At 67.4% G+C, this 57671-nt stretch carries 43 protein-coding genes (1 of these 43 running past the window's edge); 11 read left to right on the top strand and 32 right to left on the bottom strand.

Annotated elements, in window-relative coordinates:
- Positions 1–964 carry the 5' portion of an ABC transporter ATP-binding protein gene (locus ACOMD9_RS19045; protein WP_421417566.1) on the bottom strand. The gene continues 842 nt to the left of window position 1, outside the view, so the window shows 964 of its 1806 coding nt (coding positions 1–964); it begins with the start codon at positions 962–964; the stop codon falls past the left edge of the window.
- Between the two features lie 201 nt (positions 965–1165).
- Between ACOMD9_RS19045 and ACOMD9_RS19040 the strand changes: the two genes are divergently transcribed.
- The 4 genes from ACOMD9_RS19040 (at position 1166) to ACOMD9_RS19025 (ending at position 6279) form a co-directional block, all read left to right on the top strand.
- Positions 1166–2041, top strand: a complete 876-nt coding sequence (locus ACOMD9_RS19040) for an AEC family transporter (RefSeq protein ID WP_421417565.1) — start codon at positions 1166–1168, stop codon at positions 2039–2041.
- A gap of 96 nt (positions 2042–2137) precedes the next feature.
- On the top strand, positions 2138–3295 hold the full coding sequence (locus ACOMD9_RS19035; protein WP_421417564.1) for a PQQ-dependent sugar dehydrogenase: 1158 nt from the start codon (positions 2138–2140) through the stop codon (positions 3293–3295).
- 117 nt (positions 3296–3412) lie between these two features.
- A complete protein-coding gene (locus ACOMD9_RS19030; RefSeq protein WP_421417563.1) occupies positions 3413–4888 on the top strand; it encodes a sensor histidine kinase in 1476 nt (491 codons plus the stop codon).
- Complete coding sequence (locus tag ACOMD9_RS19025) at positions 4885–6279, top strand: sigma-54-dependent transcriptional regulator (RefSeq protein WP_421417562.1); 1395 nt, start codon at positions 4885–4887, stop codon at positions 6277–6279. Before ACOMD9_RS19030 ends, ACOMD9_RS19025 begins: the two co-directional genes overlap by 4 nt.
- A gap of 297 nt (positions 6280–6576) precedes the next feature.
- Here the strand turns inward: ACOMD9_RS19025 and ACOMD9_RS19020 are convergent, their stop codons facing one another.
- The 6 genes from ACOMD9_RS19020 to ACOMD9_RS18995 all read right to left on the bottom strand — a co-directional run bounded on the left by ACOMD9_RS19020 (position 6577) and on the right by ACOMD9_RS18995 (position 12277).
- Entirely contained in the window at positions 6577–7002 is a 426-nt protein-coding gene (locus tag ACOMD9_RS19020) for a hypothetical protein (protein WP_421417561.1), read from the bottom strand.
- Between the two features lie 95 nt (positions 7003–7097).
- Positions 7098–7433: a hypothetical protein gene (locus ACOMD9_RS19015; RefSeq protein WP_421417560.1), complete on the bottom strand. Its 336-nt coding sequence runs from the start codon at positions 7431–7433 to the stop codon at positions 7098–7100.
- Positions 7434–7712: 279 nt separating this feature from the next.
- Positions 7713–8564, bottom strand: coding sequence for an ABC transporter permease (locus ACOMD9_RS19010; protein ID WP_421417559.1), 852 nt, complete (start codon positions 8562–8564; stop codon positions 7713–7715).
- A gap of 4 nt (positions 8565–8568) precedes the next feature.
- Positions 8569–9822: an ABC transporter permease gene (locus ACOMD9_RS19005; protein WP_421417558.1), complete on the bottom strand. Its 1254-nt coding sequence runs from the start codon at positions 9820–9822 to the stop codon at positions 8569–8571.
- An 81-nt stretch (positions 9823–9903) separates the two neighbouring features.
- Positions 9904–11022 carry an extracellular solute-binding protein gene (locus ACOMD9_RS19000; RefSeq protein ID WP_421417557.1) on the bottom strand — a complete coding sequence of 373 codons (1119 nt, stop codon included), beginning with the start codon at positions 11020–11022 and terminating at the stop codon, positions 9904–9906.
- A gap of 118 nt (positions 11023–11140) precedes the next feature.
- Positions 11141–12277: an ABC transporter ATP-binding protein gene (locus ACOMD9_RS18995; RefSeq protein WP_421417556.1), complete on the bottom strand. Its 1137-nt coding sequence runs from the start codon at positions 12275–12277 to the stop codon at positions 11141–11143.
- 394 nt (positions 12278–12671) lie between these two features.
- Between ACOMD9_RS18995 and ACOMD9_RS18990 the strand changes: the two genes are divergently transcribed.
- From ACOMD9_RS18990 to ACOMD9_RS18980, 3 genes are all read left to right on the top strand, one after another.
- On the top strand, positions 12672–13097 hold the full coding sequence (locus tag ACOMD9_RS18990; protein ID WP_421417555.1) for a universal stress protein: 426 nt from the start codon (positions 12672–12674) through the stop codon (positions 13095–13097).
- A 51-nt stretch (positions 13098–13148) separates the two neighbouring features.
- Positions 13149–14810 (top strand): BCCT family transporter, encoded by a 1662-nt coding sequence (locus ACOMD9_RS18985; protein WP_421417554.1) that lies wholly within the window; start codon positions 13149–13151, stop codon positions 14808–14810.
- A 184-nt stretch (positions 14811–14994) separates the two neighbouring features.
- A complete protein-coding gene (locus ACOMD9_RS18980) occupies positions 14995–17556 on the top strand; it encodes an EAL domain-containing protein (protein ID WP_421417553.1) in 2562 nt (853 codons plus the stop codon).
- Positions 17557–17595: 39 nt separating this feature from the next.
- On the opposite strand, the gene ACOMD9_RS18975 is transcribed toward ACOMD9_RS18980, so the two are convergent.
- The 5 genes from ACOMD9_RS18975 to dctP all read right to left on the bottom strand — a co-directional run bounded on the left by ACOMD9_RS18975 (position 17596) and on the right by dctP (position 24468).
- Positions 17596–18318, bottom strand: a complete 723-nt coding sequence (locus tag ACOMD9_RS18975; protein WP_421417552.1) for a 3'-5' exonuclease — start codon at positions 18316–18318, stop codon at positions 17596–17598.
- Between the two features lie 2 nt (positions 18319–18320).
- Positions 18321–20231 (bottom strand): DUF294 nucleotidyltransferase-like domain-containing protein, encoded by a 1911-nt coding sequence (locus ACOMD9_RS18970; protein ID WP_421417551.1) that lies wholly within the window; start codon positions 20229–20231, stop codon positions 18321–18323.
- Between the two features lie 166 nt (positions 20232–20397).
- Complete coding sequence (locus tag ACOMD9_RS18965) at positions 20398–20781, bottom strand: DUF4168 domain-containing protein (RefSeq protein WP_421417550.1); 384 nt, start codon at positions 20779–20781, stop codon at positions 20398–20400.
- Positions 20782–20955: 174 nt separating this feature from the next.
- Positions 20956–23154, bottom strand: a complete 2199-nt coding sequence (locus ACOMD9_RS18960; RefSeq protein ID WP_421417549.1) for a TRAP transporter large permease subunit — start codon at positions 23152–23154, stop codon at positions 20956–20958.
- A 144-nt stretch (positions 23155–23298) separates the two neighbouring features.
- Positions 23299–24468 carry a TRAP transporter substrate-binding protein DctP gene (gene dctP / locus ACOMD9_RS18955; protein WP_421417548.1) on the bottom strand — a complete coding sequence of 390 codons (1170 nt, stop codon included), beginning with the start codon at positions 24466–24468 and terminating at the stop codon, positions 23299–23301.
- Between the two features lie 417 nt (positions 24469–24885).
- Between dctP and ACOMD9_RS18950 the strand changes: the two genes are divergently transcribed.
- On the top strand, positions 24886–25806 hold the full coding sequence (locus tag ACOMD9_RS18950) for a DMT family transporter (protein WP_421417547.1): 921 nt from the start codon (positions 24886–24888) through the stop codon (positions 25804–25806).
- Here ACOMD9_RS18950 and purU read toward each other — a convergent pair.
- The 6 genes from purU to glyA all read right to left on the bottom strand — a co-directional run bounded on the left by purU (position 25803) and on the right by glyA (position 33494).
- Complete coding sequence (purU, locus tag ACOMD9_RS18945; protein ID WP_421417546.1) at positions 25803–26669, bottom strand: formyltetrahydrofolate deformylase; 867 nt, start codon at positions 26667–26669, stop codon at positions 25803–25805. The genes ACOMD9_RS18950 and purU overlap by 4 nt on opposite strands.
- A gap of 142 nt (positions 26670–26811) precedes the next feature.
- The gene (locus ACOMD9_RS18940) at positions 26812–27447 is read right to left on the bottom strand and encodes a sarcosine oxidase subunit gamma (RefSeq protein WP_421417545.1); all 636 of its coding nucleotides are present in this window, start codon (positions 27445–27447) and stop codon (positions 26812–26814) included.
- Positions 27440–30478 carry a sarcosine oxidase subunit alpha family protein gene (locus tag ACOMD9_RS18935; RefSeq protein WP_421417544.1) on the bottom strand — a complete coding sequence of 1013 codons (3039 nt, stop codon included), beginning with the start codon at positions 30476–30478 and terminating at the stop codon, positions 27440–27442. Before ACOMD9_RS18935 ends, ACOMD9_RS18940 begins: the two co-directional genes overlap by 8 nt.
- Entirely contained in the window at positions 30475–30843 is a 369-nt protein-coding gene (locus ACOMD9_RS18930; RefSeq protein WP_421417543.1) for a sarcosine oxidase subunit delta, read from the bottom strand. Before ACOMD9_RS18930 ends, ACOMD9_RS18935 begins: the two co-directional genes overlap by 4 nt.
- A 12-nt stretch (positions 30844–30855) precedes the next feature.
- Entirely contained in the window at positions 30856–32106 is a 1251-nt protein-coding gene (locus ACOMD9_RS18925; protein ID WP_421417542.1) for a sarcosine oxidase subunit beta family protein, read from the bottom strand.
- A 59-nt stretch (positions 32107–32165) separates the two neighbouring features.
- Entirely contained in the window at positions 32166–33494 is a 1329-nt protein-coding gene (glyA, locus tag ACOMD9_RS18920; protein ID WP_421417541.1) for a serine hydroxymethyltransferase, read from the bottom strand.
- A 288-nt stretch (positions 33495–33782) separates the two neighbouring features.
- Between glyA and ACOMD9_RS18915 the strand changes: the two genes are divergently transcribed.
- On the top strand, positions 33783–34943 hold the full coding sequence (locus tag ACOMD9_RS18915) for a YncE family protein (protein ID WP_421417540.1): 1161 nt from the start codon (positions 33783–33785) through the stop codon (positions 34941–34943).
- A 63-nt stretch (positions 34944–35006) separates the two neighbouring features.
- Here the strand turns inward: ACOMD9_RS18915 and ACOMD9_RS18910 are convergent, their stop codons facing one another.
- Positions 35007–36113 (bottom strand): FAD-binding oxidoreductase, encoded by a 1107-nt coding sequence (locus ACOMD9_RS18910; protein ID WP_421417539.1) that lies wholly within the window; start codon positions 36111–36113, stop codon positions 35007–35009.
- A 345-nt stretch (positions 36114–36458) separates the two neighbouring features.
- Between ACOMD9_RS18910 and ACOMD9_RS18905 the strand changes: the two genes are divergently transcribed.
- Positions 36459–37745: an aromatic ring-hydroxylating oxygenase subunit alpha gene (locus ACOMD9_RS18905; protein ID WP_421417538.1), complete on the top strand. Its 1287-nt coding sequence runs from the start codon at positions 36459–36461 to the stop codon at positions 37743–37745.
- A gap of 128 nt (positions 37746–37873) precedes the next feature.
- Here ACOMD9_RS18905 and ACOMD9_RS18900 read toward each other — a convergent pair whose 3' ends face one another.
- The 4 genes from ACOMD9_RS18900 to fdhA all read right to left on the bottom strand — a co-directional run bounded on the left by ACOMD9_RS18900 (position 37874) and on the right by fdhA (position 44262).
- The gene (locus ACOMD9_RS18900) at positions 37874–38113 is read right to left on the bottom strand and encodes a hypothetical protein (protein ID WP_421417537.1); all 240 of its coding nucleotides are present in this window, start codon (positions 38111–38113) and stop codon (positions 37874–37876) included.
- A 56-nt stretch (positions 38114–38169) separates the two neighbouring features.
- Positions 38170–40998 carry a formate dehydrogenase subunit alpha gene (fdhF, locus tag ACOMD9_RS18895; protein WP_421417536.1) on the bottom strand — a complete coding sequence of 943 codons (2829 nt, stop codon included), beginning with the start codon at positions 40996–40998 and terminating at the stop codon, positions 38170–38172.
- Positions 40999–41009: 11 nt separating this feature from the next.
- The gene (locus ACOMD9_RS18890) at positions 41010–42728 is read right to left on the bottom strand and encodes an NADH-ubiquinone oxidoreductase-F iron-sulfur binding region domain-containing protein (RefSeq protein ID WP_421417535.1); all 1719 of its coding nucleotides are present in this window, start codon (positions 42726–42728) and stop codon (positions 41010–41012) included.
- Positions 42729–43068: 340 nt separating this feature from the next.
- Positions 43069–44262: a formaldehyde dehydrogenase, glutathione-independent gene (gene fdhA / locus ACOMD9_RS18885; RefSeq protein ID WP_421417534.1), complete on the bottom strand. Its 1194-nt coding sequence runs from the start codon at positions 44260–44262 to the stop codon at positions 43069–43071.
- A gap of 257 nt (positions 44263–44519) precedes the next feature.
- Here fdhA and ACOMD9_RS18880 point away from each other — a divergent pair, with 257 nt between their 5' ends.
- On the top strand, positions 44520–46094 hold the full coding sequence (locus ACOMD9_RS18880) for a BCCT family transporter (RefSeq protein ID WP_421417533.1): 1575 nt from the start codon (positions 44520–44522) through the stop codon (positions 46092–46094).
- A 233-nt stretch (positions 46095–46327) separates the two neighbouring features.
- Here the strand turns inward: ACOMD9_RS18880 and etfB are convergent, their stop codons facing one another.
- The 9 genes from etfB to fghA all read right to left on the bottom strand — a co-directional run bounded on the left by etfB (position 46328) and on the right by fghA (position 57498).
- Positions 46328–47152: an electron transfer flavoprotein subunit beta gene (gene etfB / locus ACOMD9_RS18875; protein ID WP_421417532.1), complete on the bottom strand. Its 825-nt coding sequence runs from the start codon at positions 47150–47152 to the stop codon at positions 46328–46330.
- Positions 47142–48449 (bottom strand): electron transfer flavoprotein subunit alpha, encoded by a 1308-nt coding sequence (etfA, locus tag ACOMD9_RS18870; protein WP_421417531.1) that lies wholly within the window; start codon positions 48447–48449, stop codon positions 47142–47144. Before etfA ends, etfB begins: the two co-directional genes overlap by 11 nt.
- Entirely contained in the window at positions 48449–50479 is a 2031-nt protein-coding gene (locus tag ACOMD9_RS18865) for a (Fe-S)-binding protein (protein ID WP_421417530.1), read from the bottom strand. Before ACOMD9_RS18865 ends, etfA begins: the two co-directional genes overlap by 1 nt.
- A gap of 94 nt (positions 50480–50573) precedes the next feature.
- A complete protein-coding gene (gene dgcA, locus ACOMD9_RS18860) occupies positions 50574–52649 on the bottom strand; it encodes a dimethylglycine demethylation protein DgcA (protein ID WP_421417529.1) in 2076 nt (691 codons plus the stop codon).
- A 25-nt stretch (positions 52650–52674) separates the two neighbouring features.
- Positions 52675–53220, bottom strand: coding sequence for a DUF5943 domain-containing protein (locus ACOMD9_RS18855; RefSeq protein ID WP_421417528.1), 546 nt, complete (start codon positions 53218–53220; stop codon positions 52675–52677).
- A 185-nt stretch (positions 53221–53405) separates the two neighbouring features.
- Positions 53406–54383, bottom strand: a complete 978-nt coding sequence (locus ACOMD9_RS18850; RefSeq protein WP_421417527.1) for a dipeptidase — start codon at positions 54381–54383, stop codon at positions 53406–53408.
- A 122-nt stretch (positions 54384–54505) separates the two neighbouring features.
- On the bottom strand, positions 54506–55210 hold the full coding sequence (gene mtgA, locus ACOMD9_RS18845) for a monofunctional biosynthetic peptidoglycan transglycosylase (RefSeq protein WP_421417526.1): 705 nt from the start codon (positions 55208–55210) through the stop codon (positions 54506–54508).
- Between the two features lie 66 nt (positions 55211–55276).
- Positions 55277–56419: a choline metabolism transcriptional regulator GbdR gene (gene gbdR, locus ACOMD9_RS18840; RefSeq protein WP_421417525.1), complete on the bottom strand. Its 1143-nt coding sequence runs from the start codon at positions 56417–56419 to the stop codon at positions 55277–55279.
- Between the two features lie 224 nt (positions 56420–56643).
- Complete coding sequence (gene fghA, locus ACOMD9_RS18835; RefSeq protein ID WP_421417524.1) at positions 56644–57498, bottom strand: S-formylglutathione hydrolase; 855 nt, start codon at positions 57496–57498, stop codon at positions 56644–56646.
- Positions 57499–57671: the final 173 nt, after the last annotated feature.

The following is a 57671-nucleotide window of genomic DNA, read 5'->3' as shown; positions in this document are numbered from 1 at the left end:
CGCGCTCGAAGAGGTCGATCACCTCGGCCAGGCCGGTGAGCGGCCAGAGCAGGCGCTGGGTGAGAAACACCAGCACGCCGTAGGCGCCCACGTTGAGGTCGCCGCGCAGGGCGAGCATGCCGCCCACGGTGAAGGTGGCCAGGAAGCCAGCCAGGATCGCCATGCGGATCACCGGGATGAAGGCCGAGCTCACCCGGATGGCGCGGCGGTTGGCCTCCACGTAGGCCTCGCTCACCTGGTGCAGCCGCGCCGCCTCCCGGGCCTCGCTGGTGAAGCTCTTGATGGTGGCGATGCCGGCCAGGTTGTTGGAGAGCCGGCTGGCCAGGTCGCCCACCTTCTCGCGCACGTCGGCGTAGAGCGGGCCGGCCTTGCGCTGGAAGAAGAAGGCGCCCCAGATGATCAGCGGGATGGGGGTGAAGGCGAGCAGCGCGATCAGCGGCGAGATGACGAAGAAGACCGCGCCCACCGCCACCACGGTGACCCCCACCTGGATCAGGGAGTTGGCGCCACCGTCGAGGAAGCGCTCCAGCTGGTTGACGTCGTCGTTCATGGTGGCGACCAGCTGCCCCGAGCTCCTCGACTCGAAGTAGGCCATGTCGAGGCGCTGGGCGTGCTCGTAGGTGTCCAGGCGCATGTCGGCCTGGAGGCGCTGGGCGAGGTTGCGCCACAGGATCTTGTAGAGGTACTCGAAGATCGACTCGCCGGCCCAGATAAAGAAGGTCAGGATCGCCAGAACGAATATCTGCTCCTGCGGCGTGGTGAAGCCCAGCCGCGCCACGAAGCTGCGCTCCTGGTTCACCACCACGTCGATGGCCACGCCGATCAGGATCTCCGGGGCGATATCGAATATCTTGTTGATGATGGAGCAGCTGGTGGCGGCGACGATACGCCGCCGGTAGCCGCGGGCGTAGCGCAGCAGGCGCACCAGCGCCTGGAAGCTGTTGGGTGAAGCGGTCGTGGTCATGGGGCATCCTTGTGCTTGACCCGCGAAGCATAGCCGAGACCGCTTCCCCGCGGCCATGGCCGCCCGGCTCGAGGTCCGGCGCCAGGCGGTGCCCAGCCCCCGGCACCGGACGGCCCGGGCCGGGAATGGCCCCAGCGGCGCTTGCATCGCCACGCCGATTCACGACAATGGCGGGCTCTCCTCCCTCGCCAAGGACGCCACATGCTCGCCGAACTCTTCGCCGTGATGGCCCCGGTGCTGGCCGGCGCCGGACTGGGTTACAGCTGGATTCGCCTCGGCCACCCCTACCCGGTGGAGTTCGTCACCCGTCTGGTCTTCAACATCGGCACCCCGGCACTGGTGCTGGCATCGCTCTCCGGTGCCGACATCGATGCCGGCAGCTTCGGCCGCACCATGCTGGCCACGGCGCTGGTGCTGGTCGCCATGGCGGGCGTGGCCTTCGGGCTGTCGTGGCTGCTGCGCCGCGACTGGCGGGTGCTGCTGGCGCCCACCATGTACCCCAATACCGGCAACATGGGGCTGCCGGTGGTGCTCTACGCCTTCGGCAGTTCGGGCTTCGTGTTCGGCATCACGGTGATGGTCACCGTCGCGCTCTTCCAGTTCACCCTGGGCACCATGCTCGTCAGTCGCGGCAACCCGCTGAAGACGCTGGTGAAGACCCCCACCGTCTACGCCATCCTCATCTCGCTGGGGCTGCTGATCACCGACACCGAACTGCCGCTGTGGCTCGACAACAGCGTCGACCTGATCTCCGGCTTCACCGTGCCGCTGATGCTGATCACCCTGGGGGTCTCGCTGGCGAGCATCCAGGTCAGGAGCCTCAAGTCCGGCATCGGCTTCAGCCTGATGCGCATCCCCGTGGCCGCCGTGGTGGCCTGGGGAGTCGGACAGCTGGTCGGCCTCCCCCCGCTGGCGACCAGCATCCTGGTGCTGCAGATGAGCATGCCGGTGGCGGTGTTCAACTACCTCTTCGCCCAGAAGGCGGGGCGCGAGCCGGAGTACACGGCGAGCCTGGTGTTCTGCTCGACCCTGCTCTCGCTCATCTACCTGCCGATCCTGCTGGCGATCCTGATGTAGCCGGCAGGCGACAGGGAACACCCGGCCTCCCGCGGAGTCCCTAGGCTGATGTCCGGACATCAGCGGGAACTCGATATCGACAAGGGGGAGAACGGAATGTCTGCCAACCTCAGGAGACTGCCCACCGCCCTGCTGCTGGGCGGCCTGGTGGCCGGCGGCCAGGCGCTGGCCACCGAGACCCTGACCGAAATAACCGTCGAACGCATCGCCACCGAGCACCACGACCTGCGCCTGGAGCGCATCGCCTCCGGCCTGGAACACCCCTGGGCCGTGGCCCAGCTCCCCGATGGCCGCCACCTGGTCAGCGAGCGCCCGGGGCGCATGGCGCTGATCGACGAGGACGGCGGGATTGTCCACCTGGACGGCGTGCCCGAGGTCAGCGCCAATGGTCAGGGCGGCCTGCTCGATGTGGTACTCCACCCCCGGTACGGAGACGGCGACCACGACTGGATCTACTTCACCTGGAGCCAGGCCGGCAGCGGTGGCACGGCCACCACCCTCTCCCGCGCCCGCCTGGACGGCGAGTCGCTGGTCGACGTGGAGGAGCTGTTCGTCCAGGACCGCTATTCCGACCCCGGCCGGCACTACGGCTCGCGGCTCGCCTGGCTGCCCGACGGCACCCTGCTGATGAGCATCGGTGACCGCGGCAGGCAACCGCCCCGCGCCCAGGACAGGGGGGATCACGCCGGCAGCGTGCTGCGCCTGACCGAGACCGGCGGCGTGCCGGAGGACAACCCCTTCGTCGACGATGACGGTGCCCTGGGCGAGCTTTACAGCAGCGGCAATCGCAATATCCAGGGCATGACCGTGGCCGCCGACGGCCGCATCTGGGCCACCGAGCACGGCCCGCTGGGCGGGGACGAGCTCAACCTGATCGAGGCCGGCGAGAACTATGGCTGGCCCGAGGTCAGCCTGGGCCGTGACTATTCCACCCGCGACCCCATCGGCGCGGACTCCCTGCCCGGCATGCGTGACGCCGTTCATGTCTTCGACGGGCGCTTCGCCCCATCCGGCCTGGCCGAGGTGACCAGTGACGCCTACCCCGCGTGGCAGGGCGACCTGCTCGCCGGGGGCCTGCGCAGCGAGCTGCTCAGGCGCCTGACCCTCGACGGCGACCGGGTGGCCGGCAACGAGGTGATCCTCGACGGCCAGATCGGGCGGATCCGCGATGTCCGCCAGGGCCGCGACGGCGCCCTCTACCTGCTCGACGACGACCCGCGGGGCAGCCTCTATCGTCTGGTGCCCGCCGACTGATGGACCACCCGGCTCGATGGCCTGACCGGTGGCAGGGAATGCACCGGGCAGGCCCGAGCCACGCTGCCACCGGGCCCCGCGGGTAGCGCCGGGGCCATCCACCCGACCGGAAATGCCATGCGCCTGCGCAACATCATCATCCTGACGGTCATCGTGCCCTTGTTCTTCATCCTGGTGGTCTTCAGCCTGGTCGCGATCAAGTCACTGGAAGACAACGTGCGCTCCAAGCTGCAGACCGAGGTCCAGATCATCACCCACGCCATCGGCACCTCGCTGGGCTACGCCATGGAGCGCGACACCCCGGAGTCACTGCAGGAGTCCCTGCACTCCGCCTTCTCCTTCCATCGCATCTACGGCGCCTATGTCTTCGATCCCCAGGGCGAGGAGATCTACGGCCTGGGGCTGGGCAAGGCGCTGTTCGAGGAGGAGGACATCCGCGCCGTCGTCGACTCCGGCGAGCTCGCCGGCCACTATCGCCAGCACGACGGCTGGACCTACTACTCGGCGCTGATGCCGTTGACCACGCCCAACGGCGAGATCCGCGGCGTGCTGCAGGTCAACCGCCTCAATACCGGCATCGAGAACTACACTGGCTTCATCAGCCTGCTGGCGGTGCTCGTCTTCGTCATCGGTGCCGCCGGCATCGTGTTCAGCATCTGGTGGGGCTTTCGCCGCCATATCGAACGGCCTCTCACTCGCCTGCTGGCCGTCATGGCCAGGGTCGAGGAGGGCGACCGCAGCCAGCGGGCGGTGATCGGCGGCCCCCAGGAGTACCGCCGCCTGGCGGGGGCCCTCAACGGCATGCTCGACGCCATGGTCGAGAAGGATGCCGATATCGAGGCCCGCCGGCTCAAGGAGATCGAGCTGGAGAAGCGGCTGCGCAAGTCGCGCAAGCTCGCCGAGCTGGGGGTGCTGGCCGCCGGGGTGGCCCACGAGATCGGCGCCCCGCTCACCGTGATCAACGGCCAGGCCCAGCGGCTGGCCCGGCGAGATGCACTGGGCGACGACGAGCGTGCCCGGCTCGGCCGCATCCGTGGCGAAGTGGATCGCATCGTCGAGATCGTGCGCCAGCTGATGGAACTGGGGCGGCGGCACAACGTCGAGAAGGAGCGGCTGCCCCTGGACACCCTCGTCGAATCGGCGAGGGAGCTGGTGGAGGAGGACCTGGAGCGGCAGGCTATCCGCCTGGAGCTGGACCTGCCCTCCCCGCCACCACAGCTGCTGGCCAACGGCCAGCAGCTGATCCAGGTGCTGACCAACCTGCTGCGCAACGCCGCCCAGGCCGGCGAGGTGCATCGGGTGCGGCTGCGCGCCCGGGGCGAGGACGGGGAGCTTCGCCTGTGGCTCGAGGACGATGGCCCCGGCATCCTCGACGCCGACAAGTCGAAGGTGTTCGACCCCTTCTTCACCACCAAGCCGGTGGGCCAGGGCAGCGGGCTAGGCCTCTCCATGGTCCATCGCATCATCAACGACCACGGCGGCACCATCGGCGTGTTCGACAGCGAACTGGGCGGTGCCGGTTTCGAACTCGGCCTGCCGCTGGACGATGACAGCCTGCATGGCGACACCATCGAGCGAGGTAGCGTAACGTGACGAGGAAGGAACCCTCCCCCACTCCCGCCCCCATCCTGATCGTCGAGGACGACTCGGCGATCCTCGAGCTGCTCGAGGAGGAGCTGCAGGATGCCGGCCATGCGACCCTGGGCGCGAACAGCGCCGAGGAGGCCATCGCCACCCTGAGCCACAGCGAGGTGGCCCTGGTGATCAGCGACGTGCGACTGCCCGGCATGAGCGGCATGCAGTTGCTCGAGCAGCTGCGCGGCGAGGGCAGCACGGTCGGCTTCATCGTCATCACCGCCTTCGGCACCATCGATCAGGCGGTGGAGGCCCTGAAGATCGGTGCCGACGATTTCCTGACCAAGCCGCTCGACCTGGAAGGGGTGCGCGAGGCGGTCTACCGCGTGCTCGAGCATCATCGACTGGCCGAGCGCTTTCGCCAGGACGAGCCACCCGGCCACTTCCACGGCATCGTCGGCGAGAGCGAGGCGATGCAGGCACTGTTCCATGACGCGGCCCGGCTGGCCAGGAGCGATGCCCCCATCCTGCTGCTCGGCGAGAGCGGCACCGGCAAGGAGCTGCTGGCCAGGGCCGTGCATGCCGAGAGTCCCCGCAGCGACGGCCCCTTCATCGGGGTGAACTGTGCCAGCATCCCCTCGGAACTGATGGAGAGCGAGTTCTTCGGCCACGTGAAGGGCGCCTTCACCGGCGCCAGCGATGCCCGCCAGGGACTGTTCCAGGCCGCCCATGGCGGCAGCCTGTTCCTCGACGAGATCGGCGAGATGTCCCCCGGGCTGCAGGCCAAGCTGCTGCGTGCCCTGCAGGAGAAGCGGGTGCGTCCGGTGGGTGCCGAGCGGGAGGAGCCGGTGGACGTGCGCATCATCGCCGCCACCCACCGTGACCTCGAGCAGGAGATCACCGATGGCCACTTCCGCAGTGACCTCTTCTACCGCCTGGAGACCTTCTCGCTGCGCATCCCGCCGCTGCGCGAGCGCAACGGCGACATCGAGCGCCTGGTCACGGCCCTGATCGACAAGCACGCCGAGGCCCAGGGCAAGCGCATCCGCAAGGTCGAACCCGCCGCCCTCCAGGGCCTCCTCTCCTACCCCTACCCCGGCAATGTCCGCGAGCTGGAGAATGCCATCATGCGTGCCGTGACGCTGGCCGAAGGCGGCCAGCTCAGCCACGCCGACCTGCCTGAACGCATCCGCGACCATGAGGCCGAGCAACGCCGCAGCCTGGGTGACACCCAGGCCGCCAACGCCCTGGCGCCGAACGCCATGCAGCAGGGATGGCCGAGCCTGGAAGACGTCGAGAAGCGCTATATCCGCAAGGTGCTCGAGGCCACCGGCGGCAACAAGCGCCGCACCGCCGATATCCTCGGCATCGCCAGGCGCACCCTCTATCGCCGCCTGGAAGAGGAGTAGCCCGCCGGCCGGGGCCGGACCCGGGCGGCAAGCCTTCTCGATAGGGCCCTTCCCCGCTCACGTCCAGCATGCAAGCGGGCTTGGCCCGCGATGGTCACGCCAGCTTGCGAAGATTCGAAAAAAGGCCCTTGCGGGGAGCAAGGGCCAGGGGCGTCAGTCCGGTCAGCGGTTGCTGAGGGGATTGCGGCGGGACCGCCGACCACGCCATGCGACGCCAAGAGACACGTCAAGAAAGACTCGAATCTCCTTCCCTGGAGAGCCCCGCAGGAGACCCGCGGAGCCTACTCCTGTATCCGGTTACCAGCTGCTGTCCTCGTCATCCCCGGCGGGGTTTTCCCACTCTTCTTCCTCCTCGTTCTCCTCCTCGATCATGGGATCATTGACCGGATCGCTCTGCTCGGCACCGCTGGGGTTCGGCATGGGCTCGCCACCGTCCCCGAAGCCGGGCTCGCCTGACGGTGCGCCCGGATCCCCCGGTGCGGCAGGGTCGGCGGGAGCCGCCGGGTCGGCTGGCGCGGCAGGATCGGCCGCCGGGTCGGCTGGCGCGGCAGGATCGGCCGCCGGATCGGCCGGAGCGGTGGGGTCGGCTGCCGGATCGGCCGGTGTGGCGGGGTCAGCCGCCGGATTCTGCTCGTGAAAATCGGCGAAGGCCAGCGGGCTGGCCATCAGGCCGAAGGAAACACCGAGAATACCCAGCTTCCTGATAAATTCCTTGGACATCATGATATTACTCCTCCACTCACATCCATTCGCTGGAGAAAGGGGCATGGCTGCCGGCTGCCTCGACGGCCGGCAGGTGCCGGTAGGGTGAGACTCGATCAGGAGCCTTGCTCCTCTTCCTCGTCGTCACCGAACGTCGGTTCATCGCTGCCCATGGGGTCTTCCTCCACGGGCTCCTCTTCCATCGGTTCCTGAGCCGTGTCCTGGCCGCCCGTGGGCGCTTCGCTTGCGCCACCCTCCATGGGCTCATCCTGGCCCATGCCGGAATCCTGGGCCGGCTCCTCCATCGGAGCGTCCTGCTCCATCGGCGGCATCTCGTCGTCGTTGCCGCAGCCGGCCAGGGCCAGGGTGCCCATCGACAGCGCCACGATGGAGGCGGCGGCTGCCAGGCGGCGTCCGGTGCCGGGGATGCGAATCTGCTTGTCGTGGGTCATGTGGTAGCTCCCCCTTGGTCGTTCCATGTTCACCCTGGAGGGAGCACAGGCCATGCCAGCCCCGCCGGTCACAAGGAAAATTGCCGGATATCAATGAATTGAACGGGAAAAGGCAATCCTCCCGGCGGCCGCGGAAGGGCCGTCGGGCTGGTGCAAACTGGCACATGGGTCAGGACTGCCTCATGGCACCGGGCAGCGAGTCGCGGAAATGGAGGCCCGGAAAGCGACAGGGAGGCATCCGCTGGATGCCTCCCTGTCGCCATCGAGTACGTCGGGCGTTCAGCCGGGCGAGAGCCCCCGCAAGCGTTCGCCACGCCGCCGCAGCAGCTCGAGGGTGGTCAGCAGCAGCATCGACAGCAGCACCAGCAGGGTCGCCACGGCCAGGATGGTCGGGCTGATCTGCTCGCGGATGCCCGACCACATCTGGATCGGCATGGTGCGCTGTTCGGGTCCGGCGATGAACAGCACCACCACCACCTCGTCGAAGGAGGTGATGAAGGCGAACAGCGCCCCGGAGATCACCCCCGGCGTCACCAGCGGCAGCACCACCTTGAAGAAGGTGCGGGTGGGATTGGCGCCCAGGCTGTGGGCGGCGCGGATCAGGGTGGTGTCGAAGCTCGACAGGGTCGCGGTGACGGTGATCACCACGAAGGGAATGCCCAGCGCCGTATGGGCCAGGATCACGCCCGGGTAGGTCTGCGCCAGGTTCACCTTGGAGAAGAAGAAGAACATCGCCGCCGCGGAGATGATCAGCGGCACGATCATCGGCGAGATCAGCAGCGCCATGATCGCCCCGCGGGCCGGCATGTGGCGGCTCGACAGCCCCAGGGCCGCGATGGTGCCCAGTATCGTCGCCAGGGTCGTGGAAGCGATGCCGATGATGAAGCTGTTCTTGATGGCGCCCAGCCAGGCGCTGGAAGTGAAGAAGTCCTGGTACCAGCGCAGCGAGTACCCCGCCGGGTCGAGGGTCAGCATCTCCTCGCTGAAGGTGAAGTAGGGCTGGGCATTGAACGACAGCGGGATGATGATCAGCAGCGGCCCCACCAGGAACAGGAAGACCAGCGCGCAGAGGCCCAGGAAGACGTAGTGCCAGATGCGTTCGCCACGGGTGGCGTAGGAAGGAATGGCCATCGGATTACCCCAGCTTGACCTTGTCGACGCCGATCAGGCGATTGAAGATCAGGTAGAACACCACCACCACGAACAGCAGGATCGAGGCGATCGCCGCGGCGAGGCCCCAGTTCAGTGAGGTCTGCATGTGGTAGGCGATGTAGTTGGTGATGAAGCGACCGGACTGGCCGCCCACCAGCGCCGGCGTGATGTAGTAGCCGATCGACAGGATGAACACCAGGATGCCGCCGGCGGCGATGCCCGGAATGGTCAGCGGGAAGTAGACTCGCCGGAAGCTGAGGAAGGACTTTCCTCCCAGCGAGCGAGCCGCGCGCATGTAGCTCGGGGGGATGGTCTTCATCACCGAGTAGAGCGGCAGGATCATGAACGGCAACAGGATATGCGTCATGGCGATGATGGTGCCGGTCTTGTTGTGGATCATCTGCCAGCGGGCCTCGTCGGCGATCACCCCGATGGCCACCATCATGTCGTTGAGCACCCCCTGGGACTGCAGGATGGCGATCCAGGTGGTGGTACGCACCAGCAGCGAGGTCCAGAACGGCAGCAGCACCAGGATCATCAGCAGGTTGGAGTGGCGCAACGGCAGGTTGGCGAGCAGGAAGGCCACCGGATAGCCGAGCAGCAGCGTCAGGCCGGTGATCACGGCACTCATCCAGAAGGTGCGCCAGAACAGCGAGACGTGAATCTCGAAGTGAGCCGGCACCTTGGCGATCTCGCCGTCCGGCGTCAGCTGGCGGTCCACCGCCGCCAGGTAGTAGGAAAGCGTATAGGGCGAGGATTCACGCTGGATCAGCTTCCAGGTGTCGAGCTCTCCCCAGGTGTCGTTGATCTCGATCAGCGCTTCGCGATAGGGCGGCTCCACGTTTCGCACCCGACGGGCCGTGCGATTGATCGCCGAGCGCATGCCCGACTTCTCGTAGTTCAGCCGGCTCGACAGCAGGCCCAGGTTGCGCGCCTCCTGGCCCTCGCGCAGGTCCTCCACCAGGGCGGCGAAGACGGGCTCATCGGGTATCGAGCCACCGTCCCACCCCTCCAGGGCCTCGACCGTGCGCGTCAGGTGGCTGCCGACTTCGGGATTGTCGACGCTGCGCCACAGCATGTCGAAGATCGGCATGACGAAGGCGATCACCAGGAACAGCAACAGCGGCGACACCAGCAGGAAGGCCTTGGCCTTCGAGCGACGCACCGCACGGCGCAGGCTGACCTTGAGCGGCACGCCATCGGCGGTGGTCAGTGGAGCAGAGGGCGATTCAGACACGCGGGGCTCTCCATCGAGAGTGGAATGCGATCGGATTGCAGCGGTGGGGCCGCCACCCGCGAGGCGGGTGGCGGCAGGGCCTCACTGGGCCAGCCAGGCGTCGAAGCGCTGGGTCAGCTCGTCGTTGTAGTCGGCCCAGAACTCGTCATCCTTGGGGATGGCGGTGGCGAAGTTGGGTCCGTAGGTGGGCATGTGGGGCTCCATCTCGATCCCCGTCTCGGCATGGGTCGAGACGAAGTCCGACGAGGACTTGCGTGCCGGGCCGTAGGAGATGTACTTGGCCTGGTCGGCGAGGCGCTGGGTGTCGGTGGCGAAATGGAGGTAGTCCTTCACCTTGTCGAGCTTGCCGGTGGGCACCACCCAGCCGTCCAGTTCGAAGACCTGGGCATCCCAGATGATCTCGAAGGGCTGGTCCTCGGTGACCATGGCATTGAAGATGCGGCCATTGTAGGCGGAGCCGAAGGCCACTTCCTGGTCGGCGAGCAGCTGCGGCGGCTGGGCGCCCTCCTCCCACCAGATCACCTCGTCCTTGATGGTGTCGAGCTTGGCGAAGGCGCGCTGGATGCCCTCCTCGGTCTCGAGCACGTCGTAGACATCCTCCGCGGCCACGCCGTCGGCCACCAGGGCCCACTCGAGGTTGTTGATCGGCTTGCGCATCAGGGTCCGCTTGCCGGGGAAGTTCTCCAGGTCGAAGACATCGGCGATGGTGCTCGGCTGGTTGTCCTCGGGGAACATCTCGGTGTTGAAGGCGACGATGTTGGAGTAGACGATCGAGGCCACGAAGCACTCGCCCAGGGCACCGTCGACGAAGTCCTCGCTGGGTGGCGTGCCGTCAGGGGCGTCGGCGAGCAGCTCGTCGTGGTCCAGCGGCTCGATGAGGCCCTCGGCGCAGGCGATCATGGCATCCGCCGGCAGCATGTCGACCAGGTCCCAGGTGACGTTGCCGGCCTGGCTCTGGGCGCGCAGCCCGGCCAGGGCGTTGCCGCTGCGGTCGATATTGACGATCTCGTGGCCGTTCATCTCCATCCAGGGTTCGTGGTAGGCCTTCTGCTGGCTCATGCTGTAGGCCCCGCCCCAGGAGACGATGTTGAGCGTCTCCTCGGCCTGGGCCGTTGCCGCGAGGCCGAGGGAGGTCATTCCCGCCGCGGCGATGGCGATGCCGAGACGTCCCTTGCGACTGCTGATTTCCCGTTTTCTCATTGGGCTCTCCGATTGTTGTTGTGACATCGATCTCCGGCACTCCCGCCGGCCCGGGCTCGCCACCCGGTCTTCGTCCCTGCTCATCCTGCTCTGGAAGCGCAGGCCGGGGCTTGAACACTCAGGCATCCAGGGCGCGACAGTCGCCCCAGGACCAGCCGACCTCGATGGTCTGCCCCGGCTTGAGCGCCGGGTGGCCCTTGGCATTCGGGGTCTTGATGATGAACTCGTCGTTGCCGCAGACGCGCAGGCGGGTGCGCAGGTGATCACCGAGATAGATCACCTCCATCACCTCGCCGCGGAAGCGGTTCTCGCCGCCTCCGGCCTCGGTCTCACCGAGTATCTCGACACGCTCCGGGCGCAGCGACAGCGTGGTGCGCGTGCCCGCCCCTCCCGAGGCCACCGCCCTGGCCAGCACCATGTCGCCGTTGTCGAGGCGGACCCGGCAGCGCTCGCCGAGCACTTCCGCCACCTCGCCATGGAGCCGATTGTTCTCGCCGATGAAGTAGGCGACGAAAGCATTCTCGGGAGACTCGTAGAGGGTCTCCGGCGTGGCCAGCTGCTGCACGACCCCGTCGTTGAATACCGCGATGCGGTCCGACATGGTCAGTGCCTCGGTCTGGTCGTGGGTGACGTAGATCATGGTCACGCCCAGGCTGGCATGGATGCGCTTGATCTCGTACTGCATCTCCTCGCGCAGGTTCTTGTCCAGCGCCCCGAGAGGCTCGTCCATCAGCACGAGTTCGGGCTCGAACACCAGGGCGCGGGCGAGCGCCACGCGCTGCTGCTGCCCCCCCGAGAGTTGCGCCGGGCGGCGGTCACCGAAGTCCTCCAGGCGAACCATCTCCAGGGCTCGGGCCACCTTGCGCTTGATCTCCGCCTTCGAGAGGTGGCGCACTTCCAGCGGAAAGGCGAGGTTCTCGGCCACCGTCATGTGGGGGAAGAGGGCATAGTTCTGGAAGACCATGCCGATACCCCGCTTGTGGGGCGGCAGGCCACTGATCGGTTCGTCCTTGAGGAGAATCTCGCCGTGGGTGGGGGTCTCGAATCCTGCCATCATCATCAGGCAGGTGGTCTTGCCCGAGCCCGAGGGCCCCAGCAGGGTGACGAACTCCCCCTGGCGTATATCCAGATTGAACCCCTTGACCACCAGTTCGACGCCGTCATAGCTCTTCTGGACATTGACGAAACGGGCAAAACACGACGACGCTTCAGTCGCCGTTGCCGATTCTTCCTGCGCTTCAAGGGCCTCGTTCATGCAAACTCCCAGCTGACGGCCCCTGGCGGCGATGCGGATGACGACCGGCACATGGTCGCAACGAGGGGCCTGCATGGTTTATTCTTGTAACCTAATGTGATCTCGACCATAAGTGTTGCAGGGGGAGTCCTGCAATCCCCGGCGAGGACAAACAGCGTTGAACGCGGCTCAACATGACGCCTGGAAAGTCGGCTATGCCCGCGTAGGGATGCCCCCGTGACATTCGGCACTGCCGACGTCATGGCGTACCATCGTCCGGGCATACACCACGGTCGACCACGAGCGTTTGACGAAAAGCATGGCGTTACCCGCAGCGCGCACCACACTTGAGAGCATGGAGACCACATCGACAACCACCCCGCACAAGCGCTCCCAGGGAGCAAGGAGAGTCAGCATGTACCACAAGATCATGGTGCCGATCGACCTGGCACACATCCAGTTGATCGAGCCCACCCTGCAGACGGTGGCGGACCTGGCCCGTCACTACAACGCCGAGGTGTGCTACGTCGGGGTGACCGCCAATACCCCGGGCAGCGTGGCCCGCACCCCCCAGGAGTTCACCCAGAAGCTCGAGGCCTTCGCCCAGGAGCGGGCCAAGGTCCATGGCCAGCCGGTCAGCACCCACACCATCGTCAGTCCCGATCCCATCGCCGACCTCGACGACGACCTGATCCAGGCGATCGAGGACGTGGGTGCCGACCTGGTGGTCATGCCGACCCACCCACCCAAGCATATCGACGTGATCATGCCGTCCCACGGCGGCAAGGTGGCCACCCACACCGACGTCTCGGTGTTCCTGGTGCGCCCGGCCAAGGGGTAGACCGACCACCCCGGATTCACATTTCGACGCTACGCAAGGGAGAGAGCCACCATGGCCAATGACGAGAACGCCAACGAGAAGCCAGCGGCTTCCGAAGGCATTCCCGCCCCGGAGGGGGCCGCCAACCTGATCGACACGGACTATGTGATCGGCCAGGACAACATCACCGCCTCACCGCTGGGAGTGAACGTGGACCTGCACGGCAAGGTCTTCATGTTCTCCTCGATCGTGATCCTGCTGTTCGTGATCCTGACGCTGGCCTTGCAGGATCAGATGGAACCGATCTTCAACAGCATGTTCAGCTTCCTCACCACCAACCTGGGCTGGGTGTTCCTGCTCGGCGCCAACGTCTTCGTGATCCTGGCACTGGTGCTGATCTTCACCCCCCTGGGAAGGGTGCGCATCGGTGGCGCCGACGCCACGCCGGACTTCGGCTACGCCGGCTGGTTCTCGATGCTGTTCGCCGCCGGCATGGGCATCGGCCTGATGTTCTACGGGGTCTCGGAGCCGCTGGGCCACTACGGCACCGCCATGGGCGGTATCAGCATGGGTGAGGGCGGCGTGCGCACCGACTGGGCCCCGCTGGGTGCGGCCGAGGGTGACCAGTCCGGCGCCATCTCGCTGAGCATGGCTGCCACCATCTTCCACTGGGGCCTGCACCCCTGGGGCGCCTACGCCATCGTCGGCCTGTCACTGGCGATCTTCGCCTTCAACAAGGGCCTGCCACTGACCATGCGCTCGATCTTCTACCCCATCCTGGGTGAGCGTGTCTGGGGCTGGCCGGGGCATGTGATCGACATCCTGGCGGTGTTCGCCACCCTGTTCGGCCTGACCACCTCGCTGGGCATCGGCGCCACCCAGGCGGCCGGGGGCCTCAACTACCTGTTCGGCATTCCCTCCGGCGACGCCACCCTGGTGCTGCTGATCCTCGGCATCACCCTCGTCGCCCTGGGCTCGATCATGCTCGGCGTCGACAAGGGCGTACAGCGCCTGTCGCAGATCAACATGGCACTCGCCCTGCTGCTGCTACTGTTCGTGATCTTCGTCGGGCCGACGCTGATGATCGCCACCGGCGTGCTCGAGAACCTGCTCGGCTACGTGAAGCACCTGCCGGCGCTCTCCATGCCCTTCGGGCGCGAGGATGCCAACTTCAGCCAGGGCTGGACGGCCTTCTACTGGGCCTGGTGGATCGCCTGGTCGCCCTTCGTCGGCATGTTCATCGCCCGGGTCAGCCGCGGCCGCACCGTGCGCGAGTTCCTGATCGCCGTGCTGCTGGTGCCGTCGATGGCCTCGGTGGTGTGGATGACCGCCTTCGGCACCACTGCCATCGACCAGGTGATCAGCCAGGGCATCACCGACGTGCAGGATGCCGCCCTGGAGCTGCAGCTCTTCACCATGCTCGAGTACCTGCCGCTGACCGCCATCACCTCCTTCGTCGGTATCGTGCTGGTGATCGTGTTCTTCATCACCTCCTCCGACTCCGGCTCACTGGTGATCGACTCCATCACCGCCGGCGGCAAGGTGGACGCACCCAAGCCCCAGCGTATCTTCTGGGCGCTGATCGAGGGGGCACTGGCCATCGCCCTGCTGCTGGGAGGCGGCCTCGCCGCCCTGCAGACGGCGGCCCTGACCACCGGCCTGCCCTTCACCCTGGTGCTGCTGGTGGGCTGCTACGCCATCGTCAAGGGGTTGATGAGCGAACCCAGGACCTGACGCCCGGCGGCAGGCATTGCGACGACAACGAGGGCGGCCGATGGCCGCCCTCTCTCGTTCCCGCAGGCCCCGACGTCGAGCGATATCGGGGGGGTGCCCCGGTTTCGACCGGCCGCGCGCCGTCGAGCGCCTCGCCGGCCTTATCTGCTATAAGGGAAAGGTGTCGTTGCGAACTGGTGAATGGATGCCCGCCCCCCTCGTCAGGGCCGTCTGCCGGCTTGTCCACCCGCTGGTGTGGTCGTTCTTGCTGTTGCTCTCCGCGGCCGTGGAGGCCGAGACGCTGAGGGTGGGGGTCTACCACAACCCCCCCAAGATCCTGCTGGACGAGCATGATCGCCCCTCCGGCATCTTCGGCGAGCTGCTCCAGGCCATCGCCACGGAGGAGGGCTGGGAGCTGACAGCGGTGCCCTGCCGCTGGCAGGCCTGCCTGGAGGGGCTGGAGGAGGGCCGCATCGACCTGTTGCCCGATGTGGCCTGGAGCGAGGAGCGGGCCGAGACGCTGGCCTTTCATGACGAGCCCGTGCTGCACAGCTGGTCGCAGGTCTTTCAAGGCCCCGACACGGCGCTGGAGTCGATGCTGGATCTCGACGGACGGCGTGTCGCCGTCCTGGAGGGCTCCATCCAGCAGCGTTTCCTGGAGCAACTGGCCGAGAGCTTCGGGATAGCGATTACCCTCCAGGGCGTGAGCAGCTTCGACCAGGGGTTCGATGCCGCTCGCGACGGCCGGGTCGATGCGGTCGTCGCCAACCGTCACTACGGTGCCTGGCAGGCCCCGGCATACGGGTTGCGCAGCACCCCGATCATGTTCCAGCCGGCACGTCTCCACTTCGCCGCGCCCGAGCGGCTTCGGGCAACGGTCCTGTCGCGTATCGACACGCACCTGAGGGAGTGGAAGGCGAACCGGGACTCGCCCTACTACGCCACCCTGGGCCGCTGGAACGTGCCGTCCCACGACCGCCTGGTGATACCCGCCTGGCTCTGGTGGGGGCTGGTGGCTCTCGCGGGGCTGCTGGCGCTGGCGCTGGGTGGCAACCTGCTGCTGCGACGGCGCGTTGCCGAACGCACCTCGGCGCTGGCGGCCAGCGAGCACCGCCTGGCGGCCATCCTGGACAGTGTCGAGGCCTACATCTTCATCAAGACCCCCGAGCTGCGTTATGCCTACGTGAACCGCAAGGTGTGCGAACTGTTCGGGCGCTCCAGGGAGGAGATTCTCGGTCATGGCGATGAGGAGTTCTTCGATGCCGCCACGGCACGGCAGCTGCACCTCACCGACCGACGCGTGCTCGACCACGACGAGACGGTGACCCGGGAGGAGTTCAATGTGCTGGCGGGGGGCGGCAAACCGCACATCTGCCTCACGGTCAAGCTGCCGCTGGACACGCCGGATGGCAGGGGTCGGTCGGTGTGCGGCATCGCCACCGACATCACCGAATTCCGGGAGATCGTCGAGCGCAACCGCCTCCTGGCCTACTACAGCCCCCTGACCGGCCTCCCCAACCGGGAGCTGCTGATGGAACAGCTGGACCGGGCGATCAAGGGGATACAGCGCAGCAACCGCCAGGCCGCCCTGCTGCTCATCGACCTGGACCAGTTCAAGCTGGTCAATGACCTTCAGAGTCACGCCGCCGGTGACCGGCTGCTGCAACGCGTGGCACACCAGCTGGCCGAGACCGTGACGGAGTCCGATCTCCTCGCCCACCTGGGAGGAGACGAATTCGCCCTGCTGGTCAAGGACCTGCCCCACCCCACCGAGGAAGCCGCCCTGCGGGTGGAACGCCTGGCGGAGGAGCTGCTGGGTGCCATGCAGGCAGCCGGGGAATCACTGGACGAGACCGCCGTCACCGGCAGCATCGGCATCACCCTGTGCACCGACAGCGGGCTCGAGCCGGGCAACGCCCTGCAGCAGGCCGACATGGCGCTGGCACAGGCCAAGCGCGCCGGGGGCAATACCCTGCGCTTCTTCAACGAGGACATGCAGCTGGCCGTCATGGCAAGGGTACGCCTGGAGCACGATCTCCAGCACGCCCTGAAACGCCGGGAACTGAGGCTCTTCTACCAGCGCCAGATGGATGGCGAGGATCGGACGATCGGCGTCGAGGCCCTGCTGCGCTGGCAGCACCCCGAGCGCGGGCTGGTCTCGCCCGCCGAGTTCATTCCCCTGGCCGAACAGAGCCGACTGATCCTGCCGATCGGCCGCTGGGTACTGGAAACGGCCTGCCGACAGCTCTCGCAGTGGGCAACGCAGCCATCCCGCGCCCACCTCACGATCGCCGTCAACGTGAGCTCCGTGCAGTTCCATGAACCCGACTTCGTCGATCAGTTGTGCGAGGTGCTCGAGGACACCGGCGCGCCCCCCGAGCGGCTGGTGCTGGAGGTCACCGAGAGCCTGTTGATGGAAGAACCGGAACAGGTGCGGCATACCCTCGAGTCGCTGCGCCGCCTGGGAATCCGGATGGCGCTGGACGACTTCGGCACCGGTTACTCGTCGCTGAACTACCTGAAGCGACTGCCCCTGGACGAAGTGAAGATCGATCGCAGTTTCGTGACGGGTATCCCCGGGGATTCTGCCGATGCGGCCATCATCGAGACGACCCTCACCCTGGCCGCGCACCTGGGCCTGGCAGTGATCGCCGAGGGGGTGGAAACCGATGCCCAGTACCAGTGGTTGAAGTCGAGCGGCTGCCAGGGCTACCAGGGCTACCGCTTCGGCCGCCCCGTCCCCGTCGACCAGCTCGGCCTGGACTGAGCCACGCCGCCACCTCGTCCGGCCATGGCAGGCACGGCCTCAGCTCCACAGCTGACCCACCGGGGTCTCGGGCTTGTAGTGGGCGGCGATCTGCGCCTGCAGCAGCTCGGCAGTGGCCAGGGCATCGGTCAGGGCGTGGTGTCCATGGTAGGCAGGCAGACCGTAGCGAGCGCGGCTGTTCTGCAGGCGGATCGATACCGGGGGACGGCCCATCCAGCGACGGAAGCGTGCCCACAGCGACTGGCGATGGATCCGCGCCTCCAGCGACATGGTGTCGATCACGGGGAAGCGGATGCCCTCGCCGAGCCGCTCCCGCACCGCTGCATCCAGGAAGGGGCGCTCGATGTGCCGGTAGTGGACCACCACCAGGCGCCCGGCCAGGACCTCGAGCAGATCGGGAAGCACCACCTCCAGGTCCGGCGCCTCGGCCACCTCGGAGTGGGTGATATGGTGGTAGGTCACCGACTCGTGGTTCAGCGGGCGCGGGGGGCGCACGACCCAGTAACGCCGCTCGGCGAGGCGGATCCGCGACAGGCTGAAGGGCACCAGGCCGATGCTGACGATGGCGTGGCGCCGGGCATCGAGCCCGGTGGTCTCCATGTCCATGGCGACCAGCGGGACCTCGGCGATGGGCGTCTCGGCGGACGCGCCGCCGGCGGCAAAGTAGCTGGCCAGCAAGGGATGCCGGGCGCCCGCGGCGCGGCTCGCCAGGTAGTCGGCCCAGGAGGGGACCGTGTCGGAAGCGCGTCGAAGGGCTCGCATGACTATCTCGACCGGGCCCGCGCCGGCAGCGGATAGCGGAACTTGAGGAATTTCTGGGCGTTGCTCAGCACCTGGAAGGCATCCTTCAGGTTGTGCCGTTCGTCGTCGGCGACGTTCTCGGGCTCGATGTTGTTGTCGGGCTCCCGCTCATGCTCCAGGTCGATCACCTGGTGACGAATGCGCGCCATGGAGAGCAGCTCGAAGGCATAACGCAGCTTCTCGCCGACCCCGGGTGCCAGCAACTGGGTGCGGTCGATGTCGTCGAGCCGGGAAAAGCTATTCTGGGCCCGGGAGCCACAGGCCAGGGCGTGCACCCGGATCAGGTCGACCATCGGCGCGGTGCCGCGCCGCTTGAGATTGATGGAGTTGTTGTGCTTGCCGTCCTTCTCCATCACGAAGGTGCGGAAGAAGCCCAGCGGTGGCTTGCGATTCAGGGCGTTGCGCGCCATCGCCGCGAGGAACAGCGGGCTCCCGGGCGCCCGCTCGGCCACCAGGTCCTGGAGCTGCTCGACCAGGGCATTCTCACCGTGGACGCTGTCCAGGTCGAAGAAGATCGAGCTGTGCAGCAGGCGCTCCGGGGTGGGGTCATCGATCCAGTCACGGAAATACCCCTTCCACACCCTCAGCGGCTGCCGCCATTGCGAATTGGTGGCCATGATGCCGCCGCTGCAGTAGCTGTAGCCGCAGGCGTCCAGGCCGTCGCTGACCCGCTGGGCCAGTGCCAGGAAGTAGGCGTCATGCCGCTCGGGGTCGTAGTCATCGTCGAGCACCAGGGCGTTGTCCTGGTCGGTGACGATGGACTGCTCGTTGCGTGCCATGGAGCCCAGGGCCATGAAGCAGTAGGGCACCGGTGGTGGCCCCAGTTCCTCCTCGGCCAGCTCCAGCAGCCGGCGGCTGAAGCTGCGCCCGATGGTGGAGAGTGCACTGCCGACCATGCGCGAGTCGGCACCATCGTGCACCATGCGCACGAAGGCCGCCTGCACGTCCGGCGCCAGCTTCGCCAGCCCCTCGATACTGGGCTGGTTGTAGATGTTGCTGACCAGGTAGAGGCTGCTGTGGGTCTCGTGACGGATGATATCGGAGAGGTGGACGATCCCCACCGGGTGGCGTCGGTGCATCACCGGCAGGTGGTGGATATTGTTGCGCAGCATGCACAGCATCGCCTCATGCACCGACTCGTCCGACTGGATGGCGATCAGGCGATCGCTGACCACCTCGCCCACCGGGGTGTCCGGCGGGAGGCCCTCGGCCACCACCCGCTTGCGGAAATCGCTGTCGGTGAGGATGCCGCGCACCTGCCAGGCGCGCTCCTCGCTGTCGCGGAAGGTATAGCGCGGCTTGTCTCCCGGCTCATCCAGCACCAGCACGGCGGAGGCCTGGAAGTCGCTCAGCTGCCGGGCCGCCTGCTGCACCGTGGTGGAGGCCTCGACCATCACCGGGTAGCGGCTGAGCAGCTTGCGCACCCGGGTGATCATCATGTCGTTGTTCTTCTTCTGCTGTTCGACCGCCGTCTCCATCCGCGGCCGCTCGAGCTCGACGAAGTCGGCGAAGTGCTCGTCGGACTCGCAGAGATGGTGGAAGACGGTCTCGGGGATGAAGTAGATCAGGGTGTCTTCCATGGCCTTGGCGGGAAAGCGCACCCGACGATTCCGCAACAGGCTGAAGTGCCCGAAGATATCGCCCTCCCCCAGCCGGTTGTAGAGGTCACCACTGCGGCGGAAGACCTCCACCGCTCCGCTGCGGATGTAGCAGAGTTCGTGAAGCTCCTGGTCGAGGGTCAGGATATCGCTGCCGGCCTTGAAGTAGGCCACCTCCACGTGACCGGCCAGTTCATCGAGCAGGTCATCGGAAATCGCGTCGAAGGGCGCGAAGCGCCCCATGTGCTGGCGGATCTCAAGCAGTTCCACATCCATGCGTCATGCCCCCCGCCCATTCATGTCTGGCCACCAGTCTGGAATGCCCGTACGGGGCTGTAAAGGGGCGGTGGCGCAGGCAGCACCGCCCCCTCGAGACACGAAGAGGGCCACCCCGTGGGGTGGCCCTCGCCTGCCGAGCGGGTCGGCCGGGATGCGCCCGAACCTATGACTGGGCCATCTCCTGCACGCGCTGCATCAGTTCGGGGTCCTGCTGGATGGCCTGTCCGATGGCATTGAAGGTATCCACGTCGAGACCGCTGTCCTCGACCACCTCGACCATCCTGTCATTGGCTTCCATCCGGACTTCCTGCTGCGCGGTTTCATCCTCGGCAGCATGCAGACGCTCGGTGTACTCCTGGGAAATCACGGCGATCTCCTGGGAGGCGTCGGCAAACTGCTGCAGCTGCTCGTCGGAGAAGTCCTGTGCCGGTACCGCGGCCTGAGGCTGCTCGGGCGCCTGGGCCGGATCCTCCTGGGCATGGGCCGTGGCGGTCATCATGCCCGCGGAGAGCAGAGCAGCCGAGAACAGTGCGGTCATCCTTTTCATGAATACCTCCAGGGTGTAGCGGTATGAATGTGCCCCCCTGTGACGCCCCCGGTCACCACGAGTTCATGCCCATCACGTAACGGAGTGTAAGACAAGGAAGTTTCCCCGGGCCCGACAGCAAGGCGCTCCCCGCAGGGAGCGCCTCTGGTACCTCACCGATTCCACCGGGTGGCGTCAGCCGTAGGCCAGGTTGGGCAGCCAGGTGACCAGTGCCGGGAACATGATGACCAGCAACAGGCCCAGCGCCTGGATGCCCAGGAACGGGAAGGAGGAGCGGAAGATCTGCGCCATGGTGATGTGCGGCGGGCACACCCCCTTGATGTAGAAGAGCGCATAGCCGAACGGCGGGCTGAGGAAGGACATCTGCATGTTGACCAGGTAGATGACCCCGAACCACAGCGCCACATCGGAGGGATCCACGCCCGGCAGGCCGAACACGCCATCGAATGCCAGCCCCTTGATCAGCGGCACGAAGATCGGCACCGCCAGCAGCAGGATGCCCACCCAGTCGAGGAACATGCCCAGGGCCACCAGCAGCACCATCATCAGCGCCAGCACCGCATAGGGGCCGAGGCCCGCACCGGAGATCAGCTCCTGCACGAAGGTCTGGCCGCCCTGCAGGATGTAGAAACCGACGAAGATGCTGGCACCGAAGATGATCCACATCACCATCGCCGAGGCGACCAGGGTGGTCATGCAGGCGGCATGCAGGTTGGGCCAGGTCAGGCGCTTGTGCATGGCGGCCACCACCAGGGCACCGAAGGTGCCGATGCCGGCCGCCTCCACCGGGGTGGCGATGCCGGTGAAGATGATCCCCAGCACCAGGATGACCAGGATGATCGGCGCCAGCATGTTGCGCAGCAGACGCAGCTTCTCCTTCATGTCGACGCGGTCCTCGACCGGCATCGGCGGCGCCATCTTGATGTTCAGGGTGCCGCGCATCCAGCAGTAGAAGCCGTACATGAAGGCCAGCAGCAGGCCGGGAATCAGCGAGCCGAGATAGAGCTCGCCCACCGACTGCTGGGCGATGACGCCGTAGATGATGGCGAGGATCGACGGCGGGATCAGGATCCCCAGGGTCCCGCCGGCCATGATCGAGCCGATGGCGATCTCCGGGTCGTAGTTGCGCTTGAGCATCGCCGGCAGGGCGATCAGGCCCATGGTCACCACGGCGGCGCCGATCACGCCCACCATGGCGGCCAGCAGCGTGGAGGCGATGACGGTGGCGATGGCCAGGCCCGCCTTGAGGCCGCCCATCCACTTGTAGACGACGTCGAACAGCTCCTCGATGATGCCGGCCTTCTCCAGCACCGAGGCCATGAAGATGAACAGCGGGATGGCCGACAGCTGGTAGTTGGTCATCATCGGGAAGATGCGCGAGGGCATCAGGTTGAGCATGTCCTGGGTGCCGACCAGGTAGAGGAAGCAGACCCCCAGGCCACCGGTGACGAAGGCCAGCGGCAGGCCCGCCACCAGCACCACCATCAGGGTGCCGAACATGACCAGGGTCAGGCCGCCGATGCCCACGTTGGACAGCGCCCCCTCGAGGCTGCCCGCGAGGCTCTCGTAGTCGGTCACCGCGATGTTGACCATCTCGAACAGGGTCCACGCCGCCAGGATGCCCCCCGCCACGACCAGCAGGGTCGAGAAGGTGCGGCTGCCGTCATGCTCGCGGCGATGGTGACGGAAGGCCTGATAGTCGCGGATCAGCTGGGCAATGCCCTGCAGCAGCAGCAGCAGCGCGCCGAAGAAGAGCATGAACTTCACCGGGTAGAACTGGATCGCCCACTCGGTGAAGGAGGTCTCGTTGGCATAGCTGGAGCCGAAGAAGAAGCTGTCGCTCACCGCCTGGGAGAAGAACCTCCAGCCGGTCACCATCAAGGCGAGGGTGAAGATGAAGAAGAACACCGAGGTCAGCAGGTCCAGCGCCGCCTTGTTCACCGGCCTGGCCCGGGTGTAGAGGATGTCCACGCGCACGTGCCCACCCTCGCGCAGGGCGAAGGCCCCGGCGATCAGGTATTGCATGCCGAACATCAGGGTCATCGACTCATGCGCCCAGTTGGTCGGCGAGTTGAAGGCATAGCGCATCAGCACTTCATAGGCGAAGACGAAGGGAGCGATCAGCGCCCAGTAGGCCACGTAGCGGCCGAAGAAGGCCGAGATGCGGTCGACGGCGGCGGTGAAGAGGTTACCGGGAGCCTGGAAGGCGATCGCCGCCTCCTCACCGGCAGGCACCTCGGCGGTATCGCCCCCGCTGATGGTGCCGCCGCGGCGGAAGCTGCGGTCGACGAGCCACATCACCAGCAGGGGCAGCAAGAACAGCACCGACCAGTAGAGCCAGTGCGGCAGGATGAAGTTGATATCGAGATTCATGAACACTCCTCCGAGACACCATCGCTTCCCGGCGATGGCGACGGATCATCGAGTCGAGGGATGCAGGATGGATAGGGGTCGCTCTACCCAAACCGGGTGCTGCGCCACGCAGGCGACAACACCCGGATTGGTCGAGCAGGCGGATCAGATGTTGAGTTCGTAGTCCTTGATGTCATCCTCGGTGATCAGTGCCACCGCGGGGTCCATCATGGTGTTCAGGTGCGCCTTGAACAGCCGCGCGGCATCCGGGTCCTTGTTGGCCCACTTGAACCACAGCGGGATGGCGACCTCGCGGAAACGGGTGGCGTCCTCCTCGGAGAGGTGGATGATCTCCACGCCCTTCTCGCGGTACTTGGGCCAGGCCTCGGCGTTGGCCTTCTGGATCGCCGCATAGTGTTCCCGCGAATAGGCGGCCACCAGGTCGTGCATCAAATCCTGGGTCTGCGAGGACATGCGCTCGAAGACCCGCCGGTTGACGGAGATGTCCATGAGGTCGACGGCCTGGTGCAGGCAGGGCGTGGAAGGCGGCCCCATGATGATGTAGTCGGCGACCTGCCAGAAGCCCAGCTCGTAGTTGACCGCGGCGCCGGTGAAGTCGGCGGCATCGATGGTGCCCTTCTCCAGGGCCGGATAGACCTCGGAACCCGGCAGCAGGGTGGTCCGAGCGCCCATGGCGGCGAAGGTCTCGGCGATGATGCCCCCGGGCATGCGGAGCTTGATGCCCTCGAAGTCGTCGAAGCTGCGCAGCGGCTTCTTGGAGTGGATCAGGTTGAGGTCGTGGTGGACATAGCCCAGCAGTTCCTGGCCCTGCTTGCGATAGAGGTCCTTGGCGATGTCGAAGCCACCGTAGGCGCCGAACATCATGTCCCACTGGTGGGGCAGCGACAGGCCCATCGGGAAGGCGGTGAGGAACACGCCCGCCGGCATCTTGCCGGGCCAGTAGACGGTGAACCAGTTCTGGCCATCGAGCACGCCATTGCGCACGGCATCGGCGACCTCGAAGGCCCCGGACACGGCACCGGCGGGGAACGGCTCGATGCTCACCTCGCCACTGGTGGCCTCGGCGACGCCCTTGGCCCAGTTCTCGAAGGTCCGGTAGCCGATGGTGCCCGGCTGCCAGGAGGACTGCATGCGGATGCGGATGCCCTCCTGTGCCTGGACATTGCCGACCCAGGGCGCAGCCACGGCCGCTGCCGACCCGACGGCCGCAGCCTTCAGGAAGTTGCGCCGGCTCGGGGTCTTGAATTCGGCTAGGACTTTCTTGTCGTCAGTATCGACGGAGGTAATGCTTGACGGCTGCTTGTCGTCTTGCATGGCATGGACTCCTGGTTGGATAGCGCACCCGCGAACATGGCGGGTCTCGACGAGATCTTGTTGTTGTCATCCATGGGCCATCTCGCATACCGACCGGCGGTTGCCGTGGGCCGGCATGCAGGATCCGCATCCGCTGCGGAACCGGGAAGATCCCACCTATTTGGAAAAACCTTCCAGAATGGAAACTAACGAAAAGAGCCGCTCCGGCCAATAGTCATATTCATGTCCGGTCTATGTGATGATTGGTAAGACCAAGATACCTCCGCATACCAATCGGCATCGATCACGCCAGCGAACTGGTAGGACCAGTATTCCGCCGATCACCGGCATACGACCAAAGCACGAGCCCGGGCATTGGCAACCCGACGCGATGATCGGGATGATGAGCACTCCCTTGAACCAGAAATCGAGCACTACATGACATCGGAACGTCGCCGGCGGGCCTTGCTGGCCGCCATGCCCATCCTGTTCGTGGCGCTCTGGAGCACCGGCTTCATCGGTGCCAAGTTCGGCCTGCCCTATGCCGAGCCCTTCACCTTCCTGTTCATCCGCTTCGTGCTGACCCTGGCGTTGCTGCTGCCCCTGGTGCAGCTGCTGGGAGGCGGCTGGCCACGAGGCGCGAGACTCTGGGGGCATATCGCCGTCTCGGGGCTGCTGGTCCATGGCGCCTACCTGGGCGGGGTCTTCTACGGCATCTACCAGGGCATGCCGGCAGGGCTGGCCTCCCTGCTGGTGGGTCTGCAGCCGCTGCTCACCGCGGCGCTGGCCGGGCCGCTGCTGAACGAGCGGCTGACGGCGCGCCAGTGGCTGGGGCTGGTGATGGGGCTCGCCGGTATCACCCTGGTGCTCGGCGGCAAGCTGGATCCGGGTGATGGCCTCTTCCAGGGCTTCGGCGTCGGGGCCCTGGCCAGCGTGCTGGTGGCACTGGTCGGCATCTCGCTGGGCACCCTCTACCAGAAGCGCCACTGCGCCGGCATGCCCCTGCTCTCGGGTACCGTGGTGCAGTACCTGGGCGCAGGCGCGATACTCGGGCTTGGCGCGCTGCTGTTCGAGGAGCGCAGCATCGACTGGACCCCGACCTTCGTGCTGACACTGGGATGGCTGGTGCTGGTGCTGTCCATCGCCGCCATCCTGCTGCTGATGGCGCTGATCAGGCGCGGCGAGGCCTCGCGGGTGGCCAGCCTCTTCTACCTGGTGCCACCGGTGACGGCCCTGGAAGCCTGGATCCTCTTCGACGAGCGGCTGCCGATCCCGGCGCTGGTGGGCATGGCCATCGCCATCGCCGGGGTGGTGATGGTGGTCAAGGGGCGGCCACCCGCGCCGGCGGGGAAGGATTAACGGGAGAAGACCACCGTGCGGTTGGCATGCAGGAAGACCCGCCGCTCGAGGTGGTAACCCACTGCACGCGCCAGGGTCAGGCACTCGATGTCGCGGCCCTTGGCCACCAGGTCCTCGGGGTAGTCGGCGTGGCTGACCGGCTCGACGCCCTGGGTGATGATCGGGCCCTCGTCGAGGTCGTCGTTGATGTAGTGGGCCGTGGCACCGACCAGCTTCACCCCCTTGTCGTAGGCCTGGTGGTAAGGCCTGGCGCCCTTGAAGCCGGGCAGCAGCGAATGGTGGATATTGATCGCGCGGCCGCTCAGCCGGCGACACATCTCGCTGGAGAGCACCTGCATGTAGCGGGCCAGGATCACCAGTTCGGCACCGGTCTCCTCGATCACCTGCCAGACCCTGGCCTCCTGCTCGGCCTTGGTTTCCGGGGTGATCGGGAAGTGGTGGAACGGCAGGTCGTGCCAGGCCGCCAGGGGTTCGAGGTCGGGATGGTTGGAGACCACCGCGCGAATCTCGATCGGCAACTGCCCGGTGCGGTAACGATAGAGCAGGTCGTTGAGACAGTGGTCGGCCTTCGAGACCATGATCACCACCGGCATGCGTCGGCCCGGGGCGGTCAGCTCGAAGGCCATGTCGAACTCGGCGGCCCGGTCGGCGAAGGCGGTCTGGAAGGCCTCCGCGGAGAAGTCGTCGTCCAGGGGACGAAATTCGGTACGAATAAAGAACCGCTCGCTGAGCCGGTCATCGAAGGAGTGCTGCTCGGTGATGTAGCAGCGGTTCTCCTTGAGGAAGCGGGTGACCACGTCCACGGTGCCCAGACGGCTGGGGCACTGGGCGGCCAGGATCCAGGTGGAAGATGCTTGGCTCATAGTTGGCGTCTCACTCGAAAGAACGGGGGGCCGCAATGGGCCCCCGGATGGGGCCGGGGAGGGGGTCGCCTCCCCGGCGTGTCGCGCGGCACAGCCGCGCTCCCACTAGGGCTGATGCCGCCGCAGTGGAGCTCGCCTGGTTTCAGCGTACCACGCCGATGGCGTACTCCTCGCCGGCATCCAGCAGCCAGCGATAGCAGTAGTCGGCGAAGCTGCGCCGGATCACCAGCTCCCAGCGCGTCTCGTCGGGACGTCGCAGGATAACGCTGGTCTTGGCGAACACCGTGGTGACCCCCTTGCCCACCGGGAAGTGCGCCGGATGCACGTCGTAGATCACCGATTTCATCAGCAGCTCGGGCACGGCGCCTCCCTGCAGCTCGAGCAGGGTCTGGCCGCCGCTGACGTCGACGATGGCGAAGCTGGCATCCCCGAGGCGCTCACGCAGTCGGCGTTCGAGCGCGAACGCCTCGCCACCGGGCACGATCAGCAGCCACTCGTCCGGGGAGAGCCACTGGATCGAGCGCTCGCCGGCACCATCCAGCACCAGCCCCTGCGGACGACCGGGCAGGTTCATGCCGAGCTCGTCACGCACCGCCTCGTCGAGCACGATGGCCCCGCCACGCAGGATCAGGTGCCCGAGGAAAGGGCACTCGCGCATCACCACCCGGCTGGCGGCACTGGCCGCCGGTGCACCGCTGTGGTGGAAGGACCAGGCCAGCGGCGACTCGGCCGGAATGGCCGCATCGGCCCGACTGTCGTAGACGTTGACATTAGACATGCTGGCGCTCCCCCTTGGGATCGATGAAGATCGGGCTGACGATCTCGGCTTCATGGGTGGTGCCGTCGGCCATGGGCAGGTAGACGGTCTCGCCGAGCTTCTGCTGACCGCCCTTGACCACGGCCAGGGCGAAGCCGCTGTCCAGGGTCGGGCTGTAGTAGCTCGAGGTCACATGGCCCGCCATGGGCATCGGGATGGCGTGGTCGGGATCGAAGACGATCTGGGCGCCCTCCTCCAGCACCACCTTCGGGTCCCTGGGCTTGAGGCCGACCAGCTGCTTGCGGTTCTCCCGGGCCGTGTCGCTGCGGCTCAGGGCGCGCTTGCCGATCCACGAGAACGGCTTGTCGTAGCCGATCGCCCAGTGCATGCCCAGGTCCTCCGGGGTCACCGAGCCGTCGGTGTCCTGGCCGACGATGATGAAGCCCTTCTCGGCCCGCAGGACATGCATCGTCTCCGTGCCATAGGGCGTCAGGCCATACTTCTCGCCGTGGGCGAACAGCGCCTTCCAGACATGCATGGCGTAGTGGGCCTGGACGTTGATCTCGAAGGTCAGCTCACCGGTGAAGGAGATGCGGAAGACCCGTGCCGGGACCCCGGCGACCTGGCCTTCACGCCAGTCCATGAACCGGAACGACTCGCGATCCAGGTCGATGTCGGTGAGCTCCGCCAGCAGCTTGCGCGACTCCGGCCCGGTCACTGTCATGGTCGCCCAGTGGTCGGTCACCGAGGTGAAACTGACGTCCAGCTCCGGCCACTCGGTCTGATGCCACAGCTCCAGCCACTCGAGGATCGCCGCGGCGCCGCCGGTGGTGGTGGTCATCACGAAGTGGTTGTCGGCCAGGCAACTGGTCACGCCATCGTCGGTGACCATGCCGTCGTCCTTGCACATCAGGCCGTAGCGGCACTTGCCGACGGCGAGCTTCTCCCACTTGTTGGTGTAGATGCGGCCGAGGAACTCCCGGGCATCGGGGCCCTGGATGTCGATCTTGCCGAGTGTCGAGGCGTCGAGGATGCCGACGGCCTCGCGCACCGCCCGGCACTCCCTGGCCACCGCCTCGTGCATCGTCTCGAGCTTGCCAGCGACGCGTTGCGGGTAGTACCAGGGGCGCTTCCACTGGCCGACGTCCTCGAACTCGGCGCCGTGCTCCACGTGCCACTGGTGTAGCGCGGTGTAGCGCTCGGGGTCGAACAGCTCGCCGCAGTGGCGCCCGACGATGGCACCGAAGGTCACCGGCGTGTAGTTGGGGCGGAACACCGTGGTGCCGACCTCGGGGATCGTGCGACTCAGGCAGCGTGCCGCGATGGCCATGCCGTTGATGTTGCCCAGCTTGCCCTGGTCGGTGCCGAAGCCCATGGCGGTGTAGCGCTTGACGTGCTCGATGGACTCGAAACCCTCGCGGGTGGCGAGTTCGATGCCCGCCGCGGTGACGTCGTTCTGCAGGTCGACGAACTGCTTGGGCGCGCGCAGGGTCGGCTTCTCGTGGGGCACCTGGTAGAGGGCGCAGGCCCGGCCTTCGCGGATGGCATCGACCTGCGGCAACTCGACACTGGCGGCGGCATGGCCGCAGGCCGCGGCGGCCTGGCTGCCCGCCTCGACGCCGTCGGCCAGCACCTCGGGCAGCGTGTAGACGCCGCGGGCACCGCCGCTGGCGGAGACCCCCTTCACCAGGCTGGGAACGAAGCCGAGGATCTCCTCGTTCCAGGTCGGCCGGGCACCGGTGTGCGAGGCCAGGTGGATTACCGGGCTGTAGCCGCCGGAGCTGGCGATGGTGTCGCAGCCCAGTTCCTCCACCTTGCCGGCGACCCGGAAGGCGTCGAGGTCGACCCGGGCCACGCGCGCCGCGGTGACCCGCTTCTCGCCCCGCGCCTCGATCACCGCACTGCCGGTGACCACCCGGATGCCCCGGGCGCGGGCCTGCTCGACCAGGTCACCATCCGGTGCCTCGCGGGCATCGACGATGGCCACGACCTCGCGCCCCGCCTCCTGCCAGTCGAGGGCGGCACGGTAGGCGTGGTCATTGCTGGTGGAGAGCACCAGCTTGTTGCCCGGTACCACCCCGTAGCGGCGGACATAGGTGGAGACGGCGCCGGCCAGCAGGTTGCCCGGCACGTCGTTGCCCGCATAGACCAGCGGCCGCTCGTGGGTACCGGTGGCCAGGATCACCCGGCCGGCCCGCACGCGATGCAGCCGTGAACGCACCTGGCGAAGCCCACTCGCGAGCGGCGCGGTCTCGGCCAGGTGCTCGGTGCGGCGCTCGTGCAGGGTGACGAAGTTGTGGTCGTGGTAGCCGTTGGCAGTGGTGCGCGGCAGCAGGGTGACGTTGTCGTACCCGGCGAGCTCGGCGACCACCGTGTCCCGCCACTCGGCGGCCGGCTCGTCGTCGAGCAGTTCGCGGGAGTCGAGCAGCGAGCCGCCCAGCTCCTCCTGCTCGTCGCACAGGATCACCCGGGCGCCGCTGCGCGCGGCGGACAGCGCCGCCGCCAGCCCCGCCGGCCCGGCACCGATCACCAGCACGTCGCAATGCCGGTGCAGGTGATCGTAGATGTCCGGGTCGGCTTCCGCCGGGCTACGGCCCAGGCCGGCGCTCTTGCGGATGTACTTCTCGTAGGTCATCCACATCGAGGCCGGGGCCATGAAGGTCTTGTAGTAGAAGCCCGGCGGCATGAACTGGCCGCCCAGCTTGCCGACCAGCCCCATCAGGTCGCGCTGGACGTTGGGCCAGCCGTTGGTGCTGCGGGCGACCAGGCCGTCGAACAGCGCCTGCTGGGTGGCCCGCACGTTGGGCACCTGGCCGGCCTCGGTGGCTCCCAGCTGGACGACCGCATTGGGCTCCTCGGCCCCGGCGGCGACGATGCCGCGCGGCCGCGAGTACTTGAAGCTGCGGTTGACGAGATCCACGCCGTTGGCCAGCAGCGCCGAGGCCAGGGTATCGCCGGCATGGCCCTGGTAGCCCTGGCCGTTGAAGGTGAAGCTCAGGGTGCGGGTGCGGTCGATGCGCCCGCCCCGGACGAGACGATTCGGCTGGCTCATGCGCGGACTCCTTCCTGGCGGGTGGTCTCCGCACCGGCGGCACGGGCGGCGTCATGCCCGGTCTCGGCGGCACGGGAAACGCTCTCGGCGGTGACGGTGGGCTGCTCGCCCATGCGGTAGGTCTCGAGGATCTCGTAGCTCACCGTGTGACGGGTGACGTTGAAGAACTTGCGACAGCCGACGGCATGCACCCACAGCTCGTGGTGCACGCCCCGGGGGTTGTCGCGGAAGAAGAGGTAGTCGCCCCACTCCTCGTCGGAGCAGGCCTCGGGGTCCGCCGGGCGGGCGATATGCGCCTGGCCCTTGGGGTGGAACTCCTCTTCCTCGCGGAGCTCCTCGCAGTAGGGGCAGTAGATCTGGAACATGGGATGGCCTCCTTAGTGTGCGACCCCTGCCGCGCCGTGTTCGTCGATGAGGGCACCGCTGTGGAAGCGGTCGATGGAGAAGGGGGCGGCGATCGGGTGCATCTCGCCCCTGGCCAGGCTGGCGGCAAACACATGCCCCGAGCCCGGCGTGGCCTTGAAGCCACCGGTGCCCCACCCGCAGTTGAAGTAGAGCCCCTTCACCGGCGTCTTCGACAGGATCGGACAGGCGTCCGGGCAGGTGTCGACGATGCCACCCCACTGGCGGTTCATGCGCACCCGGGAGAAGATCGGGAACATCTCGACGATCGCCTGCAGGGTGTGCTCCACGGTGGGATAGCTGCCGCGCTGGCCGTAGCCGTTGTAGCCGTCGATCCCGGCACCGATCACCAGGTCGCCCTTGTCCGACTGGCTGATGTAGCCGTGGACGTGGTTCGACATCACCACGGTGTCGAGGATCGGCTTGAGCGGCTCGGAGACCAGCGCCTGCAGCGGATGCGACTCCAGCGGCAGCCGGAAGCCGGCCATCCTGGCCAGCACGCCGGAGTTGCCGGCGGCGACGCAACCGATGGTCTTCGCCTCGATGTCACCGCGGTTGGTGTGCACCCCGAAGACCCGGCCGTCGCGAATCTTGAAGCCGGTGACCTCGGTGTTCTGCAGCAGGTCGACGCCGAGCGCATCGGCGGCGCGGGCATAGCCCCAGGCCACGGCGTCGTGGCGGGCCACGCCGGCACGGGGCTGCCAGGAGGCGCCGAGCACCGGGTAGCGGGCACGCTTGGAGCAGTCGAGGATCGGCACGATCTCCTGAACCCCCTTGGCATCGAGCACCTCGCCATCGATGCCGTTGAGGCGGTTGGCGTTGACCCGGCGCTGGATGTCGCGCATGTCCTGGAGGGTATGGCCGAGGTTGAGCACGCCGCGCTGGGAGAACATCACGTTGTAGTTGATGTCCTTCGACAGCCCCTCCCAGAGCTTCATGGCGTGCTCGTAGAGCGCCGCGGCCTCGTCCCACAGGTAGTTGGAGCGCACGATGGTGGTATTGCGGGCGGTGTTGCCGCCGCCCAGCCAGCCCTTCTCGAGCACGGCGACGTTCTTGATGCCGTGCTCCTTGGCCAGGTAGTAGGCGGTGGCCAGGCCGTGGCCGCCGCCGCCGACGATGATCACGTCGTACTGCTTCTTCGGCGTGGGATTGCGCCACTGACGCTGCCAGTTCTCGTGGTGGCTCAGCGCGTGCTTGACCAGCCCGAAGCCTGAATAACGTTGCATGCTCTCTCTCCTCGATCGGCCCTCGACCGGCAGGCCCGGGGCCGACCTGTCGAACGGGTTCAGGCGATGGATGTCTCGCGGGCATCGGCCGCCAGCGAGTCGGCGTCACCGTAGACCGGATAGCGGGCGCAGAGCGCCTCGACCTTCTCGCGCACCTCGGCTTCCACGGCCTCGCTGTTGCCCTGGTCGGCCAGCACGTCGAGCAGGTCGCAGATCCAGCCGGCCAGGGCGGTGCAGTCCTCGACATCGAAGCCGCGGGTGGTCACCGCCGGGGTGCCGAGGCGCAGGCCCGAGGTCACGAAGGGGCTCTGGGGATCGTCCGGCACCGCGTTCTTGTTGACGGTGATATGGGCCCGACCGAGCGCCGCATCGGCGTCCTTGCCGGTCACGCCCTGCTTGATCAGCGAGACCAGGAAGAGGTGGTCGTCGGTACCGCCGGAGACCACGTCATAGCCGCGATCGAGGAACACGGAGGCCATGGCCCGGGCGTTGTCGATCACCCGCTGCTGATAGCGCACGAAGTCCTGGCTCATGGCCTCCCTGAAGGCCACGGCCTTGGCGGCGATCACGTGCATCAGCGGGCCACCCTGCTGGCCCGGGAAGACCGCACCGTTGAGCTTCTTGTAGAGCGCCTCGTCGCCATGGGCCGAGAGGATCAGGCCGCCACGCGGACCGCGCAGGGTCTTGTGGGTGGTGGTGGTGACCACATGGGCGTGGGCCAGCGGACTCGGGTACAACCCGGCCGCCACGAGCCCTGCCACATGGGCCATGTCCACCAGCAGCCAGGCGCCCACCTCGTCGGCGATGGCACGGAAGCGGCGCCAGTCGACCACCCGCGAGTAGGCGGAGAAGCCGGCGATGATCAGCCTGGGCTTGTGCTCCCTGGCCAGGCGCTCGACCTCAGCGTAGTCGATCTCGCCGGTTGCCGGATTCAACCCGTACTGCACCGCATGGTAGTGCTTGCCGGAGAAATTGGGCGCCGCCCCATGGGTCAGGTGGCCACCGTGGGCCAGGCTCATGCCCAGCACGGTATCGCCGGGGCTGACCAGGGCCATGAAGGCCGCGGCGTTGGCCTGGGCCCCTGAGTGGGGCTGGACATTGGCGTAGTCGGCGCCGAAGAGGTCGCAGGCGCGTTCGATGGCGAGTCGCTCGACCTTGTCGACGAACTCGCAGCCGCCGTAGTAGCGCTTGCCCGGGTAGCCCTCGGCGTACTTGTTGGTCAGCTGGGAGCCCTGGGCCATCATCACGTGCCGGCTGGCATAGTTCTCGGAGGCGATCAGTTCGATGTGGGCCTCCTGACGCATCGCCTCGTCGGCGATGGCCGTGGCCAGGGCGGGGTCGTAGGCATCCAGGGAGGCCTGGGGGCGGTATCCTTCACGGTCGGTCATCTCGGGGCTCCGGCTTGTTGTCGTTGGCGAGGCTCGATGGGTGCGTTCACCTGCCGCGATGGTATCCCCGGGCTCGAGAGACCATGCTGCTTGCAAGCGTCACGACCCGATGCGTTTGCGACATGGCTGTCGTCTTTCCGACAATCCCGCCGCCACGAAGGGGGCCGCCGGCGGATCGGCGCGCTCCCGTGGATCGCGCTCGGGGACAGACGCGCCGCTTCCCGGCAAGGCCAGTTCCACTGCCTATACTGTGAGGGGTAGCCTGCAAGACACGACAAGGGAGCGGCCATGAACACCATCGCTCGAACGGCACGCCATTTCCGCTGCCTGATGGCCGGCGTTGCCGGTCTGGGCCTGTTGCTGCAGGCCGGTTCCGTACTGGCCGACAGCGACAACCCGTACGAGATCTGGGCGCTGGACCAGGGCACCCACAAGATCCACATCTACGATCAGGAACTGCGCGAGGTAGCCGACATTGCGCTGGGCGACCACGGGGTACGGGTACCCCACATGATCGATTTCACCTCCGACGGGCGCTATGCCTTCACCGCCAACGTGGCCAGCGGCAACGTGGCCGTGATCCGTGCCGAAGACCGCACGGTGGTGGAGATCATCGAGACGGGGCCACGTACGCACATGGTCGGCGTGCGTCCCGGCGACGAGGTCGCGGTAGCCGACATCATCGGCGCTCCCGACGTGGAGCGGGACGGCAAGCTGGTGGAGATCCTCCTGGACCTGGAGAACGAGCGCTTCGAACGGGGCCGCGAGCTCACCATCATCGATGACCCCGTCTTCCAGGCCAAGGCGGAGGCATTCCACGACGTGGCCGCCATCTGCCACTTCGATACGGCCGATGGCGCTCGCTCATTCGTCACCCTGGGGCCAGCGCTGGCCAATGGCGGCCTGGTCGTCGTGGACAACGCCAGCTTCACGCTGGAAAAGGCCTGGGGCCCGGAAGAGCTGCAGACCAACTGTGGCACCATGCTGACGCCGGATGGCCGGCACATGTTGCTCAACGGCGGCGGCGAGAACACCGGTGCATGGCATGCCGTCGACGTGAACACGCTGGAAATCGTGCGCCAGGACGAGAGCAGCCGGGGCATCGATGCCCACGGCGTGCGCAACCTGCCCAACGGTCAGGAGATCTGGATGGTGAACCGGGGGACGTCGAACGGCATCGTGATCGATGCCGACACGCTCGAGGTGATCGACACCATTGCGGACACCGGCAAGACCCCGGACATCCTGGACTTCTCACCCGACTCCCGCTACGCCTTCGTGACCCTGCGCGGCCCGCAGCCGGTATCGATGCCGCACATGGCCCAGGGTGAAACCCCGGGCTTTGCGGTCATCGACGTGGCGACCCGCGAACTGGTGAAGCTCATCCAGCCCGCGGAGGGCAACCTCGAGAGCGACTTCCACGGCATCGGCGTGCGTGTGATCCATTGAGCATGACGGCCCCCCGGCGTGGCTCGCAACCGCCGGGCTCGCCCGGGTGAAGCCATCTCCCGCTCAGTACTCCACCACCACGTCGCCCAGCGGCTTGCTGCAGCAGGAGAGGATATAGCCCTCGGCGACGTCCTCGTCGGTGATGCCACCGTTGTGTTCCATGTCCACCTGCCCCGAGGCCAGCGGCACCCGGCAGGTGCCGCAGATGCCCATGCCGCACGCCTTGGGAATGTGCAGCCCCAGCTTGGCGGCGGCGGAGTGCACCGTCTCGCCGGGCTGGATGCGGACGCTCTTGCCGGTGGTGGAGAACTCCACGCTGAGCATGTCGGCCACATCGAGCTCCTCGGCCTCCGCCTCGGCCTGCTCGACATGCTCCAGGACCTCCTCCTGCACCTCGACCGGGGTCTCGCCGAAGGATTCCTCGTGATAGTGACTCATGTCGAAGCCGTTCTCGCGCAGCAGGCGCTTGATGGCATTCATGTACGGCGTGGGTCCGCAGCAGAAGATCTCGCGGTCCATGAAGTCCGGCGCCATCAGCTCGAGCATCGCCTGGCTGAGGTAGCCGCGGAAACCGGACCAGGCCTCGCCCAGCTCATCGCTGCGCTCGCAGACGATATGCAGCTTGAACTCGGGAATCCGCGAGAAGATATGTTCCAGCTCGCGGTGGAAGATGATGTCCCGGGGGGTGCGTGCACTGTGCACGAACTCCAGGTCGACCATGGCATTGGTGTCGAAGTACCAGCGCGCCATGGACATCAGCGGGGTGACGCCCACGCCGCCCGAGAGCATCAGGATCTTCTCCGCCGGGTAGTCGATGGCGTTGAAGTTGCCCACGGGACCATGCACCGCCAGCTCGTCACCGACCATCAGGTTGTCATGCAGCCAGTTGGACACCTTGCCGCCGGGTACCCGCTTGACGGTGATCGAGAAGCTGTAGGGCACCGAGGGTGAGCTGGAGATGGTGTAGGAACGCATGATCGGTTCGCCGTCGATCTCCAGCTCCAGGGTCACGAACTGTCCCGGCTTGAAGAAGAACAGCACCGGCTGCTCGGCCATGAAGCAGAAGGTGCGCACGTCCCAGGTCTCCTGGATCACCTTGACACAACGCACCGCATGGCGGCCGTTGGTCCAGGTCTGGGTCGTGACGGGGTTGAGGAAGTTCATTGTCATTGTCGTGTCGCCTGGGATGCACCATGGGAGACTCCGACCGCGGCACCACCGCCTGTCGTTGAGCGGGATTCTGCGCCAGGCAGCGATGCCCCCTCTTGTCTGTCAGCGACACGATCATGCCCGTGACTTCCAACCACCCTGCATTCCCCCGCCCCCCGCGTCGCCCCTGCATCGACATCTGTCGCCGGCAGACAACTCCGCTCCTGCCGGCTCATCCAAACTCGCGACTGTCTTCATCCACCGCTGCGACTTCCGCAAGCGGTCCACTGCACGACGCTGATGCCTCTCACGACACCAACAATCCGCCCGATGCCGCACGCGCGGCCTGCAAGAGGAAGTGTTTCCATGGATCCGATTTCCCACCTTCACCTGGACGATGACCTGGCCCCGACACGCGAGGCTACCGGTGCCATGCTCGCCAGCCGCGCGCGAAACTTCTCGCTGCCCCAGCCGTTCTACAACGACGCGCGGCTGTTCGCCCTGGACATGCAGGAAATCTTCGGCAAGGAGTGGCTGTTCGCCGGCATGACCTGCGAGCTTCCCGCCAAGGGCAACTACATGACCCTGGAGATCGGCGACAACCCGGTGATCCTGGTGCGCGGCAACGATGGCGCGGTACACGGCTTCCACAACGTCTGCCGCCACCGCGGCTCACGGCTGTGCGTCAGCGACAAGGGCAAGGTGGCCAAGCTGGTCTGTCCCTACCACCAGTGGACCTACGAGCTCGACGGCCGCCTGCTGTTCGCCGGCAGCGACATGGGGGAGAACTTCGACCTCTCCGCCTACGGCCTCAAGCCGGTGCAGGTGAGAACCGCCGGTGGCTTCATCTTCGTCAGCCTGGCCGAGCAGCCGACGGCCATCGACGACTTCCTGGCGACCCTCGAGCACTACCTCGAGCCCTACGACATGGCCAACGTCAAGGTGGCGGTGGAGTCGAACATCGTCGAGCAGGCCAACTGGAAGCTGGTCATCGAGAACAACCGCGAGTGCTACCACTGCAACGGTTCGCACCCCGAGTTGCTGGGCTCGCTGCAGGAGTTCGACGACACCGACGATCCCCGCGCCACCCCGGCCTACAAGGCACTGGTGGCGAAGAAGCAGGCCGACTGGAATGCCGAGCAGGTACCCTGGCAGCTCCAGCGCTTCGGCAAGCGCAACCGCATCACCCGCACGCCGCTGCTCGATGGCGTCGTTTCCATGACCATGGACGGCCAGCCGGCGTGTCACAAGCTGATGGGCCGGCTCGAGAGCCCCGACATGGGCTCGCTGCGCATCCTTCACCTGCCCAACTCCTGGAACCACTTCATGGGCGACCACGCCGTCGTCTTCCGCGTGCTGCCGCTGGGCCCCCAGGAGACCCTGGTGACCACCAAGTGGCTGGTGCACAAGGATGCCCAGGAGGGTGTCGACTACCATCCCGAGACGATGCGCCGGGTATGGGACGCCACCAACGCCCAGGACAAGCAGCTCGCCGAGGAGAACCAGCGCGGCATCAACTCCAGGGCCTACGAGCCCGGCCCCTACTCCGAGACCTACGAGTTCGGGGTGATCGACTTCATCGACTGGTACAGCGAGCGGATGCAGGAGAACCTGGGGCACGGCGCCCCCGGCCTCAAGGTGGTACGCGGCTGATCCCTCCACCACGCCTCACCGGGCCTGCCCTCGTGCGGGCCCCGTGCATGACAGGCCCCCCGGCCCGATAAACGAACGCCCCCGGATCACACGACCCGGGGGCGTTACGGCTTTCAGGCGCGGCGGCGCTATCTCAGGGCCGGCAGCAGGAACCGCTCCAGCGCCGCCCTCACCGAGGGCAGCATGATATCGGTCTGCTGGCTGAGCTCCTGCACCAGCTCCTGCAGGCCGGGCACCCCCACCTCGGCATGCTTGAGCAGTGCCATGCGGGCACTGGTCTCCGGGCAGGCGCCATCGGGAATGCGAATCCCGAGAGCCACCAGGCGGTTGCGGAAATCATCACCATCGATCAGGTCGACGATCATCATGGGACTGCCCTCCTGCTGCTCTGTGGTTGCCGTTTCCGTGACATGACCCGGTCTCCTCAGTCGCTCTCCGCCGGCACCGCTGCCGCACGGCTCAGGCGGCAGGCGGCGTACTTGAACTCGGGGATCTTGCCGTCGGGGTCAAGCGCCGGGTTGGTCAGGATGTTGGCCGCCGCCTCCACGTAGCAGAAGGGCACGAACACCATCCCCTCCGACATCTGGGGGTCGACGCGGGTCCTGAGCGTGATGGCCCCGCGCCGGGTGGTGATGGTCAACGGATCGCCGGGCGACAGCCGCAGCCGTGCCAGCTCTGCCGGGGCGAGGCTCGCCACGGCCTCGGGCTCGAGGTCGTCGAGCACCCGGCTGCGGCGGGTCATCGAGCCGGTGTGCCAGTGCTCGAGCTGGCGCCCGGTGATGAGCACCGTGGGGAAGTCGCCATCGACGGGCTCGTCCGGCGGCAGCGGCCGGGTCGGGGTGAACAGCGCCCGCCCGCTCTCGGTGGGGAAGGCATCGCTGAACACCACGTCCGCCCCGGGAGCGTCGTCGGCCGGGCAGGGGTAGGTCACCGAACTCTCGCGCTCCAGGCGATCCCAGCTGATATGGTCCAGGGACGCCATGCCTCGGGTCATCTCGGCGAACACCTCGCGGGGGTGGCGGTAGTCCCAGCCCAGCCCCATGCGGTTGGCGATCTGCTGGATGATCCACCAGTCGGGCCGCGCCTCGCCGGGCAGCGGCACGGCGGCGCGCCCCAGCTGCACCTGGCGATTGGTGTTGGTCACCGTGCCGTCCTTCTCCGGCCAGGCCGAGGCCGGCAGGACGACGTCGGCAAACTGGGCCGTCTCGGTGACGAACAGGTCCTGCACCACCAGGTGCTCGAGGCTCCCCAGCGCCGCCCGGGCATGGTCCAGGTCGGGGTCGGACATCGCCGGGTTCTCGCCGAGGATGTACATCCCCTTGATGGTGCCGGCGGCGATGGCGTCCATGATCTCCACCACGGTGAGCCCCGGTGTCTCGTCGAGCGGCGTATTCCACAGCTCCTCGAAGGCGGCACGCACCTGGGCATCGGTCACCGGCTGGTAGTCGGGCAGCACCATGGGGATCAGGCCGGCATCGGAAGCGCCCTGGACGTTGTTCTGGCCGCGCAGCGGGTGCAGGCCGGTGCCAGGGCGACCGGTCTGGCCGCAGGCCAGGGCCAGGGAGATCAGGCAACGGGCGTTGTCGGTACCGTGAACGTGCTGGGAGATGCCCATGCCCCAGAAGATCATTGCCCTGTCGGCGGTGGCGTAGAGCCGGGCGAGTTCGCGGATCAGGCCCGGTGCGACGCCGCAGGCCTCCGACATGGCCTCGGGCGTCAGGTCGCGCACATGGGCCTTGAGCGCCTCGAAGCCCTCGGTGTGGGCGTCGATATAGGCCTGGTCGTACAGTTCCTCGGTGACGATGACGTTGAGCATGGCATTGTAGAGCGACACGTCGCCGCCGGGGGTGAAGCGCACGCTGCGATGGGCATAGGCGTCCAGCGCCTGGCCGCGGGGATCGAGGATGATCAGCTTGGTGCCGTTGCGCGCCGCCTGCTTGAAATAGGTGGCCGCCACCGGGTGGTTGATCGCCGGGTTGCAACCGGTGAGGATCACCACGTCGGATTGCAGCGCCTGCATGAAGGAGGCCGTCACCGCCCCCGAGCCGATGCACTCCATCAGCGCCGCCACCGAACTGGCATGGCACAACCGGGTACAGTGATCGACATGGTTGGAGCCGAAGCCGGTGCGTACCAGCTTCTGGAACAGCCAGGCCTCCTCGTTGGAGCACTTGGCGCTGCCGAAGCCGGCCAGGGCATCGGGGCCGTGGGCCGCCTTGAGATCGACGAGCCCCTGGGTGGCGACGTCCAGCGCCTCCTCCCAGCTCGCCTCGCGGAAGTGGGTCAGGGGATCGAGCGGGTCGAAGTCGGGGTCGAGGCCCTTGGGGACACCCGGCTTGCGGATCAGCGGCGTGGTGATACGCGTGGGGTGGTAGGGGTAGTCGAAGCCGAAGCGCCCCTTGACGCACAGGCGGTTCTGGTTCGACGGGCCATCACGCCCCTCGACGAAGAGGATCCGCTCGTCCTTGATGTGGTAGGTGAGCTGGCAGCCCACCCCGCAGTAGGGACAGACCGAGTCGACGCTGCGATCGGCCGCCTTCGAGTCGCCCCGCCCCGCGGCGTCGACCAGGGTCGCCGGCATCAGTGCCCCGGTGGGGCACGCCTGGACGCACTCGCCGCAGGCCACGCAGGTGCTGTCGCCCATGGGATCGTCGAAGTCGAAGACGACCTTGGAGGCGGCGCCACGATGGGCCAGGCCGATGACGTCGTTGCCCTGGACCTCGCGGCAGGCCCGCACGCAGAGGTTGCACTCGATGCAGGCATCGAGGTTGACGTTCATCGCCGAATGCGTGGCGTCGTGGGTGAGTGAGCCCTCACGGGGGCGTACGTGGTGCACACTGCCCTCCCGCCGGGACGGCAGGCGCTCACGCACTTCCGTGGCGTCGATGGCCAGTTGGTCGGCCATCGCCCAGAAGTGGCTCGAGCGGTCGGGGCTGTCGTCGCGGTCGGGCTGGTCGGCGATCAACAGCTCCATCACGCCTTCGCGGGACACGCGGGCCCGCTCGGAAGTGGCGCTCCGGACCACCATGCCGGGCGACGCCTCGCGCAGGCAGCTCGCCGCCAGCACCCGCTCGCCCTCGATCTCGACCATGCAGGCACGACAGTTGCCGTCGCTGCGATAGCCGGGGGCATCCTTGAAGCACAGATGGGGGATGGTCTCGCCGGCGCGCCTGGCCACCTGCCAGAGCGTCTCGCCCCGGTGAGCACTCACTTCGGCGCCATCCAGCGTCAGGGTAAAGATCTCTTGTGCCATGGTCTGCCTCCCTACCCTTTCACGATCACGTTCTGGCCGGCGAGTTCACTGCGGAAGTCCCGCAGCAGTCCCAGCACGGGATTGGGAGCCGCCTGACCCAGGCCACAGATGGAGGCGTCCATCATCACCTGTGACAGCCGCTCGAGCTCCTCGACCTGCCACTCGTCGCGCTCGAGCAGGCTCAGCATCTTCTCGGTGCCGACCCGGCAGGGGGTGCACTGGCCGCAGGACTCGTCGGCGAAGAAGGCCAGCAGGTTGGTGGCCACCGCTCGCAGGTCGTCCTGGTCGGACAGGACGATGATGGCGGCGGAGCCGATGAAGCCGCCCGCCTCCTGAAGGGTGTCGAAGTCCAGCGGGATGTCGGCCTTGCTCGCCGGGAGTATCCCGCCGGAGGCGCCACCGGGCAGGTAGCCGGCGAGCCGGTGCCCCTCGGCCATGCCCCCGCAGTACTCCTCGATCAGTTCATCGAGGGTGATGCCGGCGGGCGCCAGGTGCACGCCGGGGCGCCTGACCCGGCCGGAGACCGAGAAGCTCCGCAGTCCCTGGCGACCGTGGCGGCCATGGCCGGCGAACCAGTCGGCGCCCTTCTCGTGGATCAGCGGGATCCAGTAGACGGTCTCGACGTTGTTGACCAGGGTCGGGCGGTCGAAGAGCCCCTTCTGGGCGACGAAGGGCGGACGGTGGCGCGGCTTGCCCGGCTTGCCCTCCAGCGACTCGATCATCGCCGACTCCTCGCCGCAGATGTAGGCCCCGGCCCCCCGGCGCAGCACGATATAGCCCGCCTCGACCAACCCCGCGACCTCGAGCTCGGCGATCGCCGCGTGCAGCACCCGGTGAAGCCCGGGATACTCGTCGCGCAGGTAGATGTAGAGCGCCTCGGCGTCCACCGCCCAGGCACTGACCAGCGCCCCCTCGAGGAAACGGTGCGGCGAACGCTCGAGATAGTAGCGATCCTTGAAGGTACCGGGCTCGCCCTCGTCGGCGTTGATCGCGCAGTAGCGCGGTCCCGGCTCCTGGCGCACGAAATACCACTTCTTGAAGGTGGGGAAGCCGGCCCCACCCAGGCCGCGCAGGTTGGCCCGCTCGAGCGTCTCCATCAGTGCCTCGACGGTGACGCGTCCCTCGCGGCAGTCGGCGAGCAGCCGGTAGCCGCCCTCGGCGCGATAGTCCGCCAGGCGCTGCCAGAGGATCGCCTCGGGATGAAAGTGACCGGTATCGACCACCGCCTCGACCCCCTCGCGCGTGGCGAAGAGCACATGGTGGTGGCCCACTTCCACCACTGGCGCGGTCTCGCAGCGGCCCATGCAGGGGGCACGCAGCACCCGTACCCGGGCCGGGTCGATGCCCGCCTTGAGCTCGGCCTCGAGGGTCGCGGCGCCGGCCAGCTGGCAGGAGAGCGAGTCGCAGACGCGGATCGTCACCTCCGGTGGCGGCGCCTGGTCGTCATGCACCACGTCGAAGTGGGCGTAGAAGGTGGCGGTCTCGTAGACCGCGGCCATCGGCAGGTTCATGTAGGCGGCCAGCGCCCGCAGGTTCACCAGCGAGAGATGGCCATGGGCATCCTGGATGGCGTGCAGGTGCTCGATCAGCAGGTCGCGGCGTTGCCGCCCGGGATCCTTGCGCTCGTCGCCGAGCAGCTGACGCAGCGATGCCAGGGCGACGGGGGGCAGATCGCGGCCACGGGGCCTGCCGCGGAAGCGGCGCTTGGGGGTGACGGTCTCGACGGTCATGAGCGGGCTCGTTGTTATCGGTTGGCGCTTGCCTGGGAGCCTGTCGCTCCCGATCGGTAGTGGCGTGACATCGGGACTGCAGCATCGAACGGCAGCTTCTGCAACGGGTTCCTCGTTTCATGTTGGCACCGGCTCCGTGCAGGGGCAATGCCCGACTGGCCGGGAAGCAAGCCTACGGACATGCGAAGGTCGTTTCGAGAATGGCCCCGGCCTGGAGCCGGAGCCGGACAGGGAAAAATGGAGAGAATCAGGCCACCACGCTGCCGTAGGGGTCGATCCCCCGAAATAGCTGCCCGCGCCGCCTTTATGGCGCTACTCCTCGGCCAGCTCGGGTGGTGCCTTAAGCGGCCACGCTGCCGTGGGGGTCAATGACGAATTTCTTCGCCGCGCCCCCATCGAAGTCGGCGTAACCCTGCGGGGCCTGGTCCAGGGTGATCATCTGGACGTTGACCGCATCGGCGATCTTGACCTTGCCGAAGAGGATCGCCTGCATCAGCGGACGGTGGTACTTCATCACCGGGCACTGGCCGGTGTGGAAGCTGTGCGACTTGGCCCAGCCGAGACCGAAGCGCATGCTCAGGGCGCCCTGCCTCGCGGCGTCGTCGGCGGCACCCGGATCTTCGGTCACGTAGAGGCCGGGGATGCCGATCTGGCCACCGGCGCGGGTCAGCGACATGGCCGAGTTGAGCACGGTGGCGGGCGCCTCCTTGCCATGGTTGCAGCCACAGGCGTGGGCCTCGAAACCGACGCAGTCGACGAAGGCATCGACTTCGCGCTCGCCGAGGATCACCTCGATCTTGTCGGCCATGTCGCCGTCCTGGGTCAGGTCGATGGTCTCGCAGCCGAAACTGCGGGCCTGGGCCAGGCGCTCCTCGATCATGTCGCCGACGATCACGCAGGCCGCCCCCAGCAGCTGGGCGGACACCGCCGCGGCCAGGCCCACCGGGCCGGCGCCGGCGATGTAGACGGTACTGCCCGGCCCCACCCCGGCGGTGACGCAGCCATGGAAGCCGGTGGGGAAGATATCGGAGAGCAGGGTCAGGTCCTTGATCTTCTCCATGGCCTGGTCGGCGTCCGGGAACTTCAGCAGGTTGAAGTCGGCATAGGGCACCATGACGTATTCGGTCTGGCCGCCGACCCAGCCGCCCATGTCCACATAGCCGTAGGCGGCGCCGGGGCGCGCCGGGTTGACGTTGAGGCAGATACCCGTCTTGCCTTCCTTGCAGTTGCGGCAGCGCCCGCAGGCGATGTTGAACGGCACCGAGACCAGGTCGCCCGGCTTGATGAATTCGACATCACGGCCGCACTCGACCACCAGGCCGGTGATCTCGTGGCCCAGCACCAGGCCGGACGGCGCGGTGGTGCGGCCACGCACCATGTGCTGGTCGCTGCCGCAGATATTGGTGGTGACGACCTTCAGGATCACCCCGTGGTCGCATTTGCGATTGCCGAGGGCGAGTTCCGGATAGGCGATGGATTCGACGGCGACTTGCCCCGGGCCCTTGTAGACGACTCCGCGGTTGGCTGCACTCATGGCTGGCTCCTCGATGTTGTTGTAACGAGCGGCGTTGTGGTGTGGCGGATGCACCCGCTGCTCCAGCCTATGCCCTCCTCGCCCGCGAGCTTGCCCCACAGAGGCACTCACATACCCGTGAAAGACATTCCCGCCATCGACCGGCGAGGCACCGGATAGCTGGAGGTCGCTTTCACGACACCCCCCCTTTCCCGCAGGCCCAACAATGCTCTGGCCCGGGGTACCCCGGAGCCCCAACAACAACAGTAGAGGCCCCTATGAAGCATGACGACGACCCGATCCTGTCTCCCGGACAGGACAATACCCAGATACTGGGACTGGACTTCCACCATCCCGTCTTCCCCCTCTCGGCCCTGGCCATCCTGGCCTTCATCCTCTATGCCCTGATCTACCCCGACGCTGCCAACACCCAGTTGACGGCCGCCCGGGGCTGGTCCATCGAGCACTTCGACTGGCTGTTCATGATCGCCGGCAACCTCTTCGTGCTGCTGTGCATCGCCCTGATCGTGATGCCGGTGGGACGCATTCGCCTCGGCGGCGACCAGGCCAGGCCGGAGTACTCGACGGCCTCCTGGTTCGCCATGCTGTTCGCGGCAGGCATGGGCATCGGCCTGATGTTCTGGAGCGTGGCCGAGCCGGTGGCCTACTACACCGACTGGTACGGCACCCCGCTGAATGCCGCCGCCCACACCCCGGCTGGAGCCAGTGCCGCCATGGGCGCCACCATGTTCCACTGGGGCCTGCACCCCTGGGCGATCTACGGCGTGGTGGGGCTGTCGCTGGCCTTCTTCGCCTACAACCGCGGCCTGCCGCTGACCCTGCGCTCGGCCTTCACTCCGATCCTCGGCGATCGGGTACGCGGCTGGTTCGGCCACGTCATCGACATCGTGGCGGTGCTGGCGACCATCTTCGGCCTGGCCACCTCGCTGGGTTTCGGCGCCTCCCAGGCGGCGGGTGGCCTCAACTACCTGTTCGACGTGCCCAACACCATCGGTACCCAGCTCGCCATCATCGTCGGCGTCACGGTGGTCGCGCTGTTCTCGGTATGGCGAGGCATCGACGGCGGGGTGAAGCTGTTCTCCAACATCAACATGGTGATCGCCATCGCCCTGCTGGCCTTCGTGGTGATCACTGGCTCCACCCTGCTGTTCCTGAACGGCCTGTGGACGACCACCCTCGCCTATGTCAGCCACGTGGTGCCGCTCTCCAACTGGATCGGGCGCGACGATAGCACCTGGTACCACGGCTGGACGGTGTTCTACTGGGCCTGGTGGATCTCCTGGTCGCCCTTCGTCGGCATGTTCATCGCCCGGGTCTCGCGCGGGCGCACGGTGCGCGAATTCCTGACCGCCGTGCTGGTGGTGCCGACCCTGGTCACCATCGTCTGGATGAGCGCCTTCGGCGGTACCGCCCTGGCCCAGTCGGCGGCCGGCGTCGGCGAACTGGCCAACGGGATCAGCGACGTCTCCCTGGCGATGTTCCAGATGCTCGAGCATCTGCCACTCACCACCCTGACCTCCAGCCTGGCGATCCTGCTGGTGCTGATCTTCTTCATCACCTCCTCGGATTCCGGTTCGCTGGTGATCGACAACATCACCGCCGGCGGCAAGACCGATGCGCCCCGCGGCCAGCGGGTCTTCTGGGCCACCCTGGAAGGGGTGATCGCCGGCATCCTGCTCTACGGTGGCGGCAGCACGGCACTGGGCGCCCTGCAGGCGGGTGCCGTGGCCACCGGCCTGCCCTTCACTCTGATCCTGCTGGTGATGGCCTACAGCCTGGTCAAGGGACTCCGGGAGGAGCAGCGGGGCATGGTGCTGGCCGGCGTTCGCTGAGTCCTCTGCTGTCCCCCCATGACCCCGGCTGCGGCCGGGGTTTTTGTTGCTCCATCTTCAGGTCAACATCACCGGGGGAACCAGCATGCAGCGAAACTGCACTCGTGACAGCCAACGGACCTACCTTCTGGAGGAGCGGATCATCGCCAGCATTGGCTTCAGGGACGTATAGACGCAGCAACCCCGGCCAAGGCCGGGGTTGCTGAGCAGGCGACGGCGAGAACAGCGAGCGGCTATCGCAGCACGCCCTCCTCGTTGAGCAGCTTGAGGATCGCCTCGGCGCCCTGCTCCGCCGAGACGCCCTCCAGCACCTGGCCGCTGCCGCCCTCCGCCTTGGCGGCGGCGGCCTTGAAGCGGTCCCGGGCCGAGGCGGCCTTGACGATCTTCAGGCGCTTGGGACGCTTGCGGGCCGGCGCCAGCTGCCACTCGGCCAGCTCCCGGTCCGGCTCGGCGAGCACCGCGGTTGCCGCGAGCTCGGCCCGGCGGGCCGGGCCGAAGGCGCTCTGGCGCGCCGCCGGAGCCGCGCCATCCACGCTGACGATGGCCGGCAGGCGCACCTTGAGGCGCCGCCGCTGGCCCCGGGGCAGGGCCTGCAGCAGGGTCGCCACGCCGTTCTCCACCTTTTCCACCGCGGCCAGGCCATTGACCAGCGGCCAGCCCAGGCGCTCGGCCAGGGCATAGGGCAGGAGCCCCGAGCCCTCGCCGCGCTCCGCCCGGGCCCCGGTGATCACCAGCTGCGGCGGCGCCGCGGCCAGGTGCTCGGCCAGGGCCGGGATGGCATCGCAGCCCTCGGCCTGCTCCAGCAGGGTCAGGGTGTCCAGCCCCATGCCAGCGCCTGCGGCCATGCCCAAGTAGCCACGCAGGGCCGCTTCGCCCTCCTCGCTGCGTGGGCCGGCATGCAACAGGCTCACCCGGCTGCCGGGCAGCTGGCGCTCCAGGCCCAGGGCCAGCTCCAGGCCCCGGGCATCCTGATCGGCGCGGCGCGCGCGCCCGGTGATGGGGTGACGCCCCACCGAGACCAGTACCGCCACCTCGATTCCCTGCTGCTCAGGCCGCATCGCGCTGCCCTCCTCGCTGCTGTTCCACCATGGCCACCAGGGCGGCGAGGATCTCGCCGCTGTCGCCGATCACCGCCAGGTCGGCGCGCTTGATCATGTCGCATCCGGGGTCGAGGTTGATGGCCACCACCTTGTCGCAGGTCTGGATGCCCTGCAGGTGCTGGATGGCGCCACTGATGCCCACCGCCAGGTAGACCCGGGCGGTGACCCAGGTGCCGGTGGCCCCCACCTGGCGATGGCGCGCCATGAAGCCGTCGTCCACCGCCACCCGGGAGGCGCCTTCCGTCGCCCCCAGTACCCTGGCGGCATGGTGGAAGCCGTCCCAGTCCTTGACGCCGTTGCCGCCGGAGAGGATGAACTCCGCCTCGGCCAGCGCCACCCCGGCGGGGTCCACCGCCACCTGGCCCAGGTCCTCGATCCGCGAAAAGGCGCTGGGAATCGTCTCCGCCAGGCTCACGGGCTCGGCGGCGTGACGGGTCTCGTCCACCGGCTCGGCACACTCGGCGAGCGCCAGGGCGACCCGCGGCAGGGGCCGCTGGATATCCAGGCTCTCCGCCGCGCCGCGGGCGGTGCAGCGCCAGCCCAGTGGCGCCTCGGCGTCGGCCTCGATCTGCCAGACGCCGGTGGCGGGCCGCTCGCCCCTCCCCTCATTCAAGCGCAGCGCCAGGCGCCGGCCCAGGTCGGCCCCACCCAGGGGCGAGTCGGGGAGCAGCCAGTGCCGCGGCGCCAGCTCCCGCTCCACCGCGGTCAGCGCCGCCAGGCGCGCCTCGGGGGCGAAGCCGGCATAGGCGTCGTCATCGAGGTGCAGCAGGCGATCGATGCCCGCCTCGCCGAAGCCCTGCTCTTTCAGCTCGCCGCCCCCCTCGCCCTTGTGCTGCCCAAATATCACCGCCAGCACGGCGCCGGGGCGTTCCGGGTCGGCATCGGCCAGGCGCCGGGCCAGGCCCAGCAGGTCCTTGTCGTGACCGGAGAGGCGCCCGCCGGAGAGCTCCGGCACCACCGCCACCAGGAAGGCCGGTTCGGGAATCTCCACCTGGCGACGGCTATCCTGGGCCGCCTGGCGGGCCGCGCCCGCCGCCTGGCCGCCCTGCTGGGCGCCGCTGCGGTCGATGCGCTTGACGCCATTGGGGCCGATGAAGCCGATGGCGCGAGGGTTCCTGCGGATGACCCCGTTGGGGCCCAGCCACTCGCTGGCAGCCCCCTGTCCCAGCTCGGCGAGCACGCTGGCGTGCTCGGGATGCAGGCGGTTACGGGCGATCCACTCATGGCGTGGATCGCGACGACGAATCTCGCTCATCAGATCACCTCCTCGGCGGTCTTGCCGGTGGAGCGGCGGGTCGCATCGACCGCCTCGGCGGCCGGACTCTCCATCTGAGCATTCGCCACCAGGGCATCGGCCACCAGCTCGGCGATATCGCGCACCTCGGCGGTGGCATCCACCACCCCCTCGAGCATGGCGGTGCACTGGGGACAGCCCACCGCCACCAGCTCGGCGCCGCTCTCCTTGACGTCGTTCATGCGCATGTCGGGAATCCGCCGCTCGCCGGGAATATCGGTGATCGGCGCCCCGCCGCCACCGCCGCAGCAGCGCGAGCGGAAGCCGGAGCGTTCCATCTCCTTGACCTCGATGCCCAGCGCCTTGAGCACGTTGCGCGGCGCATCAAACTCGCCGTTGTAGCGGCCCAGGTAGCAGGGGTCGTGATAGGTGACGCTGCCGCCCTTCCAGGGCGCGAAGGCCAACCGGCCGGCGTCGTAAAGTTCGGCGATAAAGGTGCTGTGGTGGAACACTTCATAGTTACCGCCCAGCTCGCCGTACTCGTTGCCCAGCACATGGAAGCTGTGGGGGTCGCAGGTGACGATGCGCCGGAAGCGGTACTTCGAGAGGGTGGCGATATTGCGCCTGGCCAGGGACTGGAAGGTCGCCTCGTCGCCCAGGCGCCGCGCCACGTCGCCGCTGTCGCGCTCCTCGGTGCCCAGCACCGCGAACTCCACCCCGGCGGCGCGCAGCACCTTGACCAGGGAGCGCAGGGTGCGCTGGTTGCGCATGTCGAAGGCGCCGTCGCCCAGCCACAGCAGCACCTCGGCTTGCTTGACGTCGGCCATCAGCGGCAGTTCGAGGTCCGCCGCCCAGTGCAGCCGCGAGCCGGGATCGAAGCCGCCGGGGTTGTCGGTGGCGATCAGGTTGTCGAGCACCTCGGCGCCCTTGTTGGGGGTCTGGCCCCGCTCCAGGGTCAGGTGACGACGCATGTCGACGATGGCGTCCACGTGCTCGATCATCATCGGGCACTCTTCCACGCAGGCGCGACAGGTGGTGCAGGACCACAGGGTCTCGGCGTCCACCAGGGCCTTGCCGCCCGTCATCGCGTCAGGGGCCACGATGGGCCCGTGGGGGGTGCCGTGGTGCTCGCCCACCGGCTTGCCGCCAAGCCCTTGTGAAGGGTGGGGACTGCCGGCGTATTTGGCATCGCTGCCCCCGGCCAGGCCCACCACCATGTCCTGGATCAGCTTCTTGGGGTTGAGCGGCTGACCGGCGGCGAAGGCCGGGCACACCGCCTCGCAACGCCCGCACTGCACGCAGGCATCGAAACCGAGCAGCTGGTTCCAGGTGAAGTCGGCGGGCTTCTCGACACCCAGCGGCGCCGCCTCGTCGTCCAGGTCGAGCGCCTTGAGGCCGGTGGAACGGTTGCCTTCCCCGAAGCGCTCGGCGCGACGGTGGAAGGCCAGGTGCAGGGCGCCGGCGAAGGCGTGCTTCATGGGCCCGCCCCAGGTCATGCCGAAGACCATCTCGCCCAGCCCCCAGACCACCACGGCGGCCAGCAGCAGCGCCAGCAGCCAGTGACCGAAGTCGGCGGGCAGCAGCCCCACCGTGGGCAGGGTGATCAGGAAGACACCCAGCGAAAAGGCCGCCAGGCTCTTGGGCAGGCGCATCCAGGGGCCCCTGGAGAGGCGCGCCGGCGGGTTGCGGCGGCGCCGGGCCACGAAGCGGCTGCCCACGAACATCACGGCGCTGGCCGCCAGCAGCAGCCAGCCCAGCACGCCCCCCAGTGCTTCTGAAGAGCCCAGCCCCAGGCCATGCACCAGGATCATCAGCACGGCGGCGGCCACGAAGCCACCGGCGGTGGCCACATGGGTGTTGGACATCACCTTGTCGCGCCCGACCACATGGTGCAGATCGACCAGGTAACGGCGCGGCATGGCCGCCAGGCCCTTGAGCAGCGGCACGGCGGAGGGCCGCCCCTGGCGCCACAGGCGAACACGCCGCCAGGCGCCGATCACCGCCAGGCCCAGGGCGGCGAAGATAAGTATCGGCAGCAGGGTCTCGAGCATCTCGGCTTCCTCGATGAGGAGCCGTAAGCCTTGAGCTGTAAGCGGTAAGTTACCCCCCCACTTACAGCTTCCGGCTTACAGCTTACAGCTGGGTTTAAAAGTCCTTGCAGATCCGCAGGGCGTCGTAGATGGCCGCGTGGGTGTTACGCGGCGCCGTGCAGTCGCCCAGGCGGAACAGCAGGAAGCCGTCGCCTCTCTCCTCCCCAAGGCAGGGCTGGGGCTGGATGGCGTAGAGCGCCTCCAGGTCCAGCTGACCCTTGTTGCGAGACTGCTCCTTGAGGGCGTAGTAGAGGCCCTCGTCGGGACGCACGCCGTTCTCCACCACCACCTGATCCACCACCCGCTCCTCCAGGGCGCCGGTGTACTCGTTCTCGAGCACCGCCACCAGGGAGTCGCCCTCCCGGTAGACCTTGTGCAGCATCAGGTCGGAGGTCATGATCACCTCCTTCTCGTAGAGGCTGCGGTAGTAGGTCGGGAAGGTGGTGCCGCCCACCGCCGCGCCCGGCTTGATGTCGTCGGTGACGATCTCCACCTTGGCGCCCTTGTCGGCCAGGTAGTCCGCCGCCGAGACGCCGGAGAACTCGCAGATGGCGTCATAGATCAGCACGTTCTTGCCCGGGGCAACCTTACCGCTGAGCACGTCCCAGGTGCTGACCACCAGGCTCTCCTCGGGGTTCTCCGAGTAGCCCCACTCCGGGAACTGGCTGAGGAAGGGCTGGCCGCCGGTGGCCAGCACCACGATATCCGGGCGCAGGTCGAGCAGGGTCGCCTCGTCGGCGCGGGTGCCCAGGCGCAGGTCGACGCCCAGGCGCGCCAACTCCAGCTGATACCAGCGGGTGATGCCGGCGATCTGGTCGCGCTGCGGGGCCTGGGCGGCGATGGTGATCTGCCCGCCCAGGGCCTCGGCGGCCTCGAACAGGGTGACGTCATGGCCACGCTCGGCGGCGACGCGGGCCGCCTCCATGCCGCCGGGGCCACCGCCCACCACCACGACCTTGCGCCTGGGCCCTTCGCTCTTCTCGATGATATGCGGCAGGCCCATGTACTCGCGGGAGGTGGCGGCGTTCTGGATGCACAGCACGTCCAGGCCCTGGTACTGGCGGTCGATGCAGTAGTTGGCGCCCACGCACTGCTTGATCTGGTCGATCTGGCCCATCTTGATCTTGGCGATGATGTGCGGGTCGGCGATATGCGCCCGGGTCATGCCCACCAGGTCCACGTAACCGCCTTCCAGGATGCGCTGGGCCTGGTTGGGGTCCTTGATGTTCTGGGCGTGGATCACCGGCACCCTGACCACTTCCTTGATGCCCGCCGCCAGGTGCAGGAAGGGCTCCGGCGGGTAGGACATGTTGGGGATGACGTTGGCCAGGGTGTTGTGGGTGTCGCAGCCGGAGCCGATCACGCCGAAGAAGTCCACCTGCCCGGTGGCATCGTAGTAGGCGGCGATCTGCTTCATGTCGTCGTGGGAGAGGCCGTCCGGGTGGAACTCGTCGCCACAGATGCGCATGCCCACCACGAAGTCGTCGCCGACCTCGGCGCGCACCGCCTTGAGCACCTCCATGCCGAAGCGCATGCGGTTCTCGAAGCTGCCGCCCCACTGGTCCTCGCGCTTGTTGACCCGCGGGCTCCAGAACTGGTCGATCAGGTGCTGGTGCACGGCGGAGAGCTCGACGCCGTCGAGGCCGCCCTCCTTGGCCCGGCGCGCGGCCTGGGCGAAGTCGCCGATGATGCGCCAGATCTCCTCCTCCTCGATGGTCTTGCAGGTGGAGCGGTGCACCGGCTCGCGGATGCCGGAGGGCGACAGCAGGGTCGACCAGTCGTAGCCGTCCCAGCGCGAGCGGCGCCCCATGTGGGTGATCTGGATCATGATCTTGCCGCCGTGCTTGTGGACGGCTCTAGACAGGTTCTGGAAGTGCGGGATGATCCGGTCGGTGGAGAGGTTCACCGAGCTCCACCAGCCCTGGGGGCTGTCGATGGAGACCACCGAGGAGCCGCCGCAGATGCACAGGCCGCAGCCGCCCTTGGCCTTCTCCTCGTAGTACCTGACGTAGCGGTCGGTGGTCATGCCGCCGTCGGTGGCATGCACCTCGGCGTGGGCGGTGCTGACGACCCGGTTGCGGATGGTGAGCTTGCCGATCTCGATCGGCTGGAAGATCGCGTCGAATGCCATGGTTCTCTCTCCTCGTTCCCGGGACTTAGCGGGCGGCGCCGGTCAGCGGCTGGGTCTCGAAATAGCCCACCTCGCAGCCCTCTTCGGCGGCGCTCTGGGTCTGCTCGGCGACGGTGCGCAGCGTGCTGCCCCGGGCGGCGAGGATCTGGTCCATGGCGCCGGCGAACCAGCCGGTGAACATGTACTCCACCTTGCGCCCCACCTTGCCCAGCTGATAGACGAAGGCGCTGTGCTCCAGGCGCACCCGGGCGGTGCCGGCGTCGAGGTCGATGGCCTCGGTGACGAACTTGCCCCAGCCGCGCTGGGAGAGGCGCGTCATGTAGTGCTCGAAGACCGCCTCGCCCTCGAGGCCGTGGCACTCGGCCTCCTTCTCGCACCAGTGCCAGGCGCTCTTGTAGCCGGCGTGGTAGAGGATCTCGGCGTACTTCTCGGCGCCCAGCGCCTCCTCCACGGCCACATGGTTGTTGATGAAGAAGTGCCGCGGCACATAGAGCATGGGCAGGGCATCGGTGGTCCAGACGCCGGTTTCGCTATCCACGTCGATGGGCAGTTCGGGGGCCATCTTGGTCACGGTCTTGTTCCTCGAAATCGTTGTTATGCAAGGCGCTCAGTTGGCTGGGGCTTTCCGGCGGCAGACCTGCGAGGAGGCGCTGTGAATACTTCCCTGTACGCTACCGATTCCTTCCCTGGAATCGGACCTCCTCTTCGGCCTGCCCCCGGCGCCCCCTCGGGCAATATGAAGTGAGAAATGTGCTATCAGGCGCCCCAGACATCCTTCAGGACCCGCACCCAGTTTTCGCCCATGATCTTGCGCGTCTGGGACTCGCTGAAGCCGCGACGCAGCAGGGCCTCGGTGAGGTTGGGGAACTCGCCGATGGTGCGGATGCCCTCGGGGTTGATGATCTTGCCGAAGTTGGTCAGGCGACGGGCGTAGCCCTTGTCATGGGTCAGCCACTCGAAGAAGTTCTTGTCGTGGCCCTGGGTGAAGTCGGTGCCGATGCCGATGGCATCCTCGCCGACGATGTTCATCACGTACTCGATGGCCTCGACGTAGTCGTCGACGGTGGCGTCGACCCCGGCGCGCAGGAAGGGGGTGAACATGGTCACGCCGACGAAGCCGCCGCGGTCGGCGATGAACTTCAGCTCCTCGTCGGACTTGTTGCGCGGATGCTCCTTGAGGCCGGAGGGCAGGCAGTGGGAGTAGCAGACCGGCTTGGTGGAGGCCTCGATCACCTCGGTGGAGGTCTTCTCGCCGACATGGGAGAGGTCGCACATGATGCCGACGCGGTTCATCTCGGCGACGATCTCGCGACCGAAGCCGGAGAGGCCCCCGTCGCGCTCGTAGCAGCCGGTGCCGACCAGGTTCTGGGTGTTGTAGCACATCTGCACGATGCCCACGCCCAGCTGCTTGAAGATCTCGACGTAGCCGATCTGGTCCTCGAAGGCGTGGGCGTTCTGGAAGCCGTAGATGATGCCGGTCCTGCCCTCCTCCTTGGCCCGGGTGATATCCGCGGTGGTGCGCACCGGGCGCACCAGGTCGCTGCACTCGGCCATCAGCTGGTTTGACTTGACGATATTGTCGACGGTGGCCTGGAAGCCCTCCCACACCGAGACGGTGCAGTTGGCGGTGGTGAGACCGCCGCGACGCATGTCCTCGAAGAGCTCACGGTTCCACTTGGCGATGATCAGGCCGTCGATAACGATGGCGTCGTCGTGCAGTTCGCGGGGGGTCATGGAAGATTCTCCGGCAGTGTCGTTGACTTGCCGGCAGCATAGCGCCGCCCCCCATGGCCTCGGCGCTTGGAAGCGACGGGGAGAATTCCAAAAACGTCATGGCTGTCGCGATAGCGACGCGGTCAGAGCTGCTCAAGGTAGGCGATGCCGCCGAGATTGTTCATCTGCTGGCGGATCCAGGCGCTGCGCCGCTCCACGTGGGGACCGGGACGGGCCGCGTCCCAGGCACGCGGGTTGGGCAGGATGGCGGCCAGGCGGCTGGCCTGGTGGACATTGAGCTCTGCCGCCGAGACACCGAAGTAGTGCCGGGCCGCGGCCTCCAGGCCGAAGACCCCATGGTCCCACTCGGCGATATTGAGATAGACCTCGAGGATGCGCTCCTTGGGCCAGAGCGTCTCGATCAGCAGGGTGAACCAGGCCTCCAGCCCCTTGCGCAGCCAGCTGCGCCCGGTCCACAGGAAGAGGTTCTTGGCGGTCTGCTGGCTGATGGTGCTGGCCCCGCGCAGCCGGCCGCCGTTGCGGCTGGCCTCCCAGGCGCGCCGCATCTCGTCGACGTCGAAGCCACGGTGCAGCGGGAAGCGCTGGTCCTCGGCGGCGATCACCGCCAGCTTGGCATGGTCGGAGAGGGCATCCCGGGCGCGCCACTGGTGCTCGATGCGGATCGGCTCGCGGGCGATCCACGACTGCACCTTGCGCTCCACCATCACCATGGAGCCGAACACCGGCACCACCCGCAGCAGCAGAACCAGCAGCAGCGACAGCCCGACGAAGCCGAGCAGCACCAGCGCCAGCAGGCGCCCCGCCCGGCGCCACGGCAGTTGTATCACGCCGGGGCCTCGCTGGAAGGCAGGCCGGATGGCCACGGGGCAACGGCGGTCCGCATCAGCCCCTCCTCATGACTTCAGGCGGACGCTGGCGTAGGTGGGCTCTCCCCGGGCCTCGTCGAGGGCGACCACGGCACTGGAGACGGGCTCGATCGGCACGGCCTCGAAGGCCGCCGCCCCCTGCAACAGGGCAGCCGTCTCCTTCTCCAGGGCTACCGGCGAGAGGTTGAGCGTGCCACTGCCCAGCCGCTCGTCGCGGGGCGGCATGCCGAAGAACTCCCGATAGCACTTGGAGAAGTGTGGCGTCGAGACGAAGCCGCAGGCCGAGGCGACCTCGATGATCGACATCGGCGTCTGCTTGAGCAACTGGCGGGCCCGGGTCAGGCGCAGCTTGAGGTAGTAGCGCGACGGCGAGCAGTGCAGGTACTTCTGGAACAGCCGCTCCAGCTGGCGACGGGAGACATCCACGTAATCGGCCAGCTCGTCGAGGCCGATGGGCTCCTCCAGGTTGGCCTCCATCAGGGCCACGATCTCCAGCAGCTTGGGCTGGGTCGTGCCGAGCACGTGCTTGAGCGGCACCCGCTGGTGGTCATGCTCGTTGCGCACCCGATCGCAGATGAACATCTCCGAGATGCCGGCGGCGAGTTCACGGCCATGGTCGCGACCGATCAGGGTGAGCATCATGTCCAGCGGTGCAGTGCCCCCCGAGGCGGAGGCCCGGTCGCGATCGATGGAGAACAGCCGGGTCGTCAGCACCACCCGCGGGAAGGCCTCCTGCATGGCGGCCAGGCACTCCCAGTGGATACTGGTCTCGTAGCCATCCAGCAGCCCCGCCTTCGCCAGGGCCCAGCTGCCGGTGCAGATGGCGCCCAGCCGCCGGGCAAGCCGCGCCTGGGACTGCAGCCAGGCCACGTGCTCGCGCTGCACGCTGCGACTCGGCCCGACACCGCCGCAGACGATGACCATGTCCAGCGTCAGTGGCACCGTGAGCGCCACGTCCGGGGTGACCTGCAGGCCGTCGCTGGCCCTGACCGGTTCGCCGTCGACGCTGAGGGTGTACCAGCGGTAGAGTTCCCGACCCGCCAGCTGGTTGGCCATGCGCAACGGCTCGATGGCCGAAGCGAGCGAAATGAGTGTGAAGTTGTCCAGCAGGAGGAAACCGAGGGTTTGCGTCCTGTCGTGGTCAGCGGGGGCTCGAGGAGCGTCTTTCATTGTCATCTCTCCACACCCCGACGCCTCTCGAGGGTCGGTGTCACGAAAGCCAGTGTTGTGGTTGTCTGCAAGCGCCAGGGGACTGGGCAGGCGGGGGCGCCGCCATGCAGTGCCGCAGATAGTTGCACGCCGACGGGGGAAAACACAATCGTTCGGTGCCGCGTCGCTTCGGGCCGGCCGGCCTCGGCATGGCGCCGGCCGGCGTACCCGCCACCCGCGCCCGCTCAGGCGGCCTTCAGCCGCTCGGCATGATAGCGCAGGTGATCCTCGATGAAGGAGGCGATGAAGAAGTAACTGTGGTCGTAACCGGGTTGTCGCCGTAGCGTCAGCGGATGGTCGTGCTCGGCACACACCGCCTCGAGGCGTTCGGGCCTGAGCTGCTCCTCGAGGAAGTCGTCCGCCTCGCCCTGGTCGATGAACAGCGGCTGGCTCGAGGCGCCCCGGGCCACCAGCTCGCAGGCGTCGTACTGGGTCCAGCTGCCGACGTCATCACCCAGGTAACCGGAGAAGGCCTTCTGGCCCCAGGGGCACTGGGTGGGGTTGACGATGGGCGCGAAGGCCGACACCGAACGGTAGTGGCCGGGCCGACGCAGGGCCATGATCAGGGCCCCGTGGCCGCCCATGGAGTGTCCGCTGATCGATTCACGACCGTTGACCGGGAAGTGCTGCCGCACCACCGACGGGAGCTCCTCGGTCACGTAGTCATACATGCGGTAGTGCTGCTTCCATGGCTCACGGGTGGCATTGACGTAGAAGCCTGCCCCCGAGCCGAAGTCGTAGCTGTCATGCTCCCCGGGCAGGTCGGTCCCCCGGGGACTGGTGTCCGGACAGACGATGGCGATGCCCAGTTCCGCGGCGAGTCGATGAGCGCCAGCCTTCTGCATGAAGTTCTCGTCGGTGCAGGTCAGCCCGGAGAGCCACCACAGCAGGGGCACACGTCGAGTTTCCGCCTGGGGAGGCAGGTAGATGGCGAACACCATCTCGCAGTCCAGTGCCCGGGAGCGGTGGCGGTAACGCTTGTGCCAGCCGCCGAAACTCTTGTTGGCCGACACCAGCTCCAGACTTTCGGTCATGGTCATGGGTTTGCTCTCCTTGGTACCCGTCTTGAACCACCATAATGACGCGCCTGGCCACGTTGTCGAGGCCATGCCGGCACATGAGCGACCCGCCCCCATGTGCCGGCGGGGTATCAGTAGTGCAGGACGGTGCGAATGCTCTTGCCCGCGTGCAGCAGCTCGAAGGCCTCGTTGAC

This window comes from Halomonas terrestris (genome assembly GCF_049166755.1).
Classification (GTDB): Bacteria; Pseudomonadota; Gammaproteobacteria; order Pseudomonadales; family Halomonadaceae; genus Halomonas.
This window is presented reverse-complemented; position numbering and strand designations above follow the sequence as displayed.

What these genes read in the sequence shown, in the direction of transcription:
- ACOMD9_RS19040 (WP_421417565.1), top strand. Translation starts at nt 1,166, where the DNA reads ATGCTCGCCGAACTCTTCGCCGTGATGGCCCCGGTGCTGGCCGGCGCC.
- ACOMD9_RS19035 (WP_421417564.1), top strand. Translation starts at nt 2,138, where the DNA reads ATGTCTGCCAACCTCAGGAGACTGCCCACCGCCCTGCTGCTGGGCGGC.
- ACOMD9_RS19030 (WP_421417563.1), top strand. Translation starts at nt 3,413, where the DNA reads ATGCGCCTGCGCAACATCATCATCCTGACGGTCATCGTGCCCTTGTTC.
- ACOMD9_RS19020 (WP_421417561.1), bottom strand. Translation starts at nt 7,002, where the DNA reads ATGATGTCCAAGGAATTTATCAGGAAGCTGGGTATTCTCGGTGTTTCC.
- ACOMD9_RS19015 (WP_421417560.1), bottom strand. Translation starts at nt 7,433, where the DNA reads ATGACCCACGACAAGCAGATTCGCATCCCCGGCACCGGACGCCGCCTG.
- ACOMD9_RS19010 (WP_421417559.1), bottom strand. Translation starts at nt 8,564, where the DNA reads ATGGCCATTCCTTCCTACGCCACCCGTGGCGAACGCATCTGGCACTAC.
- ACOMD9_RS19000 (WP_421417557.1), bottom strand. Translation starts at nt 11,022, where the DNA reads ATGAGAAAACGGGAAATCAGCAGTCGCAAGGGACGTCTCGGCATCGCC.
- ACOMD9_RS18995 (WP_421417556.1), bottom strand. Translation starts at nt 12,277, where the DNA reads ATGAACGAGGCCCTTGAAGCGCAGGAAGAATCGGCAACGGCGACTGAA.
- ACOMD9_RS18990 (WP_421417555.1), top strand. Translation starts at nt 12,672, where the DNA reads ATGTACCACAAGATCATGGTGCCGATCGACCTGGCACACATCCAGTTG.
- ACOMD9_RS18985 (WP_421417554.1), top strand. Translation starts at nt 13,149, where the DNA reads ATGGCCAATGACGAGAACGCCAACGAGAAGCCAGCGGCTTCCGAAGGC.
- ACOMD9_RS18980 (WP_421417553.1), top strand. Translation starts at nt 14,995, where the DNA reads ATGCCCGCCCCCCTCGTCAGGGCCGTCTGCCGGCTTGTCCACCCGCTG.
- ACOMD9_RS18975 (WP_421417552.1), bottom strand. Translation starts at nt 18,318, where the DNA reads ATGCGAGCCCTTCGACGCGCTTCCGACACGGTCCCCTCCTGGGCCGAC.
- ACOMD9_RS18970 (WP_421417551.1), bottom strand. Translation starts at nt 20,231, where the DNA reads ATGGATGTGGAACTGCTTGAGATCCGCCAGCACATGGGGCGCTTCGCG.
- ACOMD9_RS18965 (WP_421417550.1), bottom strand. Translation starts at nt 20,781, where the DNA reads ATGAAAAGGATGACCGCACTGTTCTCGGCTGCTCTGCTCTCCGCGGGC.
- ACOMD9_RS18960 (WP_421417549.1), bottom strand. Translation starts at nt 23,154, where the DNA reads ATGAATCTCGATATCAACTTCATCCTGCCGCACTGGCTCTACTGGTCG.
- dctP (WP_421417548.1), bottom strand. Translation starts at nt 24,468, where the DNA reads ATGCAAGACGACAAGCAGCCGTCAAGCATTACCTCCGTCGATACTGAC.
- ACOMD9_RS18950 (WP_421417547.1), top strand. Translation starts at nt 24,886, where the DNA reads ATGACATCGGAACGTCGCCGGCGGGCCTTGCTGGCCGCCATGCCCATC.
- purU (WP_421417546.1), bottom strand. Translation starts at nt 26,669, where the DNA reads ATGAGCCAAGCATCTTCCACCTGGATCCTGGCCGCCCAGTGCCCCAGC.
- ACOMD9_RS18940 (WP_421417545.1), bottom strand. Translation starts at nt 27,447, where the DNA reads ATGTCTAATGTCAACGTCTACGACAGTCGGGCCGATGCGGCCATTCCG.
- ACOMD9_RS18935 (WP_421417544.1), bottom strand. Translation starts at nt 30,478, where the DNA reads ATGAGCCAGCCGAATCGTCTCGTCCGGGGCGGGCGCATCGACCGCACC.
- ACOMD9_RS18930 (WP_421417543.1), bottom strand. Translation starts at nt 30,843, where the DNA reads ATGTTCCAGATCTACTGCCCCTACTGCGAGGAGCTCCGCGAGGAAGAG.
- ACOMD9_RS18925 (WP_421417542.1), bottom strand. Translation starts at nt 32,106, where the DNA reads ATGCAACGTTATTCAGGCTTCGGGCTGGTCAAGCACGCGCTGAGCCAC.
- glyA (WP_421417541.1), bottom strand. Translation starts at nt 33,494, where the DNA reads ATGACCGACCGTGAAGGATACCGCCCCCAGGCCTCCCTGGATGCCTAC.
- ACOMD9_RS18915 (WP_421417540.1), top strand. Translation starts at nt 33,783, where the DNA reads ATGAACACCATCGCTCGAACGGCACGCCATTTCCGCTGCCTGATGGCC.
- ACOMD9_RS18910 (WP_421417539.1), bottom strand. Translation starts at nt 36,113, where the DNA reads ATGACAATGAACTTCCTCAACCCCGTCACGACCCAGACCTGGACCAAC.
- ACOMD9_RS18905 (WP_421417538.1), top strand. Translation starts at nt 36,459, where the DNA reads ATGGATCCGATTTCCCACCTTCACCTGGACGATGACCTGGCCCCGACA.
- ACOMD9_RS18900 (WP_421417537.1), bottom strand. Translation starts at nt 38,113, where the DNA reads ATGATGATCGTCGACCTGATCGATGGTGATGATTTCCGCAACCGCCTG.
- fdhF (WP_421417536.1), bottom strand. Translation starts at nt 40,998, where the DNA reads ATGGCACAAGAGATCTTTACCCTGACGCTGGATGGCGCCGAAGTGAGT.
- ACOMD9_RS18890 (WP_421417535.1), bottom strand. Translation starts at nt 42,728, where the DNA reads ATGACCGTCGAGACCGTCACCCCCAAGCGCCGCTTCCGCGGCAGGCCC.
- fdhA (WP_421417534.1), bottom strand. Translation starts at nt 44,262, where the DNA reads ATGAGTGCAGCCAACCGCGGAGTCGTCTACAAGGGCCCGGGGCAAGTC.
- ACOMD9_RS18880 (WP_421417533.1), top strand. Translation starts at nt 44,520, where the DNA reads ATGAAGCATGACGACGACCCGATCCTGTCTCCCGGACAGGACAATACC.
- etfB (WP_421417532.1), bottom strand. Translation starts at nt 47,152, where the DNA reads ATGCGGCCTGAGCAGCAGGGAATCGAGGTGGCGGTACTGGTCTCGGTG.
- etfA (WP_421417531.1), bottom strand. Translation starts at nt 48,449, where the DNA reads ATGAGCGAGATTCGTCGTCGCGATCCACGCCATGAGTGGATCGCCCGT.
- ACOMD9_RS18865 (WP_421417530.1), bottom strand. Translation starts at nt 50,479, where the DNA reads ATGCTCGAGACCCTGCTGCCGATACTTATCTTCGCCGCCCTGGGCCTG.
- dgcA (WP_421417529.1), bottom strand. Translation starts at nt 52,649, where the DNA reads ATGGCATTCGACGCGATCTTCCAGCCGATCGAGATCGGCAAGCTCACC.
- ACOMD9_RS18850 (WP_421417527.1), bottom strand. Translation starts at nt 54,383, where the DNA reads ATGACCCCCCGCGAACTGCACGACGACGCCATCGTTATCGACGGCCTG.
- gbdR (WP_421417525.1), bottom strand. Translation starts at nt 56,419, where the DNA reads ATGAAAGACGCTCCTCGAGCCCCCGCTGACCACGACAGGACGCAAACC.
- fghA (WP_421417524.1), bottom strand. Translation starts at nt 57,498, where the DNA reads ATGACCATGACCGAAAGTCTGGAGCTGGTGTCGGCCAACAAGAGTTTC.